66 protein-coding genes and 1 tRNA gene (2 of these 67 cut by a window edge) are annotated in these 53,405 nt (G+C 55.6%); 30 read left to right on the top strand and 37 right to left on the bottom strand.

Annotated features, from left to right (window positions below):
- On the bottom strand, positions 1–402 hold the 5' end (the start) of the coding sequence (locus tag ACR0DJ_RS14975) for a carbon-nitrogen hydrolase family protein (protein ID WP_171330291.1). Its footprint begins 825 nt before the window's first position; the window shows 402 of its 1,227 coding nt (coding positions 1–402); it begins with the start codon at positions 400–402; its stop codon lies beyond the left edge, outside the window.
- Positions 403–431: 29 nt separating this feature from the next.
- Positions 432–1,409, bottom strand: coding sequence for a hypothetical protein (locus ACR0DJ_RS14970; protein ID WP_480686280.1), 978 nt, complete (start codon positions 1,407–1,409; stop codon positions 432–434).
- Between the two features lie 53 nt (positions 1,410–1,462).
- Here ACR0DJ_RS14970 and ACR0DJ_RS14965 point away from each other — a divergent pair, with 53 nt between their 5' ends.
- Positions 1,463–1,645 carry a hypothetical protein gene (locus ACR0DJ_RS14965; protein ID WP_480686284.1) on the top strand — a complete coding sequence of 61 codons (183 nt, stop codon included), beginning with the start codon at positions 1,463–1,465 and terminating at the stop codon, positions 1,643–1,645.
- On the opposite strand, the gene ACR0DJ_RS14960 is transcribed toward ACR0DJ_RS14965, so the two are convergent.
- Entirely contained in the window at positions 1,613–2,008 is a 396-nt protein-coding gene (locus ACR0DJ_RS14960; protein ID WP_480685458.1) for a thermonuclease family protein, read from the bottom strand. The two genes, ACR0DJ_RS14965 and ACR0DJ_RS14960, sit on opposite strands and share 33 nt — an antisense overlap.
- Positions 2,009–2,057: 49 nt before the next feature.
- Positions 2,058–2,996: a RadC family protein gene (radC, locus tag ACR0DJ_RS14955; protein ID WP_171330284.1), complete on the bottom strand. Its 939-nt coding sequence runs from the start codon at positions 2,994–2,996 to the stop codon at positions 2,058–2,060.
- A gap of 180 nt (positions 2,997–3,176) precedes the next feature.
- On the opposite strand from radC, the gene ACR0DJ_RS14950 reads away from it, so the two are divergent.
- The 6 genes from ACR0DJ_RS14950 to ACR0DJ_RS14925 all read left to right on the top strand — a co-directional run bounded on the left by ACR0DJ_RS14950 (position 3,177) and on the right by ACR0DJ_RS14925 (position 9,811).
- A complete protein-coding gene (locus ACR0DJ_RS14950) occupies positions 3,177–3,395 on the top strand; it encodes a hypothetical protein (RefSeq protein ID WP_171172596.1) in 219 nt (72 codons plus the stop codon).
- Positions 3,392–4,792: a hypothetical protein gene (locus ACR0DJ_RS14945; RefSeq protein ID WP_480685457.1), complete on the top strand. Its 1,401-nt coding sequence runs from the start codon at positions 3,392–3,394 to the stop codon at positions 4,790–4,792. Before ACR0DJ_RS14950 ends, ACR0DJ_RS14945 begins: the two co-directional genes overlap by 4 nt.
- Positions 4,789–7,005 (top strand): hypothetical protein, encoded by a 2,217-nt coding sequence (locus ACR0DJ_RS14940; protein ID WP_480685455.1) that lies wholly within the window; start codon positions 4,789–4,791, stop codon positions 7,003–7,005. The genes ACR0DJ_RS14945 and ACR0DJ_RS14940 overlap by 4 nt, the downstream gene beginning before the upstream one ends.
- Positions 7,006–7,188: 183 nt before the next feature.
- Positions 7,189–7,410 carry an HGGxSTG domain-containing protein gene (locus ACR0DJ_RS14935; RefSeq protein WP_480685454.1) on the top strand — a complete coding sequence of 74 codons (222 nt, stop codon included), beginning with the start codon at positions 7,189–7,191 and terminating at the stop codon, positions 7,408–7,410.
- Positions 7,411–7,847: 437 nt separating this feature from the next.
- The gene (locus ACR0DJ_RS14930) at positions 7,848–8,108 is read left to right on the top strand and encodes a hypothetical protein (protein WP_480685452.1); all 261 of its coding nucleotides are present in this window, start codon (positions 7,848–7,850) and stop codon (positions 8,106–8,108) included.
- Positions 8,109–8,881: 773 nt separating this feature from the next.
- Positions 8,882–9,811: an esterase-like activity of phytase family protein gene (locus ACR0DJ_RS14925; RefSeq protein ID WP_480685451.1), complete on the top strand. Its 930-nt coding sequence runs from the start codon at positions 8,882–8,884 to the stop codon at positions 9,809–9,811.
- A 503-nt stretch (positions 9,812–10,314) separates the two neighbouring features.
- Here ACR0DJ_RS14925 and ACR0DJ_RS14920 read toward each other — a convergent pair.
- Positions 10,315–10,554, bottom strand: a complete 240-nt coding sequence (locus ACR0DJ_RS14920; RefSeq protein ID WP_480685450.1) for a helix-turn-helix domain-containing protein — start codon at positions 10,552–10,554, stop codon at positions 10,315–10,317.
- Between the two features lie 147 nt (positions 10,555–10,701).
- On the opposite strand from ACR0DJ_RS14920, the gene ACR0DJ_RS14915 reads away from it, so the two are divergent.
- Together ACR0DJ_RS14915 and ACR0DJ_RS14910 are read left to right on the top strand one after the other, a co-directional pair.
- Positions 10,702–11,064: a hypothetical protein gene (locus ACR0DJ_RS14915; RefSeq protein ID WP_480685449.1), complete on the top strand. Its 363-nt coding sequence runs from the start codon at positions 10,702–10,704 to the stop codon at positions 11,062–11,064.
- A gap of 12 nt (positions 11,065–11,076) precedes the next feature.
- On the top strand, positions 11,077–11,487 hold the full coding sequence (locus ACR0DJ_RS14910) for a hypothetical protein (RefSeq protein ID WP_480685448.1): 411 nt from the start codon (positions 11,077–11,079) through the stop codon (positions 11,485–11,487).
- Positions 11,488–11,647: 160 nt separating this feature from the next.
- Here the strand turns inward: ACR0DJ_RS14910 and ACR0DJ_RS14905 are convergent, their stop codons facing one another.
- Positions 11,648–11,992, bottom strand: coding sequence for a hypothetical protein (locus ACR0DJ_RS14905; protein ID WP_480685446.1), 345 nt, complete (start codon positions 11,990–11,992; stop codon positions 11,648–11,650).
- Positions 11,993–12,177: 185 nt separating this feature from the next.
- Between ACR0DJ_RS14905 and ACR0DJ_RS14900 the strand changes: the two genes are divergently transcribed.
- The gene (locus ACR0DJ_RS14900) at positions 12,178–12,624 is read left to right on the top strand and encodes a hypothetical protein (RefSeq protein ID WP_480685444.1); all 447 of its coding nucleotides are present in this window, start codon (positions 12,178–12,180) and stop codon (positions 12,622–12,624) included.
- A gap of 212 nt (positions 12,625–12,836) precedes the next feature.
- Positions 12,837–13,229: a hypothetical protein gene (locus ACR0DJ_RS14895; RefSeq protein WP_480686279.1), complete on the top strand. Its 393-nt coding sequence runs from the start codon at positions 12,837–12,839 to the stop codon at positions 13,227–13,229.
- Between the two features lie 271 nt (positions 13,230–13,500).
- Here ACR0DJ_RS14895 and ACR0DJ_RS14890 read toward each other — a convergent pair.
- A tRNA-Leu gene (locus tag ACR0DJ_RS14890) sits at positions 13,501–13,586 on the bottom strand.
- Positions 13,587–13,642: 56 nt separating this feature from the next.
- Here ACR0DJ_RS14890 and ACR0DJ_RS14885 point away from each other — a divergent pair.
- The 3 genes from ACR0DJ_RS14885 to ACR0DJ_RS14875 all read left to right on the top strand — a co-directional run bounded on the left by ACR0DJ_RS14885 (position 13,643) and on the right by ACR0DJ_RS14875 (position 15,841).
- Positions 13,643–13,855: a hypothetical protein gene (locus tag ACR0DJ_RS14885; RefSeq protein ID WP_480685442.1), complete on the top strand. Its 213-nt coding sequence runs from the start codon at positions 13,643–13,645 to the stop codon at positions 13,853–13,855.
- A 118-nt stretch (positions 13,856–13,973) separates the two neighbouring features.
- Positions 13,974–14,900 carry an MBL fold metallo-hydrolase gene (locus ACR0DJ_RS14880; protein ID WP_480685441.1) on the top strand — a complete coding sequence of 309 codons (927 nt, stop codon included), beginning with the start codon at positions 13,974–13,976 and terminating at the stop codon, positions 14,898–14,900.
- Complete coding sequence (locus tag ACR0DJ_RS14875; protein WP_480685439.1) at positions 14,897–15,841, top strand: MBL fold metallo-hydrolase; 945 nt, start codon at positions 14,897–14,899, stop codon at positions 15,839–15,841. Before ACR0DJ_RS14880 ends, ACR0DJ_RS14875 begins: the two co-directional genes overlap by 4 nt.
- Before the next feature lies 1 nt (position 15,842).
- On the opposite strand, the gene ACR0DJ_RS14870 is transcribed toward ACR0DJ_RS14875, so the two are convergent.
- The 14 genes from ACR0DJ_RS14870 to ACR0DJ_RS14805 all read right to left on the bottom strand — a co-directional run bounded on the left by ACR0DJ_RS14870 (position 15,843) and on the right by ACR0DJ_RS14805 (position 28,764).
- Positions 15,843–16,901: a YeeE/YedE family protein gene (locus ACR0DJ_RS14870; RefSeq protein WP_480685438.1), complete on the bottom strand. Its 1,059-nt coding sequence runs from the start codon at positions 16,899–16,901 to the stop codon at positions 15,843–15,845.
- A gap of 58 nt (positions 16,902–16,959) precedes the next feature.
- Positions 16,960–18,183, bottom strand: a complete 1,224-nt coding sequence (gene hemA / locus ACR0DJ_RS14865; protein ID WP_425079722.1) for a 5-aminolevulinate synthase — start codon at positions 18,181–18,183, stop codon at positions 16,960–16,962.
- Position 18,184: 1 nt separating this feature from the next.
- Entirely contained in the window at positions 18,185–18,619 is a 435-nt protein-coding gene (locus ACR0DJ_RS14860) for a DUF302 domain-containing protein (RefSeq protein ID WP_480685436.1), read from the bottom strand.
- A gap of 80 nt (positions 18,620–18,699) precedes the next feature.
- Entirely contained in the window at positions 18,700–19,962 is a 1,263-nt protein-coding gene (locus ACR0DJ_RS14855) for an NAD(P)/FAD-dependent oxidoreductase (RefSeq protein ID WP_170345095.1), read from the bottom strand.
- A gap of 24 nt (positions 19,963–19,986) precedes the next feature.
- Entirely contained in the window at positions 19,987–20,694 is a 708-nt protein-coding gene (locus tag ACR0DJ_RS14850; RefSeq protein WP_480685435.1) for a c-type cytochrome, read from the bottom strand.
- Positions 20,695–20,696: 2 nt separating this feature from the next.
- Positions 20,697–22,022 (bottom strand): c-type cytochrome, encoded by a 1,326-nt coding sequence (locus ACR0DJ_RS14845; RefSeq protein WP_480685434.1) that lies wholly within the window; start codon positions 22,020–22,022, stop codon positions 20,697–20,699.
- Positions 22,006–23,268, bottom strand: a complete 1,263-nt coding sequence (gene soxC / locus ACR0DJ_RS14840; protein ID WP_170345092.1) for a sulfite dehydrogenase — start codon at positions 23,266–23,268, stop codon at positions 22,006–22,008. The genes ACR0DJ_RS14845 and soxC overlap by 17 nt, the downstream gene beginning before the upstream one ends.
- 24 nt (positions 23,269–23,292) lie before the next feature.
- A complete protein-coding gene (gene soxB, locus ACR0DJ_RS14835) occupies positions 23,293–24,990 on the bottom strand; it encodes a thiosulfohydrolase SoxB (protein WP_480685432.1) in 1,698 nt (565 codons plus the stop codon).
- Between the two features lie 87 nt (positions 24,991–25,077).
- Entirely contained in the window at positions 25,078–25,923 is an 846-nt protein-coding gene (gene soxA / locus ACR0DJ_RS14830; RefSeq protein ID WP_480685430.1) for a sulfur oxidation c-type cytochrome SoxA, read from the bottom strand.
- A gap of 70 nt (positions 25,924–25,993) precedes the next feature.
- Positions 25,994–26,323, bottom strand: coding sequence for a thiosulfate oxidation carrier complex protein SoxZ (gene soxZ, locus ACR0DJ_RS14825; RefSeq protein WP_170345089.1), 330 nt, complete (start codon positions 26,321–26,323; stop codon positions 25,994–25,996).
- A 36-nt stretch (positions 26,324–26,359) separates the two neighbouring features.
- Entirely contained in the window at positions 26,360–26,776 is a 417-nt protein-coding gene (gene soxY / locus ACR0DJ_RS14820; protein ID WP_170345088.1) for a thiosulfate oxidation carrier protein SoxY, read from the bottom strand.
- A gap of 46 nt (positions 26,777–26,822) precedes the next feature.
- Entirely contained in the window at positions 26,823–27,299 is a 477-nt protein-coding gene (soxX, locus tag ACR0DJ_RS14815) for a sulfur oxidation c-type cytochrome SoxX (RefSeq protein WP_257600278.1), read from the bottom strand.
- Positions 27,300–27,430: 131 nt separating this feature from the next.
- The gene (locus ACR0DJ_RS14810) at positions 27,431–28,009 is read right to left on the bottom strand and encodes a thioredoxin family protein (RefSeq protein ID WP_425079729.1); all 579 of its coding nucleotides are present in this window, start codon (positions 28,007–28,009) and stop codon (positions 27,431–27,433) included.
- A 14-nt stretch (positions 28,010–28,023) separates the two neighbouring features.
- Positions 28,024–28,764, bottom strand: coding sequence for a cytochrome c biogenesis CcdA family protein (locus ACR0DJ_RS14805; protein ID WP_480685427.1), 741 nt, complete (start codon positions 28,762–28,764; stop codon positions 28,024–28,026).
- A gap of 80 nt (positions 28,765–28,844) precedes the next feature.
- Here ACR0DJ_RS14805 and ACR0DJ_RS14800 point away from each other — a divergent pair, with 80 nt between their 5' ends.
- From ACR0DJ_RS14800 to ACR0DJ_RS14790, 3 genes are all read left to right on the top strand, one after another.
- Positions 28,845–29,219 carry a thioredoxin domain-containing protein gene (locus ACR0DJ_RS14800; protein WP_170345084.1) on the top strand — a complete coding sequence of 125 codons (375 nt, stop codon included), beginning with the start codon at positions 28,845–28,847 and terminating at the stop codon, positions 29,217–29,219.
- A 100-nt stretch (positions 29,220–29,319) separates the two neighbouring features.
- Entirely contained in the window at positions 29,320–29,628 is a 309-nt protein-coding gene (locus tag ACR0DJ_RS14795; RefSeq protein WP_170345129.1) for an ArsR/SmtB family transcription factor, read from the top strand.
- Between the two features lie 41 nt (positions 29,629–29,669).
- Positions 29,670–30,731, top strand: coding sequence for a YeeE/YedE family protein (locus ACR0DJ_RS14790; protein ID WP_170345083.1), 1,062 nt, complete (start codon positions 29,670–29,672; stop codon positions 30,729–30,731).
- 571 nt (positions 30,732–31,302) lie between these two features.
- On the opposite strand, the gene ACR0DJ_RS14785 is transcribed toward ACR0DJ_RS14790, so the two are convergent.
- Positions 31,303–31,566, bottom strand: a complete 264-nt coding sequence (locus tag ACR0DJ_RS14785) for a DUF2312 domain-containing protein (RefSeq protein ID WP_152457363.1) — start codon at positions 31,564–31,566, stop codon at positions 31,303–31,305.
- Between the two features lie 433 nt (positions 31,567–31,999).
- Between ACR0DJ_RS14785 and ACR0DJ_RS14780 the strand changes: the two genes are divergently transcribed.
- A complete protein-coding gene (locus tag ACR0DJ_RS14780; RefSeq protein ID WP_170345082.1) occupies positions 32,000–32,218 on the top strand; it encodes a hypothetical protein in 219 nt (72 codons plus the stop codon).
- Between the two features lie 9 nt (positions 32,219–32,227).
- On the opposite strand, the gene ACR0DJ_RS14775 is transcribed toward ACR0DJ_RS14780, so the two are convergent.
- On the bottom strand, positions 32,228–32,443 hold the full coding sequence (locus tag ACR0DJ_RS14775) for a hypothetical protein (RefSeq protein ID WP_425079730.1): 216 nt from the start codon (positions 32,441–32,443) through the stop codon (positions 32,228–32,230).
- Between the two features lie 243 nt (positions 32,444–32,686).
- On the opposite strand from ACR0DJ_RS14775, the gene ACR0DJ_RS14770 reads away from it, so the two are divergent.
- Genes ACR0DJ_RS14770 through ACR0DJ_RS14755 form a run of 4 tightly spaced genes read left to right on the top strand, consistent with a single transcriptional unit; the run spans position 32,687 to position 34,886 of the window.
- Positions 32,687–33,550, top strand: a complete 864-nt coding sequence (locus ACR0DJ_RS14770; RefSeq protein ID WP_170345080.1) for an MBL fold metallo-hydrolase — start codon at positions 32,687–32,689, stop codon at positions 33,548–33,550.
- 35 nt (positions 33,551–33,585) lie between these two features.
- Positions 33,586–34,014, top strand: a complete 429-nt coding sequence (locus ACR0DJ_RS14765; protein WP_170345079.1) for a YeeE/YedE family protein — start codon at positions 33,586–33,588, stop codon at positions 34,012–34,014.
- Positions 34,014–34,445, top strand: a complete 432-nt coding sequence (locus ACR0DJ_RS14760) for a DUF6691 family protein (RefSeq protein ID WP_170345078.1) — start codon at positions 34,014–34,016, stop codon at positions 34,443–34,445. The genes ACR0DJ_RS14765 and ACR0DJ_RS14760 overlap by 1 nt, the downstream gene beginning before the upstream one ends.
- Positions 34,446–34,454: 9 nt before the next feature.
- Positions 34,455–34,886: a protein tyrosine phosphatase family protein gene (locus ACR0DJ_RS14755; protein ID WP_170345077.1), complete on the top strand. Its 432-nt coding sequence runs from the start codon at positions 34,455–34,457 to the stop codon at positions 34,884–34,886.
- A gap of 3 nt (positions 34,887–34,889) precedes the next feature.
- Here ACR0DJ_RS14755 and ACR0DJ_RS14750 read toward each other — a convergent pair whose 3' ends face one another.
- The 5 genes from ACR0DJ_RS14750 to ACR0DJ_RS14730 all read right to left on the bottom strand — a co-directional run bounded on the left by ACR0DJ_RS14750 (position 34,890) and on the right by ACR0DJ_RS14730 (position 40,806).
- Complete coding sequence (locus ACR0DJ_RS14750; protein ID WP_170345076.1) at positions 34,890–35,993, bottom strand: FliM/FliN family flagellar motor C-terminal domain-containing protein; 1,104 nt, start codon at positions 35,991–35,993, stop codon at positions 34,890–34,892.
- 78 nt (positions 35,994–36,071) lie between these two features.
- Positions 36,072–38,750 (bottom strand): sensor histidine kinase, encoded by a 2,679-nt coding sequence (locus ACR0DJ_RS14745; protein WP_170345075.1) that lies wholly within the window; start codon positions 38,748–38,750, stop codon positions 36,072–36,074.
- Complete coding sequence (locus tag ACR0DJ_RS14740) at positions 38,750–39,058, bottom strand: hypothetical protein (protein ID WP_257600273.1); 309 nt, start codon at positions 39,056–39,058, stop codon at positions 38,750–38,752. The genes ACR0DJ_RS14745 and ACR0DJ_RS14740 overlap by 1 nt, the downstream gene beginning before the upstream one ends.
- Positions 39,055–39,435 (bottom strand): response regulator transcription factor, encoded by a 381-nt coding sequence (locus ACR0DJ_RS14735; protein WP_152457354.1) that lies wholly within the window; start codon positions 39,433–39,435, stop codon positions 39,055–39,057. The genes ACR0DJ_RS14740 and ACR0DJ_RS14735 overlap by 4 nt, the downstream gene beginning before the upstream one ends.
- A 78-nt stretch (positions 39,436–39,513) precedes the next feature.
- Entirely contained in the window at positions 39,514–40,806 is a 1,293-nt protein-coding gene (locus ACR0DJ_RS14730) for a helix-turn-helix domain-containing protein (RefSeq protein ID WP_425079737.1), read from the bottom strand.
- Positions 40,807–40,995: 189 nt separating this feature from the next.
- Here ACR0DJ_RS14730 and ACR0DJ_RS14725 point away from each other — a divergent pair, with 189 nt between their 5' ends.
- From ACR0DJ_RS14725 to aat, 4 genes are all read left to right on the top strand, one after another.
- The gene (locus ACR0DJ_RS14725; RefSeq protein ID WP_170345073.1) at positions 40,996–41,532 is read left to right on the top strand and encodes a LuxR C-terminal-related transcriptional regulator; all 537 of its coding nucleotides are present in this window, start codon (positions 40,996–40,998) and stop codon (positions 41,530–41,532) included.
- 151 nt (positions 41,533–41,683) lie between these two features.
- Complete coding sequence (gene accB, locus ACR0DJ_RS14720; RefSeq protein ID WP_170345072.1) at positions 41,684–42,178, top strand: acetyl-CoA carboxylase biotin carboxyl carrier protein; 495 nt, start codon at positions 41,684–41,686, stop codon at positions 42,176–42,178.
- 9 nt (positions 42,179–42,187) lie between these two features.
- Positions 42,188–43,534, top strand: a complete 1,347-nt coding sequence (accC, locus tag ACR0DJ_RS14715; protein WP_480685425.1) for an acetyl-CoA carboxylase biotin carboxylase subunit — start codon at positions 42,188–42,190, stop codon at positions 43,532–43,534.
- A gap of 51 nt (positions 43,535–43,585) precedes the next feature.
- Positions 43,586–44,218: a leucyl/phenylalanyl-tRNA--protein transferase gene (gene aat / locus ACR0DJ_RS14710; protein ID WP_480685475.1), complete on the top strand. Its 633-nt coding sequence runs from the start codon at positions 43,586–43,588 to the stop codon at positions 44,216–44,218.
- Here the strand turns inward: aat and ACR0DJ_RS14705 are convergent.
- The 6 genes from ACR0DJ_RS14705 to ACR0DJ_RS14680 all read right to left on the bottom strand — a co-directional run bounded on the left by ACR0DJ_RS14705 (position 44,173) and on the right by ACR0DJ_RS14680 (position 48,054).
- Entirely contained in the window at positions 44,173–44,541 is a 369-nt protein-coding gene (locus ACR0DJ_RS14705; protein WP_480685423.1) for a DUF2155 domain-containing protein, read from the bottom strand. The two genes, aat and ACR0DJ_RS14705, sit on opposite strands and share 46 nt — an antisense overlap.
- Positions 44,538–44,990, bottom strand: a complete 453-nt coding sequence (mlaD, locus tag ACR0DJ_RS14700; RefSeq protein WP_170345068.1) for an outer membrane lipid asymmetry maintenance protein MlaD — start codon at positions 44,988–44,990, stop codon at positions 44,538–44,540. Before mlaD ends, ACR0DJ_RS14705 begins: the two co-directional genes overlap by 4 nt.
- A gap of 11 nt (positions 44,991–45,001) precedes the next feature.
- Positions 45,002–45,385 (bottom strand): NADH:ubiquinone oxidoreductase subunit NDUFA12, encoded by a 384-nt coding sequence (locus ACR0DJ_RS14695; protein ID WP_170345067.1) that lies wholly within the window; start codon positions 45,383–45,385, stop codon positions 45,002–45,004.
- A gap of 79 nt (positions 45,386–45,464) precedes the next feature.
- Positions 45,465–45,827 (bottom strand): RidA family protein, encoded by a 363-nt coding sequence (locus ACR0DJ_RS14690; protein WP_480685422.1) that lies wholly within the window; start codon positions 45,825–45,827, stop codon positions 45,465–45,467.
- Between the two features lie 194 nt (positions 45,828–46,021).
- Complete coding sequence (gene clpX, locus ACR0DJ_RS14685) at positions 46,022–47,290, bottom strand: ATP-dependent Clp protease ATP-binding subunit ClpX (protein ID WP_257600269.1); 1,269 nt, start codon at positions 47,288–47,290, stop codon at positions 46,022–46,024.
- Between the two features lie 131 nt (positions 47,291–47,421).
- Positions 47,422–48,054, bottom strand: coding sequence for an ATP-dependent Clp protease proteolytic subunit (locus ACR0DJ_RS14680; RefSeq protein WP_117869644.1), 633 nt, complete (start codon positions 48,052–48,054; stop codon positions 47,422–47,424).
- A gap of 367 nt (positions 48,055–48,421) precedes the next feature.
- Here ACR0DJ_RS14680 and ACR0DJ_RS14675 point away from each other — a divergent pair, with 367 nt between their 5' ends.
- From ACR0DJ_RS14675 to ACR0DJ_RS14665, 3 genes are all read left to right on the top strand, one after another.
- Positions 48,422–48,763, top strand: a complete 342-nt coding sequence (locus ACR0DJ_RS14675) for an ArsR/SmtB family transcription factor (RefSeq protein WP_257600268.1) — start codon at positions 48,422–48,424, stop codon at positions 48,761–48,763.
- Between the two features lie 62 nt (positions 48,764–48,825).
- Positions 48,826–48,963: an entericidin A/B family lipoprotein gene (locus ACR0DJ_RS14670; protein ID WP_117869646.1), complete on the top strand. Its 138-nt coding sequence runs from the start codon at positions 48,826–48,828 to the stop codon at positions 48,961–48,963.
- Positions 48,964–49,791: 828 nt separating this feature from the next.
- Entirely contained in the window at positions 49,792–50,208 is a 417-nt protein-coding gene (locus tag ACR0DJ_RS14665; protein WP_480685420.1) for a type II toxin-antitoxin system Phd/YefM family antitoxin, read from the top strand.
- A gap of 100 nt (positions 50,209–50,308) precedes the next feature.
- Here ACR0DJ_RS14665 and ACR0DJ_RS14660 read toward each other — a convergent pair whose 3' ends face one another.
- Complete coding sequence (locus ACR0DJ_RS14660) at positions 50,309–50,758, bottom strand: hypothetical protein (RefSeq protein WP_170345062.1); 450 nt, start codon at positions 50,756–50,758, stop codon at positions 50,309–50,311.
- Between the two features lie 106 nt (positions 50,759–50,864).
- Entirely contained in the window at positions 50,865–51,185 is a 321-nt protein-coding gene (locus ACR0DJ_RS14655; protein WP_480685418.1) for a hypothetical protein, read from the bottom strand.
- 285 nt (positions 51,186–51,470) lie between these two features.
- Between ACR0DJ_RS14655 and ACR0DJ_RS14650 the strand changes: the two genes are divergently transcribed.
- Positions 51,471–52,934 (top strand): P-loop ATPase, Sll1717 family, encoded by a 1,464-nt coding sequence (locus tag ACR0DJ_RS14650; RefSeq protein WP_480685417.1) that lies wholly within the window; start codon positions 51,471–51,473, stop codon positions 52,932–52,934.
- A 79-nt stretch (positions 52,935–53,013) separates the two neighbouring features.
- On the opposite strand, the gene lepA is transcribed toward ACR0DJ_RS14650, so the two are convergent.
- Positions 53,014–53,405, bottom strand: the final stretch of a protein-coding gene (lepA, locus tag ACR0DJ_RS14645; protein WP_425079743.1) for a translation elongation factor 4. The gene runs 1,408 nt beyond the window's last position; 392 of the gene's 1,800 nt are visible here — the last part of the coding sequence; the start codon falls outside the window, past its right edge; it ends in the stop codon at positions 53,014–53,016.

Here is a 53,405-nt window from a genome sequence, read left to right as displayed (position 1 = left end):
CCACTTGTCACGATCAAACAAGACTTCTTCGTCCGCGTCCGGGTTAACTTTTACAAATTGGAAACCATTTTTTTTTGACACTCGAAATCGAAAGCTGTTTCCGTGGCCAGCATCGACGTCTCTCAAGCTTGCAATATCATCTCGCGAAAATCCAACCGCTGATAGAGTAATGCTATCTTGTGAGAGTAGCTCTTTTGCATTTTTCTTGCTTTCTGAGAGCCTCTTTCTATCGGGCCGACTTATGTCTTCCGCTGCTTTGAGTATAACGCCGAGTGAAGCTGCTTCGACTAGCTGCTCTCCGTCAACTAATGCGCTACCTTCACGACTAAACTGCTGAAGTGCCACGTGGGCTCGATGGTACGGTTTTAATGCTTCAAGGAAGCGGTCTTTGAAATCACTCAATCTTGGAACCTAACTTGTTACTAGTACAACTAATATGCTGCGCCTATCTGCATTGCCAACTCAGCGGTAGCCCCAACGCTTTTGGGCGTGTCAGTCTCGTTTTCCTTTTCTTCGGCTGTCGAGTCACTTCCCGCATCGACAAGGCCTGAAATGTACGCGTGACAGTCATCGGCAGTAGCCACGAACACGGATTCGGACCCATTTCTTGCGTGGAACGGAACAAATTCAGAGCTTTCCTTCAACGTAAACTCAGGAGTGGACGTCGCATCCTGCCCATTCTCTGGCATAGAAACTGCAGTAATTCTCCTAAGAGTCTTAGCCAGTTCTGAGTTAGCTATCGATTTTGTCTCAACCGACCATGAGAGTTCAGAATATGAATCCCTAATAGCGGAGGATATCTCTGACCCTGCGCAATCCACAGCAAAGACATCGATCCAGCCTGATTTTTCCAGTGAGACGTCCAACGATTGCGCGCTCGAAAAGTCGCTTTCGTAGAGTTGCACAATCATATCGTTTGCAGTTTCAGCATAGGACTTCGAGATTCTATGCAGTTCGCGCACATCACTCTCCGAAAGCGAGCGGTGGGAAAAATTAGAATTACCGACAACGCGGGTCCAAACCTTGCTTTGAGCTTGTCCAGAACAGACGGTCAGGCAGGACCGCGCTGACAGCGTCCACCCGCCAACCTCGATTGTTGTCAATGGAAAGTCCAGGATCAATCCCGGGTCAAACCTAGCTGTAACATCTTCGTCTTCAGCACAGAAAACACGGGCATCAGATTTTGCTGCAAATGCTGTGGTTATCGCACTTAGATAGGCATCTTTTCGCGGAGCTATTTGAAGGCCAATTTTTCTAGCATCTCGGAAGGTGTTCACTATCTGCGCGCCAGATGTATCCTCGCCGCGCTTCTTGGCATTGATAATCGTTCCACTTCTAAATGACGTCGAAAGGAACGTGCACACGAGATGAATCCTCAATCTAGTCTTGAAAAATATGATTTCGGTCAATTTAGCCAAAAATCAAGGCTGGTAGCAAGCTGGCAATTTCAAGATCAATTTCGATGAAGACTATGTCACCAGTTTGGCGTTTTCAGGATACTATGAAGAGCTATCGCAATCATCTGAACGGCAATATGAAATTCAGCTTCGATGTTTGGGCAGGCAGCAATTTTTCACTGCCTGACGTGCTGCTGAGCAAAACAGCCAAGTTCTCACTCACAATACTTTGCACGCCTGAGCCGTGATTTGGCTGCTGGAGTCTCCAAATGCCTGTATCGGCCCCCTGAGTACCTACGGCAGTCCAAAGCATGCCCAGCGGCAATTACAGCGGCACCTATGTCCTGCCCATCCGCGTAGCAGACACCTACCCAGCGGTCATAAGTGCGCTCACCGTTCAAATCGCAGGATATCGACTTACCGCGCAGATAGTTCACCATCCAGCGCTTTGCGTTCCGACCAGACTGTGTGCCTAGTTCTGGAGCGTCTACACCGTTCAATCGCACAGGCGTTCCATCAACGACGATTGTATCAGCGTCTCGCACATGCAGACTGGCGGCACTTGCGGAAGTTGCGAGGAAAAGTGCTAGAGCGGGCAAAAAGGTCTTCATTCTAATATTGATTCCGTATCAATCGCGTCTCGCAAACTCTATTTACAGACTAATACTTGAGTAGCAAACCACTAGAACCGAACGAAAATTCTTCCTTTTTTCCAATAATAACGTGGTCATGGACGAGAATACCCAAGGTGCTACAGGCGTCTTGGATACGTTCAGTCATAGTGATGTCTGATTTGCTCGGAGTCGGATCGCCGGACGGATGATTGTGAACGAGGATGATCGAACTGGCATTCAATTCCAGAGCACGCTTGACTACCTCGCGCGGATAGACCGGCACGTGGTCAACTGTGCCCCGCGCCTGTTCTTCATCGGCAATCAGAACATTCTTTCGGTCGAGATACAGAACGCGGAACTGCTCGATTTCACGATGCGCCATTGCAGTGCGACAGTAGGTCACCAGATCCTCCCATGATGACATAACGTCCCGCTTCATCACTTGCGCTTGCGCCATTCTGTGCCCAAAGGCTTCAACGACACGAAGATGATAATAGACCCAATCGTTAGCCCCTTCGACCTGTAGGACGCGATGCTTCGAAGCTGCAATCACACTGTTGAGGTCACCGAATTCCGCCAATAGGCGTTTAGCCAGCGGTTTGACGTCGATCCTGGGAATTGCGTTGAACAGCAATAGCTCAAGTAACTCGTACTCGGGCATGGGTTCATGACCACCCTTGAGAAAACGGATTCTTAGGCGTTCTCGGTGACCCCAATAGTGTGGACGTTTTGCACCGTCATCTCCTTTGACTAAGCCGCCCCCTGCTGCGCTCTTGGCCGAGAGTCTTTCACGATAGACATACGACGGTGGCGATGCAGGTTCTACAATTGCGTCAGGTGGTGGAATTCGTGCATCTAGGTCCGCAAGGCCTTGCAGGGCATCCTCAGAGAAGCCGTTCTGCCCGTCGTGTCCGACCAACCTGCCATATCGCTTTTGGTCACCGGCAATGACTCGTCTGAGCTGGTTGATTATTTGGCTTTTCATCAATGCATCCAGTTCGCTCGTCTTTATCAGAACGATGCCCGCCGGTTGGTTAATGTAAGGTAAATACAACCATAGCCTCGGCGTCCGTCGCCTCATCAAGTGTTCACGTATTGTTCTTGCCAAGTTTGGGGTAATATGTTACCCTAAAAGCTAAGAGCTGAGTTAACAACGGTGTGATAAATGAGCGTGGAAATCAGAGAAATGATGGCCGCAGTGCGAAAGTCCGAAGTGGAAACCGAAGCCGTATACAAGTGGCTCAACAGTGACCGCTCTGAACCTCTGACACCTGAATTGAAGGCTCGGTTTGTTGACATCGTTGCATCTCAATTTGGTGAGGAAGCCGCCTGCAAAGCCATGGATCAAATCGCAACAAGCGGCATGCCGGAGACAATGCAATGAGCAGAATGGACCACTCAATTATTCTGGGGGCTCAACAGCCTAACTTTAGCAATGCATTGGCACAGGGTCAGGCGCTGCGGATGCGTGAGGACCAAATGGCGGACCAGAACGCCTTGCGGGGCCTGTTTCAGACACATGGCCCTGGCATCCTTACCGGAAACCAAGCTTCAATGAACGTACTTGCTCAATACGACCCCGTAATGGCGTCGGAAATTCAAGGACAGCATCAAGTCCAAGCTCAGCGCAGACAAGTACAAGCTCACCTGAGCGCAGAAGAGCGCAGAAATGCTGAGGCGCATGTTGCAAAGATGAATGCAGCAGAACGCGCGGCCAAAGCAGAGCGAATTCAAATGGGGTTGAAAGCAGCGTACGGCGCTCAGACCCCCGAAGAGTGGGACGCACTGGTTACACAGTTCGGTTCACCTGACCTAGTGGGTGAGTTTGAGAACAAAGACGCCCATGTTCGGCGTCACATGGAATTTGCGGAGATTTTAAAGGCGGATCAGTCAGACACGCAGGATTTCAGCAACTTCAAGGTCGTTGGCAATCAGCTTTATGACTTGTCCGCTGAGGGGGGACCAGCAGTTGTCGGCAGCAGCCAGCAGACGCCGGGGTTCAGCGTAACCACGCCCGACGGCACGACGGTGACGCACGGCTGGCAGGGCAACACTTCGCCCGGCCAGAACCCGAATGTCACAGGAACACCGCGAGATCCGGGAAAACTAAGCACTGAGTTGTCCAAAAAGGACGCCGCCGCACTTGAGGAAATCAACTCGGCAGCTCGCACAGCAACAGAAATTGAAAGCCTTGCCACGCAGCTTGAGGCCGTCGCGCCTCAGGTGGGCTACACTGGCCCTGGTGGGCAAGTGTATGGGTTCGTTGACGATGTGGTTGGATTTCTTCCTGGTGACAGTGGGGCGCGCGGCGCGTTCAAGTCGCTGGCAATGGAGGCCCAACTGACGTTTACTGAAAAGACCAAAGGCGCAATCACGGATCGGGAAATGGGCATGTTCCGCGCTGCTGTTCCTAACCTTGGCCAGACACCAGAGGGAAATGCAGCAATTGCTCAAATCATGAAAGCCGGGGCTGCTCGGGCGCAATCCCGCGCAGCGTTCTTTGAGAATTGGGCGCGCAAACATGGCAGCCTCGAAGGCGCGCAAGAAGTGTGGTCGGAATATATGCGGGATAACCCCCTTATCGCGGAAGATGGGGGCAGCATCAAAGCCAACCCGGAGGGAGATTGGCAAAGCTATCTGAACCGTCAACCTGCCATGAGTTACACGCCTGAGAATATCATGAAGATGGACGCCGCCGCACTAGCGCAGGTGCCGATTGAGAAACTGACCGGGCCACAGCTCGACGCCATGGAGCAGCGCTTTCAGGAGTTGGGCCAATGAATGGGGATGCTCAACAACGGATCGCCAACCGGCGCGCAGAACTAGCCCAGCAGGGCAAGATGACAGGAATGCAAGAGCGCATCGCGAAGCGCAGGCAGCAGCTTTCTGGTGAAGTCGTGGCCACGACTGACGATGGCGGGCAGGTGTTCAGGCTTGAAGATGGTTCGCTGTCTTTCAAGTCGCCGGGATATGCCACCAACGACCAGGACCGTATTGCTGAAATCATGCAAGGCGCGAAGCCCGTGAATCTGGTGCAGCGCGATGTTGACCAACAGCGTATCTCTGAGAACCCTATCGCCGCTCGTGCGCAGGAATTTGTTCAAGGCACTCCGCTTGTTGGGGAATGGGCAGACGAGGCCGTTGGTATGGTAAGCCCACAGGCGGCAGAAAACATGCGCCTGACCTCCGATGCAATGGAGCGACAATACCCCGGCCAGTCCGCAGCCCTGAACGTCACCGGCGGAATTGCCACCGGCTTGCCCCTTCTGGCGGGGGCTGGCGCAACAAAAACCGCTGACTTCGTTGCCAAAGGCGCGAACATGCTGACGCGTGGTGCCCGTGCTGGAGCGATTGCCGCTCCTGCCGGTGCCGTGGAGGGAGCTATAAGCTTTGCGGGGCGCGCGCATGACGGTGAGAGGTTTCAGGAAGGTGCTAAGGGCGCGGGGATTGGAGGGACGCTGGCGGCGTTTCTCGGGCCGGTGGCCTCTGCCACAGGTGAGCAGGTTGTGAAAATCGCAAAGCGGGTGAAGAAACTGGATATCCGCACCATCGCAGACGAACTAGGCATTTCCCCAGCAGCGGCACGTATCGTTAAGCAGGGCATTGTCAGCGATAATCTGGACGAAGCACAGGCCCGACTTGCCCAATTGGGTGAGGATGCACTGTTAGCCGATGCAGGACCGTCTACGGGTGCTCTACTGGATGCAGCGGCCACCACAGGTGGAAAGGCCCTCAACGCTGCCAGAAACGCCGCAGACGGGCGCGCGGCGCGTGTTGGAAAGCGCCTGCCTCAAGTCCTTGACAGTGTGCTTGGCAAATCCAAGGGCATCAAGACCGCTGCCAGGGAAATCTCACAGGGCACTTCCTCCGCCAGACAGAGGGCCTATAACGCGGCCTATGCCCAACCGATTGACTATTCAGGCACCCACGGGCGACAGATTGAATCCGTTCTTTCACGCGTTCCACCCCGCACGCTCAGATCCGCGATTTCCGAAGCAAACGAGGCCATGACGGCCAACGGCCAACGCAATATGCAAATCATGGCTGAGATTGCCGATGATGGCAGCGTGACCTTCCGGGAGATGCCCAACGTTCAACAACTGGATGAAATCAAGAAGGCCCTGGATGGCATTGCGCGGGAGGCCGTTGACCGGTTCGGCAGGCTCACCTCAGCAGGCTTGAGAGCGCGCAAGCTGGCTGGAGAGCTACGGGAGGCCACAAAGCAGGCAGTTCCCCTATATGGGCGCGCTCTGCGCCTCGGTGGCGACAAGGTTCAGCAGGACGAAGGCTTGGCGCTTGGCAAAAACCTCCTGTTCAAGGGCACCACGGTCGACGATGTTAAGGCCTTCCTGAACCAAGGTGTATCCAATGAAGCCCGCCAGGCCGTCCGGCAAGGTGTGCGGGAAAGCATCGAGCACAATCTTTCCAACGTGCGCCGGACCATCACTGACCCCAACACGGACGCCCGTGAGGCGATGCAACTGGTCAAGGAAATGTCGAGCCGCGCAAATGTCGAGAAGCTGCGGCTTGTTCTCGGTGGACCCCGTGCGGATCGGCTGTTGAACGAACTGGACCGCTCAGCGACGGCACTGGAACTCAGGGCGGCAGTCGCTCAGAACTCCAAGACGGCAATTCGCCAGTCCATTCAGGAACAGGTGTCAGACGAAACCGCACCCGGCCTTACGCGGCGTACCGCTGGCAATATGGGTAATCCCTTGGATGCGGCCCGAGAAGTGACGCAATCCATCGCCGCTATCGACCCGCGCAGCCTGTCAGCCCGCGAGAGAGGCATGTTTGCTGAAATCGCCAAGGCGCTGACGGGGATCAAGGGAAAGGATGCACAGGACGCGCTAAAGGCCGTCAGGGGAGCGTTGAAGGGTCAGCCCCTCAAAGACGCTCAGGCCCAGCTTATTGGGCGTGTGGTGGCTGGTGCTGGTGCTATTGGGCTGTATCAGAGCGCCAAGCGGCCCCTAGCACGCACACCGTACCGCTGAGGCAGGCGATAACAAAGGGGACTATGCCGAACTGATGATAAATCTGCATGTACCCCCAGCCAACGGCGAGGACGGTAACCGGGCTGCAAAGCAGAATGAGGATAATGGCAATATTAACAAACAATCTACGCATAGCAATTACGTAAGTGTCCTGGCGCACCACGTCCAGACAGGAGGTACAACATGACGAGTAAAACCGGGATTTGCGGTGCAAACACTAAGGACGGTATTTGCATGAACGCCCCTGTTGATGGCAAGGCCCGTTGCCGCCTGCATGGCGGGCTATCGACAGGCGCGAAGACAGCCGAAGGCCGAAAGCGTCAATCAGAGTGCGCAAGGGCTCTTTGGGCCGAACGCAAACGCCTGCTGGCTATCGCGCGGGAAGTCGAGTGCTCGACCGCCTGAGTAGTGATGGAGCAGAGTTTCGCGACCATTACGCGCGCGCGTGTAGGTCAAACCAGAAAGCCCAATGATTTCAATGCTTGTTCCCAGAAAAGGTACACAGGAAAATGACGGATCGGGAATACTCAACAATTTGGATAGAGCAACTCGACCCGCCCTTTGTGCGCATGGCATCCACCTCTTACCCTTGGCAGAACACGCACCGGATCGCGCAGCGAGCAAAGGCACTGGCGCGAAATTACTCCCGAGGTTGGCATTGCGCCTATTGCGGCGAGCTCATGCCGGAATGGAAACGGATCGACGCCAAGTATTGCAAGGAAGGCTGTCGCAAGATGGCTGCGCGGAAACGGCGTGAGCGTAAAATAGGTTAATTCAGGCTACGTCTAAAGTAGAACGAAATAGATAATTCCTTTCTGCAGCGCTGGAAAAAGGTAACTCAAATGACCGAAATCAATACGCTTGCCGCTCCTACAAACCCCGCCGCTGCTACTGAGCTGGCAAGCAGTATGCAAAAGATTTCCAATCCGCTGAGTTTCATTTTGTTTGCAGCTCCCAGTTTGGCTCGACATAGAGCAATTTTGGTCGCTCGCAAATCGGATGCAGATTTGGGCGCAGAAACCCGCTGTGTCGGGAGCGCAAACCCGCTCAAGTTAAGCACCAAACATCTTACCCTGTGTATGCCGATAACACTTGGAACTTGACCTGTAGCCAAGCTGCATCACCAGAGAGGGCTTTTGCTATTGACGAATTACAAAGGAGGCTTGGGCAGGTCTCTGTCCATCTCTACAAACTCCTTGTGAAACAGATTCCGTATTGTTTCTTTCCTCAGTCTGGAGCCGCCCATTTCTTCGTCCGTGCACAGCTCACAATCACCATCGTTGAGATGAGCACTACGGTTTTCTTTGGCTTGAATCTTCCGAAAGGCAGTTAAGACATTCAGCACCAAGTTCTTCCCCTCCCAGTGTGACACTCAAATCATGTCGCTGCGGGCCCGATCCGAGCCAAAGTGGTGTCCAGGCTCAAGGATCTCCTTCCGTGAGTGCCAACCCGCAGCGACACGGCGGATGTAAGAGTTTCGCTTTGAGACGTAAGGGGGAAGAAAGAGGGGCTTTGCGTCATTATTTGACTGCATGGTCAAAAAGCCTTTACGTAACTGACGTTTGCGTCAACTTCTTAACAGATGCGATTTCCAAAGTGACGCTACGTTCCAATAAGTGCACCAATGCAGCGAAGCGAATAAACCGCCCGTTTACCGGGCCCGGCCCACCGATTGCACTCGGCGTGAGGCCTTCCATTGGGGAAACTCAAATTTGAGCGCATCCTCTAGTATCGTGATGGTAGGTCCAGACTTAAACTGAGTATGCTCAGTCGGTGGTTATCACTACTGGCGCGAACGATTGCAGGAATCTATTGCGACGGTATTGTTCGTTTCGTCATTGTCATGCGAGAAATGTGATTTGTTCGGAAAACTCCTTTGAAACGTACTTCGCTTCTTATTCTGGTGTGCTCTGCTTTGGTCAGCCTAGCTTCCTTGAGAGCATATATTGCTCATTTAAATGACGGTGCTGTTTCACAATTGGAATTGTTGAGTGAGCTGAGTTGGAGATGGCCAGGAGAAGAAAGATTTGGCGGCCTATCTGGTTTGGAAATAAGTGAAGACGGAACAAAGTTGATTGCCGTGTCAGACAGGCCGGTTCTGGTTTTCGCTAAGGTACAAAGACAAGGTGACTCAATCGTCGGCATTCGAAACATAGAGATTGTTCGCCCCAGAACTCCGGGATCAATGAATTACCATGATGAAGTAAACAGTGACCTGGAGGCGCTCGCGTTGGAAAAGAATGGTAGGCTTTGGGTCAGCACTGAAAACTACCACGACGTTGAGTACTTCAACCCCGGAGAATACACGGCAAACCATATCGACTACGAGACCGAAACCCAAGCGTTCAGGTCGTTGCCCTACAATCAGGGCCTAGAAGCGCTCTCACTTGACCCACGGGGCCGGGTCATTGCGATACCAGAGACATGGCCGGGAAATTCCTTTCCTGTATTTCGCCTAGAGAACGGCGAATGGTCTGTATCAGGCGAGATTCGGAAAAGTGGTTCCTACGTGCCGGTGGGAGCTGACACTGGACCTGATGGTCATTTGTATTTGCTGGAACGACGATTTGCTTGGGGGATTGGTTTTTCAAATAAGGTGAGGCGCTTCGCATTCGTGGAAGACAAAATTGTCGAAACCGATACTCTGCTGCAGACCAAAATACGAACCCACGGCAACTTAGAGGGCATTGCAGTTTGGTCCGACACTTCAAATGCAATCAGATTGACAATGGTATCCGATGATAATTTCCGCATGTTCTTAGATACCGAAATCGTCGAATACCGCTGGAATGAGCAGCGTCGCTAATTCCCGTTTGAAGTTGAGGCTTCAATGGAAGCAAACCCTCAACTAGAAACAGTATTGAGCTTCCGAAATCGAAGAGGCGGATTCAACACACGACACGATATCGTCTCTCTCTGAAACAGCTTTTTCGTAGTCGGAAAACACACTTTCGTACTCGTACAGTAGGCTTTGGTAGTTTTCACTTAGTTCTTCAGCGTCATCGCGAAGCGCGTTATGCGAGCTTACCAGGTTATTATAGTCGTAGACCAAGTCATCGTACTCAGTAGCTAGGTCAGTCAAATTGGATTTGCACGTGAAGCCCTCGTAGTCGCAAGTGTATTGGTCGAAGCAAATAGCATACTCATTGACGCATTTACCTTGTGAACTGCAAATCTTGTCCCCGTAATCCAAACAAGCAGGCTGCCCGAAGCTACAAGAAAAGTTCTGTGCAATAGCGGTGTCGGGAAACACCAACCCAACCTTTAGTGATAGAAAAAAAACCGCGAAAAATGCGGGCCGCATCATCATTAGTCACCTTTTCTGACCAGAACCACACCTGGGCCTTTGGCAGTGTCGCCATTATCCAAGAACTGGATGCCTTCAGCCTCTAAAGCCTTTCGCACTGCCTCTGCGTTACTGTGTTGCATTCCGCCTTTTTCAGTCTCAAAGCGGTTGATGGTGGTGAATGAAACCCCAGCAATATCCGCTAGCTCTCTGGTCCCAATTCTAAGGGCATTTCTGGCCATTCTAAGCTGCTCAGGTGTCATTGTGAAAACCTCGTATGTAAAAGTGCTAACAAGGTATTGACTTTATACATACCCTGTACATATAATTAATACACCGTATGCAAAACAGCAAGTAAGGGTTTCCGCCATATATGGCCAACAGCTCGAATCGCTTTGAAAGGATCTGACATGATTGACCGCCGCACGCTTATTCAATCCGCTCCGTTTGCTGCCTTGGCCGCTGGTACCGTAGCATGGGCCGACACGACTGACCCTCACAGACGATGGATTGCCGAACACAAGTCGCTACTGCAGCGCATGTTTGCATCGGACACCCCTGATGTTGAAATGACCAACCCGGACTGGATCCGCAGACAGGAGCTGGAAGAACTGATTAGCGTTACACCAGCTCAGACGGTCGAAGGCGCAGCCGCGCAGTTGGAATTTGCTCTAAGCGATGAAGCTAACTTCGACCTCATCGGCGGTGTTGCCGGGGACTTCGATGCTAAAGCCCTGAGCAACGTTCTAACCACACTCCAATCTTTTTCGTGAAAGGCAAAGAACATGACTATTCACCGCCGCACGCTGCTAAAGTCGAGCATTCCGGCCCTTGTCGGGTCAATCACGCTGGGCGCTGTTGCCGACCCCGGAACACCCATGCAGCGGCTTTATAGCCGCTGGAGGGAAGCCAAGGCCACGTACGAACGGCTCGCAAGTGAGAGCGAAGCACAGATAGAACGGAACACAGTCGCAGGTAATTCCAACGCTCGCCAGATTGACCGCGACCACGAAGCGAACTTTTTGGACCCCACCTATATCGCAATGGTCGAACTGGAAGACAAGATTATGGCGCTTGAGATTGACGACCCGCGTGACTTGGCAATCAAGGTTGTCATTGCCCTGCAGTTTGAGGGCGCGCACGACACGGATCAGTACCGTAGGTTGCAGGCTGATGCCTTAAGCCTGTTGGCTTAGAAGAACGCCATGCTGATGGAGTCAAGACACTGGCAGACGTGAGTGATTGATATCGTGAACCAAGCTGAACGCCGCAGCTTGCAGCCGGTCCAAAATTGGGCCGGTTGTTTCACTGAAAGCAGTGTACCCTTGCCGTATTTTAACGGGGATTAACGGTTGCTCATTCAATATTCTCTGGCTGTGTGGCCAGATGTTCCCAGCCAATCCAGTTTTGCTTGTCTTCACTCCAAAATGGGTCCAGCTTTCGCCATAACTCGTCACCTTCCGCTATCATGAATTCAATGTTGTCCAGGATATCCGCAGAGAACGTGATGTGCTCGAAGTCCTCAGTGACAATCTCAACTGCGCCTTCGTCGGCAAAGCGAAGCATAACCACATCCAATTCCAAATCTGAAATAAAAGCGACTACAGACGGGATGCCGCTGCCGTCATCAATTATTATTGGTTGGTTTAGCGGGAAGCCCCCAGCAACCATTCCAAGCATCTTCTTTACAGTCTCGTGCACTTGCGACTCCTTAGAGCACTAGCAATCGGAAAGCTATTGAATCTAGAGTAACAGAAATTGGCTCGGGCTTATTCATCGCCCGCCATCATTAGGCCAAGTCATTCAGATTCCATCAAGGGGCTATCGTGAATTTTCAGGGACAAGAACTCATTTCGAGAGCGACGTACGTTTCTAACAGAAGCCTTATGGCACTGGCACTTGCCAAGATTCTGACTGTTTATTCTGGGGTGTCTCTGGAAGGATTCACCTTCTTAGGTGTGTCACCAAATCCTACGCAATTGACGACAGTCACGAATTTCATGTTGGTTTTCTTGGCCATCAATCACCTGTTGTCTTGGCTTGGTGACTACAGAAGTTTCAGAGCATGGAACCGTCCGTCCAAGGTCGTTCCAAAAGGCGCAATCCAAACCCAAATGACCAAACCTGTCTCAAACTTGGAATACTTGGCAGAGCATCTGGCTATACAGGTGGAGCACGTTGAAGAGTGGACTAACGATGAAACAAAGAAGCCTGCGGCATCACTGTTGCTTGCATACGAAAGTCTCACTGATGAAGCTGTAAATCTGGTTCGCGAATCCAATCGTCTTGCACTTCACGCTGGGTTCTACTTGTGGGGTTGGTTCCTGTCGTAACCTACCGCAGCAACAATCTATGCGCTTTGGATTTGAGGTAAGAGCAAATGAACTTAAGGAGCCGTGTGGAAAAACTACGAGATGATGTACGGTCACTCGTATCTGAGGCTGACACAACGATTGACCCACTAAAGCTGTCCGCAGAACTTGATAGAATATTAGAGCAGTCGAATAGCTCAAATGAACACCTTTGGCGGAAGTACAATCGCCGAATGGAGCTATGGAAAGAGACACGGCTAGAGATGACAAAAGCGGCGATTGGGTTCGGTCAAGGTGCGATCCGAGCGCTGATACTAATCAACGGCGGTGCCGCAATCGCTGTAATGACATTTATTGGTAATTTTGGCACTGTGCAGGCCGGTTTGATATCGTCTTTCTCTTTAGCGCTTCTGTTGTTTTCGATGGGTGTCGCTGCCGCAGCGCTGGTAGCTGGCTGTTCATATGTTACTCAATTCTTCTACGAAAGCTCATCTGGAAGATTGCTTAAGGCAGGTATCGCGTTTCATTGGCTCGCTGTACTCTCGGCCATTGTGTCACTGGTTTTTTTTGTTTGGGCCCTTTTGACCGCCTATCATGGCTTTGAGCAGATGCAGGTACTACGCTAGCACCCGATGTCGCGTTCAGATTTGTGAAGGCGCTGGCGCATATCCATACTATGGAGCCCCCTTCCCACAGATTGAGGAAACTTCGCCACCTTACCTTTCACAGTGGTGAAAAAATGGGGGCGAACTAATAACGCCGAATCGAGGTGGCCACAGCCTACATATTCCTACTCCATCACGCGGCTACCAAGGCCCTTGAGTGGGCCTCAAAGTGGGACTGCGGCACAAAGTAAAAATCTAAATACTTGTTATTATTATATTATTTTAATAATAGTGGTGCGGGCGGTGGGACTCGAACCCACACGGGCATACGCCCTTCAGATTTTAAGTCTGATATGTCTACCATTCCATCACGCCCGCACGGCGCAGCCCTTGGGGCCGTGCAATTTCCTTACAAGCACAGCGGGATGAGAACAATGCGCTTTGACGCAGATGGGCCGGGATTTTTCGGTGCAAAGCTGCGTCTGCCGTCGCCGTCGTTCAGCGGCTGGGCCTCTCCCCTGTTTCGAGGTCACGTAACAATCGCCTTTCCGACATCATCTCTTCCTCGGCAAACCATCATGGCGCGGATTGCGCTGCTCGTTCACTTTGCGCATGACCTTGGTGTCGCCTCTATTTACCACCACTGAAAACCGTTCTTCGCCCCAATCGCAAAGAAGACCCGACCGGTTTTTCAGCGTCTTGGAATGATCCTTTGTTGGTACTTCCATCGTTTACAAATAATAATATTCAATTTATTGATTTCGTATGAATGGAATTTCTTTGTCCCGACGCAGTTTCCTGTTCAATGCCACGTGCCTCGCGGTACTTGGAGCTCAAACCAGGATCGTGCAGGCAGAGCTGCGGCTCGGCCCATCAGCCCGAATTACAACCGTGTCAGACGGATACCTGTCATTGCCACCTGATGTTGTTTTCGGAGCCATGCCCAAAGAGGAGATCGAGCAAATCCTGATCCGCAATCAAGCGGACGCGACCAAGTACGAGCCAGAGTGCAACGTCACGCTCTATCGAGATGATGAGAACACCGTACTGTTCGATGTTGGCGCGGGGCCGGACTTCATGCCTACATCTGGCAAGCTTTTGGAGACTCTTGAAACAATCGACCTGTCGCCCGAGGATGTTACGCATGTGGTCTTCACCCATGCACACCCCGATCACATCTGGGGTGTTCTGGATGACTTCGACGACCTGCTTTTCCCAAATGCGACGCACCTCATTGGACGCAAAGAATGGGATTATTGGTGGAACCCCTCAACGGTGGACACGATTGGCGAAGATCGCACCGCGTTCGCGGCCGGTGCCAAACGGCGATTGGAAGCAATCGAGGATCAGGTCGCGTTCTTTGAGGATGGGCACGAGATCCTTCCCGGTATTGCCGCACGGGCAAGCTTTGGGCACACGCCCGGTCACATGGCCTTTGAGCTTCGAAATGGGGATGAGTCGGTGATGGTCGTAGGCGACGCGCTCGGAAATCCGCACGTTGCGTTTGAACACCCCGATTGGCACAGTGGAACGGATCAGGACCCCCAGGTCGCCGCAGCTGCGCGTTACTCACTTCTGGATCAGATTTCCGAAGAGAAAATGAGAATGATTGGCTTCCACCTGCCGAACGGTGGAATTGGCCGCGTCGAAAAGACCGGTTCGGCCTACAGGTTCATTGGAGAGGCGTCATGATACGATCACTCATGATTGCGGTTGCTTTCGCCACGCCAACTTGGGCAAGCGAGGATATTGCTGACCAGTATCCGCAAAGCGTTCTGTATTCCAAGCCGGTCGAGTTCATTCCTGGCGTCTATTCCGCCATTGGCGCAACCGCTCCACCGACCTACGAAAACTCTGGTCACAACAACAACCTGAGCTTCATCGTGACCGGTGAAGGCGTGGTCGTTGTCAACGGCGGTGCGGCCTATGTCCTTGCCGAGGCGCTGCACAAGGAAATTCAGGCGATTACGGATCAGCCGGTCACGCTTGTCTTCAACGAAAACGGTCAGGGGCACGCGATGCTTGGCAATGCCTACTGGTCAGAAATCGGAGTTCCAATCGTCGCCCATTCGGATGCAGCAGCTGAGTTCGAGGAATATGGCCCTCAGATTCTGGAAGGAATGAAACGATACAATCAGGACAAGGCAGAGGGTACGTTTCTGGCAGGCCCAACCGAGACATTCGATGATGAATACGTGGTTGAGATGGGCGACTTCCGGATCGAAGCAAAATACCTCGGACCGGCCCACAGCCCCGGCGATATCTCGATCTGGCTGCCGAACCAAAGCCTTGTCATCGCGGGTGACATGGCGTTCCACGAGCGCATGCTGCCGATCTTTCAGGATACCTATACCGCGGATTGGCTGGAAACCTGGGACAACGAGTTCGAGGCTTTGAATGCCACGTATGTCATTCCCGGGCACGGTCATCCCACAAATATGGATCAGGTGCGCCGCTATACACGCGATTACCTGGTGTACCTGCGAACCAGGATTCAAGAACATATGGATGCAGGCGGCGATCTGACCGAAGCCTACTATGTCGATCAGTCCCCCTATGCCCATCTGGACACGTTCGAAGAGCTGGCAACCAAGAATGCCGGGCGCGTTTTCGAACAGATGGAGTTCGAGTAAGTCAGGAATGCTGCAATACCGGCAGCCGCATCAAAAACCTGTGCGTGCCTATCGCCCCAACCCACATGAAGAAAACGGCAAGCCAGGCTGTCAATGACAGGGCGGACCCGCCTGAAAGCCCGGCGCCCACGGCGCAACCTCCGGCAAGCATCGCTCCGAACCCCATGAGGACAGCTCCGACCAGGTAACGTTCCATCGGTGTATCCGAGCCAAAACGTTCGATCTTCCACTCGCCGGAAATGATGGCAGATCCTGCTGCGCCAATGGCCACGCCGGGAACAAGGCCGATGCCGAAAGACAGCGCCACATTTCGCTCTGCAACCAACGCCATCAGCGTGTCTGTGGCCGGGCCGGTAAACGTCACTGAAGACACAGGTACGACTTCGAAAGAAGCTTGCGCGATGGAATATGTCATGAACCACCCAAGCGCCACTGCCCCGCCCACGCCTGCGGCTGTCACGATCTTTGCAGGTGCGACATTTCTATGAAACGCGAACACAATTGCCAGAACAAATCCAATTACGGCAACGGCTGTATAGGCCGGTGGCGAAAGCCCGATTATTGCTGAAAGATCGCGCTGTGCGCCTCCTGAGATGGTCCACAGACCGGAAATCGCTTCACGGGCTGGGCTGAGTACTCCTGTGTAGGCTGCCTGGGCCACCAAGGTCAAAAACAATCCTGTCACAAGTGCACGCAGGTTGCCGCACGAGGCCAAGACCAACAGGCGAGATGCACATCCGCGCGCAAGAACCATGCCTATGCCAAACATCGCTCCGCCGATAACCGCACCGCTAAGGCTGCCGGTTGACGCGATGGCGCGTGCTTCTGAAAGGTCCAGCAATTCAAGCGAGACAAGCGCCTGAACCAGCGTCAGTGCCGCGGTAAAGGCAATCAGCCAAACCGCCAAACGGGGGCCAAGCTTACCTTCGGCAACTTCGACAGTCGACGCGCGCAAACAAAAATGGGACTTCTGAGCCGTCACGCCGAACAAGATACCGACGAGCACTCCGGCAAATGCCAATGCGCCCGGGTCTCCCAGCAGATCGATGAGCCTCTCCATGGGCAGAAACTCTCACTTCCTTGCGTATGTGTCCTTGCCTTTGGTCAATTCGTCATCGTCATTGCGCGGCCATCGGCCGGCGCGCCAATTGGCATTGCGTCCATAACTCTCCCAATGCGGATACCAGCCGGTCGACATCTTCACAGGTGTGCACCGGCGACGGCGTAATCCGCAGGCGTTCCGTTCCTTTGGGGACAGTTGGATAGTTGATGGGCTGAATGTAGATCCCATAGTCACGCATCAGCACATCCGAAATGAAGCGACACTTGACCGGATCGCCGACCATGACCGGAATGATATGGCTTGGGTTCGGTGTATGGGGAATACCCAGATCGTCCAGCCTGTCCCGGACTTCGCGCACGCGCTTCTTGTGCTGTTGCCGCTCTGCATTGCTTTGCTTCAGGTGCTTCACCGAAGCCGCAGCACCTGCGGCCACGGCTGGAGGTAACGCGGTGGTAAAGATAAACCCGCTGGCAAAGGATCGGACAAAGTCGACAAGCTCCTTTGACGCCGCGATGTATCCTCCGACCACGCCGAACGCCTTGCCCAAAGTCCCTTCAATCACGGTCAGGCGGTCCATCAGGCCCTCGCGCTCGGCAATGCCTCCGCCGCGCGGACCGTACAACCCGACCGCGTGAACCTCATCCAGATAGGTCATCGCACCGTAACGATCCGCCAGATCACAGATCCCGGCAATCGGTGCAATGTCGCCATCCATGGAATAGACGCTTTCAAACGCAATCAGCTTTGGCGCATTTGCAGGCAGGTCCGCAAGGTGTCTTTCAAGATCCGCAAGATCGTTGTGCTTCCAGATCCGCTTTTGGCAACGACTGTGACGAATCCCCTCGATCATCGAGGCATGATTCAATTCGTCGGACAAAACTGTGATGCCAGGAATGCGGGACGCCAAGGTTCCCAAGGCGGCCCAATTGGATACGTAGCCGGACGTGAACAGCAATGCCGCGTCCTTGCCGTGAAGGTCCGCAAGCTCCTGCTCCAACAGCACATGTTCGTGCGTGGTTCCCGAGATATTCCGCGTTCCCCCTGCCCCGGCACCACTTTTGTCAATCGCCCCATGCATGGCTGCGAGGACTTTTGGGTGCTGGCCCATTCCAAGATAGTCGTTCGAGCACCAGACAGTGACTTTTTCGGGACCATTCCCCGTGTAACTGCGCGCCTTTGGAAACGCGCCGCACTGACGTTCGAGGTCCGCGAAAACCCTGTAGTTTCCTTCGTCTTTCAGTTGACCAAGTTGATCACGAAAATACTGCTGGTAGTTCATTTCAATCCCCAACAGCCTCTTCAACGATTCCGGACAACAGGGTCTGGACCTTTTGCATTGGGCCGTCCGGATAGCTTCGGTATCCTACCTTCACCCCGTCATCGTCCTCGGTCACGAATATCCCGTATGGGCAATAGCCGATATTCATCGGATCAGCTTCCATCACCTCACGCGAAATCTTTGCCGAGCAAAAAATAAAGATGTCCGCCGCCGCGAATATCTGTTTGTCGCTGCCGACATCAGCGCCCGTTCGGTTCAACATTTCCCCAACGTGGCTCACATAGTCGATGACCAGCCCCTGCCCGACAATAGCGGATTCGACGGCAAAGGTGGCATCATCAAAACTTCCGTCAAAGGGAGTGGTGATGATATCCTCGGTGAGTCCCTGACCGGCGGAGACTGCAAAAAATGCGGCCGTAACGATAAAGTGTTTCATGGTTCTGATCCTCCTCCTGAGCCGCATTTTCTCGGATTGAACTTCCGGGGGCTTTGACCCGTGTCAAAACCCCCGAACTTCTATCCGAACATGTCCGAGGTGATCCCGGCATACCAACCCAGCGACTCTTCGTAGGTTGCTTTTCTCAGATCGGCATCTTCGCCGGTCTGGCTGATGAAGCCGTCCACCTTGGCGATTTTTTCCGGCGTCGCCTCGTAGGTTGCGCCAACCTTCACGCCATCATCCGTGTCGATCAGTGACCAGCAGGTGTTGGAGAACTTGGCCGGGAACACCTTGGATCCGGTCAACGCGCCCCGCACGGCATTCGCACAGACTTTCGCCTGACTGTTGGCCGAGAAACCCGATTTCGGCATGTCGCCCTGCTGGCTGGCGTCGCCAAGGACATAGATGTCCGGATCAGCCTTGGAGGACATGTCCGCGGCGTTCACCGGCGCCCAATTGCCGTCGGTCACTCCGGCCATTTCCGCAATATGTCCGGCTTTCATCGCCGGGATCACGTTGCAGACGTCGACTTTGGTCTCTTCTCCGTCGATGGTCAGCGTCATCGCGTCCGGGTTTACCGAGACATTGCCGCCACCGAAGTCTTCGCCGATCCAGTCGACCATGCCTTCATAGTGGTTCGCCCAGCCTTCCTGGAACAATGCCATCTTCGAAAACTTCGGCTTTGGATCTGCCACGATGATTTTCGCAGTTGGGTTGTTTGCTTTCAGAACATGCGCAACCATCGAGACCCGCTCATAGGGCCCGGGCGGGCACCGGTACGGGTTTGGTGGTGCAACCATCGCAAAGGTACCGCCTTCTGGCATCGCCATGATCTGCGCCTTCAGAAGTTCCGTCTGAGAGCCCGCCTTGTACGCATGCGGCATCTTGTTCTGCGCCGAGACGTCCCAGCCTTCAACTGCCCCGTCGACAAAGTCGATACCAGGGCTCAGGATCAGCTTGTCGTACGGGACCGAGCCACCACCCGCCAGCGAAACAGTCTTGGCATCGCGATCCACGCCGACGGCCCAATCGTGGACCACGTTGATCCCGTATTCAGCTGCAAGCGTGCCATAGCTGTGGGCGATATCCGAAAGTTCCTGAAACCCTCCCAGATACAGGTTCGAGAAGAAGCAGGTGTAGTAGGTCCGTGACGGCTCGATCAGCGTCACGTCGATCTCACCTTTGCTGTCCTTGGCGATGTAGCGGGCGGCCGTAGCGCCGCCTGCGCCGCCGCCGACAACAACGACCCGGGGTCTGCCCTGAGCCAGAACCATCGGCGCAGATAGTCCGGCTGCCACCACCCCGGCGGCTCCTAGAAATGTTCGTCTATTGAGTGTCATCGCGTTTCCTCCCCTTAGGCACAATTACTCTGGGTTATTGAAATATGCGGCCAACGCCGCAATCTCGTCGTTGCTCAGCCTTCCGGCGATCATTTGCATAACCGGGTGTGGCCGCTTTTTGTCCTTGTATGCGTGCATGGCGACGACAAAATCCTCGTCGGGCCAATACACGATCGACGGGATACCTTCGTCACTTCCTTCGATCTGATGGCATGTCGTGCATTCGCTGCTGAGATACGCGCCGTATTCGGGGTCTCCCTGAATCGCCAAGATCGCTGGATCGACGGAGTGGTCCGTGCCTTTCGCGGTTGGGTCCGCTTCGGGAATATCCCGAGGGTTGTCTGAAAATCCCCGCAAATAGGCAATCACATTGGCCCGGTCTTCCGGGTCTTTCAGACCGCGAAAGCTCATCCTTGTGCCCGAGGCGAATGCACGGGGATTTTCGATATAGGCTGACAGAGTGTCAGCGTGCCATTCCAAACCCGAATTTCCCGCGCGCATAAGACTCTTGGAATAATTGAAATCATCGAGACCTGCGGCCTTGCGCCCAAAAACACCATTCAGATGCGGACCGATTTTGTTTTCAGCGCCTTCGCCAACCTGATGGCAGCCTTTGCATTTGGCGAACACGGTTTTCCCGGCCTCGGCATCACCAAGGTCTTCGGTTGCGTAGGTCGATGTGGCGAAAGCCGCCAAGACCGCCGTGCACGCCAGTATGTCCGGCCACCGCATGATCAGCTTCCGAACGTTTTGAGGTAGACAATCACGGCCTCAACATCGTCTGGCTTTCTGAGCCCCGCAAAAGACATTCGCGTGCCCTTCATGTAATCCTTGGGTTTCGTCAGGAAGGCCGCCATTTCCTCATCCGTCCAAACAAGGCCGACCTCGGCTGCGGCTTTCATTGCATTAGAGTAATTGAAGCCCTCGACCGATCCTGCATTAGCCCCGACAATCCCGTTCAACGCCGGCCCGGTGCCGTGCTTTGCACCTTCACCCACCTGATGGCAGGCTTTGCACTTCTTGAAGACTTTCGCTCCGGCGGCAACCAGTTCCGTTGCTTCGTCGGTCTCTTCGGCCGCTTGAACGGCTGGCTCCGCAGCGGCTTCTTCCTCGGGCTTGGGTGCCGCTGCCGGAATGAACGACGGGCCGTCCGCAGTGAATGTCGGCAACCCCTCAACGGTTGCATCATTCATCACCGAGTTCGACCCACCTTCGGGCGGCGTTTCGACCAGAAAAACAGAGCGCATCGTGACAGCGGCCTCTGCCTTGCAGTTTTCCATGCAAGGCTCTTTGCGCCATTCAGTGTACTCGGTCTCGGGTCGTGTATCGACGACAAAACCGTCTTTGTTGTACATCTCGAATTCGGCGAAGTTTTCGTTGCTCAATTCGAAATCGTCATCCACCAAATCATTTGAATACAGGATGTAGGCAACAATCGCATAGGTCTCATCCGCGGTCAAAGTGCCCGCCTCGCCAAATGGCATTGATCGGGAGATGTAATCCCAGGCGGTAGACAAATGCGGCCAGTAGGACCCGACGGTCTTCACGGGATCTTCGTTTGCAAGCGTATCGAACCCACCGGCAAGAACAGGCCAGTTGTCCACACCTTCCGCGAATTCTCCGTGACAGGACGCGCAGCGGTCGGCAAAAACCTCTTCCCCGGTCCAAACGTCGCCCGATCCGACAGGCAAGCCCCGCCCGTCCGGCAGAACATCAACGTCCCAGGCCGCGATCTCTTCCTCCAGCGCAGGCCGTCCAAGCCCATAGGTACCCTCGCGGCTGGGCGCGGGTGCGGTCAGGTTCGCGCCATTCGCAACCCGTTCCGCGGCAGCAGCCTGAATTTCCTGAACTTTGAGCTCAAGCTGGGCTGCTCGTTCGGCTTCTGACTTCGCTTTTTCCTGTGCGGCTGCTGCGTGGGCCTCAACCTGGCCAATCCGGGTTTCCAAAGTTTCGATCTTCGATTGGCCGAAGTTTCGGTTGGCGGAAACCAACGCCCCCGCAAGCACCAACGCTGTGCCGCCGAATACCGGCAGGAAAACATGACTAAGAGACTTCGACATTCTCGGCGATCCCTTCTGCGCTTACGTACCACGTCTGGATACAGTTGTTGTGATAGACCGAGTTTTCGCCGCGCTTTTCGCGCAGCTGGTCTTTGGTCGGCTGTACATAGCCGGTCTCATCCATTGCTCGGGCCTGTAGGAGCATGGGTGCCCCGTCCCAATTCGTGTCGAGATAGAAACGTGTCAAAGCCTTGGTGTCGCCCTGCTTGCCAAGGCGTGCCGTTTCCCACGTTATGCCGCCGTCCTTGGATACATCAACACGGGTAATCTGTCCGTGGCCTGACCATGCAAGCCCTGAAATCACCAGCGGCCCGGGCCCATGTTTGATCGGCATTTGCGGACTGGGCGAGGTTATGACGGATTTCGCATCCATCACCCAGGTCCATTTCTGGGCCGTGCCATCGGCATAGACATCGGTGTATTTCGAAGTTTCTTCGCGGCTTTCCACCGCCCTGTCGACGACCTCGATCCGGCGCAGCCATTTGACCCACATGTTGCCTTCCCAGCCCGGCACGACCAGGCGCACAGGATAGCCATGCTCCATCCGCAGGGCTTCGCCATTTGCCTTGAAGGCCACCAGAACGTCATCCAGCGCTTTTTCCATCGGAATGGAGCGGCCATTGGACGACGCGTCCGCGCCCTCGACATAGACCCATTTGTCGGGCGAGATATCGGCACCGGCCTCCTGCAACAGCGTGCGCAGCGGGACACCGGTATATTCCATGTTGTGGATCATACCATGGGTGAATTGCACGCCGTTGAGTTGCGCGCCTGCCCACTCCATCCCGGTATTCGCCGCGCATTCGCAGAAATACACGTGGTTTTCGCGCGGGAACCGCTCGATGTCGTCATACGTAAAGACCAGCGGGCGATCGACCAGCCCGTTGATCATCAGCCGATAGTCTTCCTTGCGCAGTTCAATCGCGCCAGAGTGATGACGTTCAAAGGCGCAGCCCTGCGGCGTTATCGTCCCTTCGAGCGCATGGATCGGCGTGAAGTTGATCGACGAAATCGGAGAGGCGGTCAGCCATTCCACATTGCGGCGCACGACATGGGATTCATAGCTGATCGGCATGCCATAAGGTGTCTCGTCAACGCCTGCACCCGTGTACGATGCCCAATCCTGAAGCTCTGTTATCAGGGGGTCGGGCGTTTCTGCCACTGCCGCACCTGCAACTGACCCCGCGGCGACCGCGGCACTGCCTTTCAGGAAGGCCCGGCGCGACGGTTTGAACGCGTCATCCATATCTCTTAGGTCTCCATCTGTTTCTTAAGCGCCGACGACATCGACACTGGTGTTTTCTTGCACCGTTACGGTGCCTAGATTGCGAATGTGGTTTTCGACGACATCCCAGATCGGCGGACCCTCGGTGCCTTCGTTGACGCTGGCCCAGCCGGCCACGACATAGGTTTTCGACGGATCAATCGCTTCACCTGTCTTCAGCAAAGTCATTTCGCTGATCCGCTGCCCTTGTGGCTTGGTCACGTCGATGCGGTAGCCCAGCCCACCGACACGGACCATGTCGCCGCCCTGCTGGTAGTAAGGATCAGGGTTGAACAGGTTGTCGCCAACATCCTCGAGGATCACATGGATGAATTCACCCGTCATTTCCGTGCGATAGGCATTCGGGTAAGACATCGAGGTGACGTTCCAGATGTCCTCGCGCGTGATCTCCTGCCCCGGCAGGATCGACGGGCCCCATCGAACGCCAGGCGACATGGCAATGTCTGCCTCACGTTCTTTGAGCAGGGCGTCGCAGATCAGATCATCCCAAGTGCCGTTGAAATTGCCGCGACGATAGAGCAACGAGTCCGTTTTACCGATCACTTCGCTGAGCGTGGCCTCATACGGCGCGCGCTGCTCATCTATCAGAGCGGTAATCGCAGGATCCGGAGCGATAACATCAGAGAAAACCGGGATCAGCTTGTGCTTCAAGCCCATCAACTGCCCATCCCGTACATCCAGGTCCACGCGGCTGACGAATTTGCCGTTCGAGCCTGACGCGATGATGTGTGTTTTGCCCACCAGAACCGGCTCTGGCAGCGCGTCATGAGTGTGGCCGCTGAGGATCACGTCGATCCCCTGCACCCGGCCTGCCATTTTTTTATCTACGTCAAAGCCGTTATGGCTGAGGACGACGACGACATCGGCTCCGGCACCGCGAACCTCGTCAACCATTGCCTGCATGTTCTCATCCCGGATACCGAAAGAGTATTCAGGGAACATCCAACCCGGGTTCGCGATTGGCATGTATGGGAATGCCTGCCCGATCACGGCAACTTTTGCACCGCCCCGGTCAAAGAACTTGTAGGGCTTGAACAATTCCGCGGGTTCATCCCATTCGGCATCAAAAATGTTCTGACCCAAGGCGGCAAAGGGCAGCCCTTCGACGATTTCGTTCACTCTGTCGCTGCCCAGCGTGAACTCCCAATGGAAGGTCATTGCATCGGGTTTCAGCGCGTTCATGACATTGACCATGTCCTGACCGGCTGTCTGGTAACAGGTGTAAGATCCGTGCCAGGTATCGCCGCCGTCCAAAAGCAGGGCATCGGGTCGGTCCGCACGGATGGCGTTGATGACTGTAGAAACCCGGTCCAAACCACCGACCCGACCGTAGGTTTTTGCCAGGGCTGCAAAGTCGTCATAGGTCAATGCATAGGCCGAGGGGCTGCCATCTTCGATCCCATAGGCCTTGCGGAACGCGGCCCCCGTAACGTGCGGCATCTGCCCTTTCGCTTCGCCGATACCCAGGTTTACCTCGGGTTCACGGAAGTAAATCGGTTTGAGTTGCGCGTGGATGTCGGTGACATGGATCAGGCTGATATTGCCAAAGGTTTCAAACTCCAGCAGCTGATCCTGCGTCAGACTTTGCTGCGCTGCAAGTCTGGCCCAATTGCCAAACCCGGACGCCCCGTACAGAGCCGATGCCGCCATTGAAACCTGCAAGAAGTCACGTCGAGAAATCATCTTTCAGCTTTCCTGTTACACATATAAATGTGTGAATGTTGCGTTCCTGAAAAACCCGCGCGGGACATCGCCCACGCGGGTCGTTCGTTATTGGCGCACAGCCGGGGTTTCGACTGAAAGCCCGTTGCCACGCGAGGCAACATAAAGCTCCAGCGCACGGAACTCGTCCGACCCTTCGGCAAAGGTTTCCGCCCGCGTATCACGAATACAACCGCGGAAACGATTGTGTCGCGAGATCAGCTTGGCCTGTTTCAAGCGGTAAGTCGGGAACCCGTTGATCATTCCCTGGCTCAGGTGATCTGCCCGGATCATGTTGCCCCAATTGTCTTCATGACAGTTGGCACAGCTCAGCTCCAGCTGACCATAGCGTGTGTAGTACATTTCCTTGCCCTGTTCCCAATACGGGGCTGCATCACCGTCAATGGCAACGTTCATGGGCATTCCGCGTGACTGAAGGCCGATCAAAGCGACCATGCCCTGCATATCGCCACCGGACCATTTCCAGGCATCGGCCTCCATACGCTCGGTTCGGCACTCGTTGATCAGATCTTCCATGACCACCAGCTTGCCGGTTTCGGCATCAACCTTCGGCATGGAAGCCTGCAATCCCTTGAAGCTTTCCACCCCGTCGTGGCACGAGGCACAGCTTTTGCCGGCAGCCCCTTCAACCGTCTCATAAAGGTCGGCGGCCTGATCGACGAAGATCATCGCCGGATTGTCGAAATCATCGATCTGAAGGGCCTGGGTTTCATCCGTACGGAAATGCCAACCGGAATAGATCGTGTCCAGGTTTTCCAGATGCGCCGGCGCTTCGGTGACCGAGGTCATGTCCAGCTCGCCATTGATCACGAGATTGTCTTCGTCCGGTCCGGCCATTGCTGCCGCTGGGAAAACCAGAACTGCCGCGATCGCCGTTAATGCCTTTGTATTCATTACGTTCCTCCCTTGGTGGACCAGCGCCAAACGTCATGTCCGGCGCTGATCTGCCTTAGTGGTCGAGCCGTCAGGCGATCTCGATCGATTTCTTCTCGTCGTAGACAGAGCCGTCGTCATCGTACCAGGTGAACACGAACTCACCTGCCTCGGGCACGGTTGCCTCAAACTGAAAGTACGGATTGGTAGAAATTGCCGGCTCCATCGTCACATCAATCACCATTTCGCCGTTAAACTCGCAGGTGAAACGGTTGATGATCGACCGAGGTATGACGTTGCCTTCTTTGTCCTTGCGCTGTCCGCTTTCCATCTTGTGGCTGATCAGTGTCTTGATCGTGACGGCTTCGCCAGCAGCGGCTTTCTTCGGAACCTTGACGCGGGGTTTCACACCGGATGCCATTGGTTAGTCTCCTGTTCTTCGAGGCATGCGTGGCTATCAGCCGCCGCAGCCGCCGATTGTCACTTTTACGGTCGCGGATGCCTTGGCAAAGCTGCCATCTGCCATCTTCGCCACGGCAATCACGTCTTGCGTTCCCGCAAGACGGATACGGGTCGAAGCGGCTTGTTCAGCAGCCAGCGGTCCGAAATTGAACGTTGCGACGCCCGGTTCGGGGTTGCCTGCTGCAACGATCAGAATCGACGCCGCACCCGGGGCGCTTACTTCGATCGGAACCGTGTTTCCGTTTTCGGCGATTTCAGGTGCCGTCAGTGTAACACCGCCGTCAGCCACATCCGCCCCACCTGTAAACGCGGCAATCGCATCCTCAGCGGCCGCATTTGCACGAAGCGGCATCATTGTCAGGAACGCGGCACCCAGCCCAAGGGCCAGAGTTTCGCGGCGAGAGAGTTCCATTTTCAATCTCCTTTGAATCTTCGACAATCACACTTTGGAAGCGCGACTATTGCTCTTTCAGGGTCGCAAGAAACGCGACCACGTCTTCGATTTCCTGCGCTGTCAGGATCGACGTCAGAGGCTCGGTCGGGGCTTTGCCGGTATAGGCGTCGCCCGGGCGGATATAGCCGTCATCCTTGTAGAATGCCGGCATCACCGTGCCTTCGAACGTCATTTTCGCGTTTGCAACCAGTCCGCGAAGCTCGGCCTCGGACCAACGATCACCGGCACCATCCAGCGCCGGGCCAACCTCGCCCTGGAATGGAATGTCGGCCAAAGCCGATACCGCGTGGCACGCCACGCAATTGCCTTTTGACTTGTCGCCAACGATCAGCGCGCCATTTGCCGCATCACCGGCGGTGCCGGTCAAAGACGCCTCTACCTCACCATATTCACCATAGGTTACGCTTTCCGGGTCTGTCTCCGCAGCAAAAGCGGCAGCCCCCGTCATTGCGCAGACCAATGTTAAGAGTCTCAGCTTCATGATCCCTCCCATTTGCTAATACGCCGACGGCGCCTTGCGACCCAAAGCATTTGTGTACCGTAGTCGACGAGTGCGGTCTGTCGCAACATTAAATTCATTACAATGAATTTTTTTATTTATAACTCCGACCCTCAGTCTTGCGAAACATTGTTTCGCTCCTGAATGCGTCGCGCGTGATATCGCTGAAAATCTTCACCATTATCAAGTTCGTACCGCTTCTCGTAGACCCAGGTGAAAAGGTCCAAAGTTGTTCCTTTGGCGAACGCTCCCGGCATTACTGCAACCGCAGCTTCAATGGCGGTGGCGTCCTCGGGAACTTCTTCCGGCAGAAATACAAGGGTCGGGGTAAACAGAATCCCCCATTTGCGCATCAGCGCTCTTTGCTCGCTCTCTTCCCCATCAAAGTCGGTGGCCGTGGTACTTCCGTGCAAATCCAGTTGGACGACAAAAAAGTTCTCTTCGATGAACGCCGCCAGGTCAGGCTGGGGGAAAACCTCTTCGTGCATTTTCTTGCAATAGATGCAGCCCTGTTGCTCGATAAACAAAACCAACCGCTTGCCTTCACCTGACGCCTCTTCAAGATCCTCGCGAAGGTCTTTGAACGTGTCGCGCATCCACGGTGTTTTATGCAACCCGTCGTCGCCAAGCTCGGCGGCGGAAACCGCCATGCCCAACAAGCATGCCATCAATACTGACAATGTTCGCTTCATATTTTCCTCCCGTATTATCCGATGGCCGCAAGCCAGGGCATATGGTCCAGCATCCATTGGGCGACTTGATTGATCGAGTTGGTTGCGATCAGGACGCCGAACAGAATCAACAACGCGCCCATCCCCTTCTCGATCAGAGGCAAATGCTTTCTGAACCGCGCCATCCACTGCATGAAGGGGCGAACCAAGAAAGCCGCCAGAACAAACGGTGCGGTCATTCCTACCCCGTAGACGAACAAAAGAACCGCTCCACGCCAAGCCGTCTCGGTTCCGGCCGCTGTAAACAGGATTGCAGCAAGCACCGGCCCGACACAGGGCGTCCAGCCGAAAGCAAATGCCAGTCCAAGAACATATGCCCCGATCAGGCTCAGGTTTGATGTCTCGCCGACGTCTGCCCGAAACTGGCGATACAGAAACCCGATGCGAATCAGCCCAAGGAAATGCAAACCCATCGTCACGATGATGGCTGCCGCCATCCAACGAAGGATATCGAAGTATTCGCGAACAAGTTGTCCGAATATCGAAGCCGTGGCTCCGAGAGCCATAAAAATCGTTATGATCCCCGCTGAAAATGCGATTGCAGCAAGCGTTGCCCTGCGGCGAACGTTGCCGGAAATGGCGGAATTCGCGGAAATCTGCTCCATCCCGACACCCGCCAGATAGCTGAGGTAGAACGGCACAATCGGAAGGATGCAGGGGGACAGAAAGGACAACAGCCCAGCGACCAGAGCTCCTGCAAATGTAATGTCGAGCATGGTCAAACCTGTCCTGGCGCGCTATCATTCATACATTCAAAGTAATAAAGATATGTCGCCGCGGTCAATCGGAGCTTGAGATGCGCCACCTTTTCCTGCTTGTGCTTGCGGTCACGTTGCTTGTTTCGCCCCGGGTTTTACGGGCGGAAATGACACTTCTGATGGCCGAAGAAGATGGGTGCATGTGGTGTGCCCGATGGGATTCCGAAATCTCGGGGATCTACCCGAAAACACCGGAAGGAAATGCCGCCCCGCTTCAGCGCATAGACATCCATGCATCCATGCCGGATGGAATCGAACTGGGAAGACCTCTGTACTACACTCCAACCTTTGTTTTGCTGAACAACGGCCGCGAAGTCGGCCGGATCGAAGGGTACCCCGGCGAAGACTTTTTTTGGGGCATGTTGGGCGTGCTGCTACGTGACGCAGGGGTACAGATTGAGACTTCTGGATAAACGACGGTATATTACATAAACTGTTTTGAATGCGTGAAGCTGAGAAAGCGAGGCGATCTTGTTGGATAAACCATCGAAACTGCCAGTGTTCACAAAAGACATGTGCGCAGAAGATCTGGACCGAATGATGGAGAACGCGCAAACGGCATCAAACTTCCTTAAGGCCATCAGCCACGAGGGGCGCCTGATGATCTTGTGCTATCTGTCATCGGGTGAAAAGTCCGTCACCCAGATGGAAGAGATGCTGTCGGCGAGACAGGCCGCCGTATCCCAACAGTTGTCCCGACTGCGCTTTGAAGGCTTGGTCAAAACACGGCGCGAGGGTAAGACTATCTATTACAGACTGGCTGATGATCGTTCGACGCAAATACTGGAAGTCGTCTACGATCTTTTCTGCCGGGACACGTAGAAGCCGGTCAAGACGCCGCCAGCTTTGGGAGGAGACTGGCAATGCTCGAAGCATTGGGAGACGCAAATGCCGTTGCTCTGATCGGTTTGATTGGAGGCATCGCATTGGGGCTGGCCGCACGCATCGGGCGCTTTTGCACGTTGGGTGCCATCGAAGATTACCTTTACGCGGATGATGATCGGCGTCTTCGCATGTGGGCGGTTGCGATTGGCGTTGCGATTGTTGGAAGCCATACCGCCATGGCGTTCGGGTGGCTTGACCCTGTCGGGACACGCTACCTTGCCCAGACCTGGAACCCGATCGGTTCGATCGTGGGCGGCCTCATGTTCGGTTATGGAATGGCCATCAGCGGGAACTGCGGCTATGGCGCGTTGGCAAGACTGGGCGGTGGCGACCTTCGATCCTTCGTCATCGTTCTGATCATGGGTCTTTCGGCGTATGTCGTAATGTCGGGCCCCCTGGCATATCTTCGGGTTTGGCTGTTTCCAGTCGAAATGGATCTCAGCGCCCCCCAAAGCGTCAGCTTTCTTGCTGAACGGATGACTTCTGTTCCGGCGTGGCTCTTCGGTTCTGCCGTCGGTATTGTTTTGGTGGTCTTTGCTTTGGCGAACCAGCAGTTCCGCCGCACGCCAGCGCAAGTGTTCTGGGGATCTGTGGTTGGACTGGCGATCGTTTCGGGCTGGCTTGGCACGAACTGGGTAGCGACCCACGGTTTTGACGGTGAGCCGGTGCAAACCCACACCTTCGCTGCACCCTTGGGTGACACGATATTCTACTTGATGACAGCGTCCGGAAACACGTTGTCTTTTGCCGTCGGATCCGTCTCGGGCGTTCTGATCGGCGCGTTTTTGGGATCCTGGTCAAAGGGCCATTTTCGCTGGGAAGCCTGCGAAGATCCACGTGAACTGAAACGGCAAATGCTGGGCGCGGCGATCATGGGCCCCGGAGCGATCATCGCAGTCGGTTGCAGCGTCGGACAAGGCATATCTGCCTTTTCACTTCTGGCCTACAGCGCGCCCGTGACATTCGCCGCGATCTTTGCGGGCGCGGCGCTTGGACTGAAACAGCTCGTGTCCGGACTGTCCTTCATTACCGAGCGCTGAGTTCAAAACACTACCAAGCCCTATACCGAAAAGGTGTCGGTCGCGCCGATCAGCCCCTCTTGAGTGGTCTGGCTTTGTTGGTTGGTGCATGACCGGCCTTTGGTTGACCGACAGGATGCTTTGCGGCGCTCGCGCCCTCAGTGGCGATCGAGGATTCTGCACAGCTCCGTCGCATGTGCCACACGGCTAAAATACGGATTAGGAATCTTCAACGATTTTCAATACCAAAAAAACCCAGCCCTTGAGCCGCACGCCTTCGGGCAATCACGAGGCAGGACTTGCCTCGGATAAACTATCAAAAAAGGCAACAAGGTCTTCAGCAACCGCAGCTTCGGCTTTCTGACACATTGAAGATCTGCCTGTGAAAAACAGATTTGGTCGTCCGCAAGGACCCTGCAAACCCACAAGGCCACTGAGGCAATAAGCAATCACCGGACAGCCAGCCAGGTCTTCGATTTTGAAATCTCCGCCCGGTCTGGCTGTACATGTTGCAGGCTTGGCCAGTGACGCGCTTTTCTTCGCAAAGCTTTCGTCAGCCTGACTGAAATAGCACTTTTGCCAAGAACCGGTCTTAGTTCATGCCCAAGGCTTCTTTGTACATCTCGATGACAGCCTCTTGCTCGGCAATATCATCCTTATCTCTTTTTCTGAGAGAAATGATGCTGCGAAGAGCCTTCACATCGTAGCCGCGTGATTTACTCTCTGCGTACACTTCCTTTATTTGATCCGCGATGTCTTTCTTTTCCAACTCCAGGCGCTCGATACGCTCAACAAATTGGCGCAGCTCCCCAGAGGTGACCTTGTAACTTGCTTCTGCTTCTTCCGACATGCTCATCCAATTCTTCCCAATTCTGGATCATCACCGCTAAGAGAATACAGTTCATACCCCGTGTATTCGTCTCAAACTCTGGTTGCTACACACAAAACAGTTTTCTAGAGGCAGAAGCAACGACGTGCCCGGGCCTCGGCCATGGCTTCTTTCCGTTGTTCCACCAGGTTGTTTTCACCGCATCCAGACCCTCAAACCGTTCGATGAACTGGCACGTTTCATCAGCAGTCACGCGACAGTTGGGGTCAGCCTGATTGTTGATGATGCCTTCCATACGCGTCCGTCCCACGGGCTGAAATCTGATGCAGGAAGCCGGATACAATGCCGCCGCCCTGGTCGCAAGCACCCAATCCCACCCAAACCCCAAGTGTGCTTGTACGGCGCGATCCGATCCGGTAAGCGCGGGGGGGGGGAAGTTCAAGAAGAGATGTAGGGCACCATGTTCGAATTCATCACCTGGGGCGGCGCAGCCCTTTCTCTGGCCGGACTCGCCGGCCTGATCTGGTGCATTCTTCGCGTGATGAAAGCGCGCAAAGCGGGTCTGTCAGACGACGAATTGCGCGCGACCGTTCAGGGCGTTTTGCCTTGGAACTTGGCGTCTTTGTTCCTGTCCGTTCTTGGATTGATGCTGGTCATCCTCGGGATATCCTTTGGATGACTTCTTGTATCAAACCGGCAGGTTATCGAACTGCGCTTCCATAGCGTCTTCGCACAGGGCTGCATCCAGACGCCGCAGGCGGGACGGCACCTGCATCCCCTGCTGTCGCATACGGTCGACAACCTTGCTCACACTCGGCTGAAGCGCCAAACGCGTATCAAGGCTCGCATTTCTGAGCTCTTGCTCAAGCCGTTCTGCTTCGGAAAAAAGACTTGTCGATGTCATAATACCCTCCCAAGTGTCGCCAGTATCCCAGATATAGGTAACGGGAATAAGACCCGCTGATGTTAACCTGAAATTGTGCGGGATATTGCCCAACACGTTCGCGTTTTCGGCAATCCGGCGCGGATGACCCAAATTTTAGGCTGTTTCAATTGCGAATGCCTTGACCCGCATCAAACACAGGTTCGATGTTGCATCACATTCCATTTTACATATATGATTGTGACAACCGATACGGAGGAAATCATGACACCCACAGTGAAAGCGTTTTTTGACGATCAAACCTTCACGGTGTCCTACGTTGTTCATGAACCGCAAGGGCGTGCCTGCGCCATCATCGACAGTGTCCTGGATTTCGATCACGCGTCGGGGCGCACAGAGACAAAATCGGCTGACGCAATCATCGACTTTGTGCGCGCGCACGATCTAAAGGTCGAATGGATTCTGGAAAGCCACGTTCACGCCGATCACCTGTCCGCGGCCCCCTACCTGCAACAGGAACTGGGTGGCAAAATCGGAATAGGCGCTCAGATCGTCACCGTGCAGGACACGTTCGGCAAAGTCTTCAATGAAGGAACCGAGTTCCAGCGCGATGGCAGCCAGTTCGACGCCTTGTTCTCGGAGGGGGACAGTTTCCACATTGGGCAGATGCGGGGCGATGTTCTCCATACCCCGGGGCATACCCCGGCCTGCCTGACCTATGTGATAGGCGACGCCGCCTTTGTGGGCGACACGCTGTTCATGCCGGATTTCGGAACGGCGCGCTGCGATTTTCCCGGTGGCTCCTCAGCCACATTGTTTGAATCGATCCAGAAAATCCTGTCGCTGCCAGACGAAACGCGCATCTTCGTCGGACATGACTACAAAGCGCCGGGCCGCGATGAATATGCCTGGGAAACGACGGTAGGCGAACAGAAAGCGCTGAACGTCCATATCGGAAAAGGGCGGAGCATCGAAGAATTCGTGGAAATGCGCGACGCAAGGGACGCCACCCTTGCCATGCCGCGCCTGATCCTGCCCTCTTTGCAGGTCAACATGCGGGCCGGGCAAATGCCGCCTGCTGATGAGCAAGGCGATGTATTCCTGAAGCTGCCGGTGAACAAAATCTGACGCAAGTCAAATCAATCAAAAAAGGATAAACCCACATGAACATCGAGTGGATCTGGGGGCTGTGCGGTGGCCTGCTGATTGGCCTGGGCGGAGCCGTGTACCTGCTTGGAAATGGCAGGATCATGGGTGCAAGCGGCATTTTGGGTGGCCTTGTCGATGGTGAGGCCGGCGACACCAAAGCTGAACGTCTGGCCTTCATCGCCGGGTTGATCGGAATGCCGCTTCTGCTGCGGCCACTGATCGCCCCCGAGGCCCAAACGCATCTTACCAACAATCTGGGCCTTGTTGTTGTGGCCGGGCTTCTGGTCGGTGTGGGAACGCGTATCGCCAATGGCTGCACGTCGGGTCACGGGGTCTGTGGCATCTCGCGGTTTTCTCTGCGCGGCATCGTGGCCACCGTATTCTATATCCTTGCCGGCGGAATGACCCTCGTCCTGCTGCGCCATGTTTGGGGGTTGATCTGATGCGCCTTTTGATTGCTTTGCTTGCAGGATCGCTTTTCGGTGCCGGATTGTTGATTTCGGGCATGACGGACACGACCAAAGTTCAGGGTTGGCTGGATGTTTTCGGAAACTGGGACCCGACCCTGGCCTTTGTGATGGGTGGCGCCATCCTGCCGATGCTTCTGGCCTGGAGGCTGACCACCGGGCGCAAGGCCTTGACCGGAGGCGATTTTCCACCCCCTGCGAGGTCCGAGGTTGATCGCAGGCTCATCATTGGTTCCGTCCTGTTCGGAATGGGCTGGGGCTTGGCCGGGCTTTGCCCGGGACCGGCGATGGCCTCGCTGACATATGGTGGTTTGGGTGGGCTGGTCTTTCTGATCGCGATGATTGCAGGCATGTTCATCGCACCAACGCTAGGGGCTCAACTGGACAGAGCCGCAAACGCGGCCTAAGGATTTCGCATGGAGATTCGACCGATCACGCCCCGCTATGCTGTCTCGCCGCAGATCACGGTTGAAGACGTCCCGGCAATTGCCGAGGCAGGCTTCGTCAAGGTGATCTGCAACCGGCCCGATGTTGAGGTTCCCGCGATCATGCAATCCGACGCGATCGGTGAAGCCGTCCGTGCCGCGGGCATGGAATACGAGGTGTTGGAGCTGACCCACCAGACCATGACGCCCGAGATCGCAAAGCGGCAGCGTGACCTGGCAGAAAACTGCGATGGTCCGGTTCTGGCTTATTGCGCCTCGGGCACTCGATGTTCGGTGGTCTGGGCCCTTGGTCAATGCGACCGCATGAGCACGGACGACATTCTAGCCGCCACGACAAATGCCGGGTATCAACTGGAAAACCTGCGCCCTGCCCTGGAACAACTCCGCAGCAAGGCAGATTAGGCCCTATTCTGCGTCGGGATTCGTGTCGGCGGCGTCAAGGCCAGCCAGTTGCGAAATCTCTGCGACCATCCGCTCGGAATCGTTCAATGACAGATCGGTGTCCGTCAGGTCCAAACCCTCGTCCCCTATTGCCGGCGGCATGACATCCACCGCGCTGGAATCCGGTTCGACCAGGTGGTCGTGCGGCTGCATTCTCCCTCGGCTCTCGATGAACTCCTGCGCGTCGTCCCCCGACAAGGCGGGTAAGGCTGCATGTTCGTTCAATCGAACGGCGCGCAACCCACCACATTGACCAAGGCGGCCAATACCCGTTGGCTTTCGGTCGATGGTCAATATCTCAGTTCTGTCCAGACGCGCCCCGCGCAATGGCAAAACACATCCAGGTTGAATTTCTGACAGATCGGACAATGGCAGCGACATCCGGCACAAGACGGCGTTCAGTTCCGCCCGCACAACACCTGATGCCTGCTCGAGTCGGGGACCGGCCGGGTCCGAGACCTCCTCTGCCTTTTCCGGGGTGGCAGGATGCTCTGGAAGAAAGATCGAGATCTGTCCCTGCTGCGCCCCGCCGGCCAAATCAACCGTCAGATCGAAGACGCGGTATTCATCTTCAGTCATGGCCAACGACAAGCCGCGCGAATCTTTCGCACGTGCCGCGAACTCATATCCCGTCAGGCAGACCTCCTCGGCCGCAGCGTCTATGGAGCCGGCGGACAAGGTCAGAGCGGTTTCGATAAATGGCACCACCATGGCGGCATCCGTATCCGTGAAGGCCCTTGGGTCGGGATCACCGGGCAGTACGTGACCGATGGTCTGGGTTTGCACAACGGCGGACACCACGTGCGGGCTCAGGCAAATCCCAGCGCGCGCCTCCGGCCCGTCAAACACCAGCATCAGCCAATCCTGAGCGACTGATTCCACCATGTCATCCTGCGTGCGGTTGGCCTGTTTTGCCCCGATGACGGCCAAGGGAAGGTTCAATCGCTCACTTGCTGCCCGCGCAAACCCCAAGCGCAGCGCCCGCAGAACCGAACGCGGGCGATCGCCCAGATCTTTTCGTCCAACAGACAGTTTGCGCGCCAAAGCAGCGCTGACAGTTTGTGACATGGCGCCCGATCACCAGTTGCTTCAATAACTGGCTATTGGTTTACCCTGCCGAGCGTTACGAAGTTCTTTATGGCTGTGTCATTGCGCGGCCTGCTGGAATGCCAAAGGCAGGCTGACCCGGAATGCCGCGCCGCCCTGCCCGGGCAAATATGTGATCTCACCGCCCAACCGTTGCATGATCTCGCGGCAAATGGCCAAGCCCAGACCTGCGCCCCCTGCCTTGTCGACCCCGACTCGGGCAAATTTCTCGAACACCATCGAACGCGCGCCGGGGGGAATGCCGCTGCCGTTGTCGATGAAATCGATGATGACCCTGCCGCCGACGTCGTGGGCTGAAATGACCAATACCGGATCTTCCGCGTCACAGTATTTCTGCGCGTTCGAGATCAGATTGATGAACACCTGCCCCAACCGGTCCAGATCCGTATGCAGGCGCATTCGCTCTGCCGTAAAAGTCCGCCGGACCATGATTTTCCGCTCTGCTCCGGCCAGTGCGCTGGACACCGCCCGGTCCAGAACCGAACGCAAACTGTCATCGCTGAGGTTCAGATTGACCTGCCCGTTTTCCAGCACGCTCAAGTCCAGCAGATCGTCGAGAAGCCGGGTCAGGCGCAAGGCCTCATCGTGAATGATTGCAGCATAGCGGGTCTGCTCCTCTCGGCTTAGGCCCTCTGTATCCCGCATGATCTCGGAAAACGCCCGGATCGAGGTCATCGGCGTGCGCAACTCGTGACTGACCTGGCTGAGGAAGCTGTCTTTTTGCTCGGAAATCTGCGTCAGTTTGGTGTTTGCTTCACGCAGTTGGCGCGCCGTACGGGACAATTCGGACGACTTCTCTTCCAACCTCCCCGAATACTCCAGAAGCTGCGCCGATTCATCCGCCACCGCCAGCAGATCTTCTACGGAAACTGAAGACCCACCGACGATCTGAGCGATCATCGCATGCGCCGTGGCGGTGCCAACCGACCCGCTCAACTCTCTCTCCAGACGGTTGAGGAAACCCGGGGTCGGTTCCGGCATATGCGACCGGCCACCCTGTTTTTCAGCCTCAGCCTGAAAGAACTCCTGCGCCGGGGCGGTGCCCAGAATACGCTGTGTCATGATCATCAGGTCTTCGCTTTGCGCCACCGAACCGGACCAGCCACCCGGTGAAACCGAGTGATCGAAAACGTTGACGAACTGCGCGCCCTGCAAACGCTCCAGAGGGCTGGGAAAGCTCAGCAGGGACGCCACGCAAAAGGCAATGGTATTGAGGGACAGAGACCACATCACGGTATGGACCATCGGGTCGATCCCTTCGATCCCGAACAGGGCATGAGGACGCAACCAGGCAAGGCCGAACAGCCCATTCTGCATGACGGCCTCCGGCATCCACGGCGCGCCCATACCCGGCAACAACAGCGTATAAATCCACAATGAGAAACCGACGCTCAACCCGACAAGTGCCCCTGTGCGGGTTGCTCCGCGCCAGAACAATCCCCCGACCAAAGCAGGCAGGATCTGCGAGATGCCCGCAAAGGCGATCAATCCGATCGAGGCCAGTGCCGCACCCCCGCCGGACAACCGATAATAGAAGAAACCCAACGCCATGATCACGGCGATGGAAACACGGCGCGCTATCAAAACAATGCTGCGCACATCGCCCGAGACTGACCCTGTTCCTTCATGCGTGCTCAGCCAAATCGGCATGACCACATGGTTCGACACCATCGTCGACAAGGCCATTGCGCTGACGATGACCATCGACGTTGCGGACGAAAACCCGCCGATAAAGGACAGCATGGCCAACCAGTCATTGCCCTGCGACAGCGGTACCGTCAGCACGAACAGGTCGGGATTGGCCCCCTCTGGCAACAGGTCCAGACCAACGACGGCAATTGGCACGACAAAAAGGCTCATCAAAAGCAGATAAAGCGGAAACGCCCAAGCGGCGGTTCGCAGATGGCTTTCGTCATCGTTTTCGACCACCATCACCTGAAACATGCGCGGCAGGCAGATAAAGGCCGCGGCGGACAGGAATATGAAAGTTGTCCAGCGCCCGGCATCGACGTTCCACTGTCCGATTTCCGAGGCATCTATCCGCTCCATCATCGGGCCAACGCCACCGGCAATGCCCCACACCACGAAAACGCCCACGGCGATAAGAGCAAACAGCTTGACAACGGCTTCCACGGCAATGGCGGTGACCACACCGTGGTGACGCTCGTTTACGTCCAAATTGCGCGTACCGAAGAGAATTGCGAACACGGCCAGCCCCGCGGCGACCCAGAAAACGCTGGCCCCTTCGCGATACAGACCTGATGGATCGGCTTCGGCGAATATCGAAAATGAAAGGGTAATCGATTGCAACTGGAGCGCGATGTAGGGTGTCCCGCCAAGCACGGCCAGAACGGTCACACACACGGCAAGCGTGTTCGACTTGCCATAGCGCGATGACAACAGGTCCGCGATCGAGGTCACCCGCTGACTGCGCCCGACCCTCACCAGTTTGCGCAGTCCCCACCACCAACTGACCATCACCAGGGTTGGGCCAAGGTAAATCGTTACAAACTCCAACCCGGACCGCGCGGCATTGCCCACCGCACCATAGAATGTCCATGCCGTGCAATAGATCGACAGCGACAACGTATAGATCAGGGGCGACCGCAGCCACTTGCCCCGCCCTGCCGCAGCCATCCGGTCAGCGGCGAAAGCCACGGCGAACAAGAAAACGACATAGCCAAGGCAGACCAGGATCAGCGTGTTAATGGTTGCCATCACTCAGCGTCCGCGTCCTGATCCTCGCGCACGCCCAAACGGCGGGCGGCAATTCCAAAAAACAACCCAACCACGATCAGCGCGCCCCAGCAGACAAAGATGTAGTACATTGCTGAAGACAGGGGGACAGCCTCGCCCTTGCCGGGCTGATCGGGCCACAGCAACGGAAGCGCCAGCAGAGCCCCCCCCATGAACGGCAGCAGCCGCGCCGCATCCGCCAGCCTACGTCGGCGATAGCTTTGACGTTCGAGAAAAAGCGAGGGGCGTGCGCCCTGTGGTGCGTCCTTTTTGCCCTCGCCAGACATCATATCCGTGTCGCCTGCGCGTGAAGATCGCGCACGGCCGTCAGTACTTCGGCATTGGAAAACGGTTTGGTCATGAAACGGCTGACGCCTGCGTTTTCCGCCATTTCCCTGTCGCGCGATTGACCGCGCGCCGTCAGCATCAAAACCGGCAAACCTGCCAGTTCTTCCATCTCTCGGATGTCCCGCAGGATATCCATGCCGCTCTTGCCCGGCAGCATGACGTCCAGAATGACCAGATCGGGCTGTGCCCTCTGAATCACCTGAACCGCATCCGTTCCATCGCCATGCGTGTCCACCTGCCATCCCTCGCGGGTCAGCAGAAACCGGATTGCTTCGGCAATGTTCGGCTCGTCCTCGATCAACAGAACCTTACGGCTCATATTTTCAGTTCCTCCCCAAGACCGTTCCTCCATCCTCAGATCGGTCCCGTCCAGATTAAGCCTTCTGTCGGGAAAGTGTCAAAAGCCTTCGCTCAAAATCGACGGTTCGCGGCGGGCCTTGCAGGCATTGCTGGGACAGACACGGCAGTTTGGCCCGACTTGCGTGACCGGAGCGCCGCCTGCCGCCTCGTTGCCCGAACGGACCAGCATAACCGAACGATAAACGGGATCCTGATCATACCCCAATACCGCATAAGGCCAAGCATAGGCGAAGCATTCGAATTCAGCCGGGGTCCGCCCCATCTGGACAACCTGCTTGCGCACCGGAACAAGTGGGCGGCTCAAAGCCGTGAACAACGGCCACAGCGGGCAAACCTCACCATGCCGCGCCAAAGCAAAGCCCGGAATCGGCTTGATGAACAATATGCTGCCGGATGCATCGCAAAGCACCATGCCAACCGGCTGCGGCAACACGTCATCGGGTATGAACGCCAGTCGTCGCAGAACGGTGGCGACGTCTACGGAAAAGCGATAAGCCAACGCGATGGGATCCGTGTCGCCTTTTTGCAGACGTGATCGAAGCGCATCCAGCGGCAAAGCGATCGCATCATCGCGATACATCTTCAGAACTTCACGCGCCACAGTTCGCGCAGCCGACGTGTTGAGACTGCTCAGATCAACGGCATCCACATCCTCGCCCTGTTCCAATTCCGAAAAACTGTACCTGCGGGATTCGAAGAACGCTTCGACCTCTTCAAGCGGAACACCGCGCGGATCAATTGACGAGTCGCTTTCGTCCAGAAAGGTTACAAGTGCCTTTGAACTGCCGGCCAGCCGCTCTGCATCCTGGTGCAGGTTTTTGTGAAACCGCTCTCGCCACTCTGCTTCGATGTCCTCTGTGTCTGCAAGAATTGCCGCCGTTGAACGAATCGCCGCCGCCGTTGACAGCACTTCGTGCATTGATGCCGCAAGATGCGGGTCATGAGTCAGCCGGTCTGACAGGATCTCGACATTCCGTTCAAGCGAAACAACACGGCGGTGCATCTGCGCAAGCACCCCGGCCCATCCGGGAAAGCGCCCGGCAAATTCCTCCAGCCCGTCCACTTCGGCCTGCTGCCCGACGGCGTCATCCGCCGCCTCCCGCAGGGCCGACACAAGGGTCGCCTCGATCCCCTGTGTCAGGACTGAGGGTTCGACGGAAAGCGCAGACGCTATGTCCACCAGCAATTTGCCACCGATCCGGCGGCGGTTATGTTCGATCAGGTTCAGATAGGACGCGGATATCCCGGCAAGGCGGGCAAGTTCCGCCTGCCGAAGCCCGGCAATCTGCCGTCTTTCCCGAATGCGGCTTCCCGTCAACATATCACGCATGATCGTATTCTCCTGACCAGGCTTCAGCCTCTTTTTTCAGAACATATCATGTGTTTCACCGGTTTACCCAGGGATTTTCAAACCGTATTTACAACCTTGACAAAAGCGGCAGCCGCCAATGCGCATCAATGGCCACAAGAAACCGCATCTCCCCTTCAATTCCGCGTGGTTTCCCGGCACGATAAGCGGATGAGTGACCCCGCCTTTGAATATGCACCGATCGGGCTTGTTGAGCTGGAAAACCGGATCATCAGACGCTGCAATCTGCAATTCGCCCGCACTTTCGGCGGGGAAGAGGCCGATTACCGCAACATGCCGCTGTTGCATCTCTATCCCTCGGTCGCGGATTGGGAGAGGATCGGGGAACGCAGCCTGCAAGTGATGCGAGACACCGGGTACTACACGGATGAACGCGTCATGCGGCGTCGCAATGGCGATCTGTTCTGGTGCCGCGCCCGTGGCCGTTCTTTGACGCCCGATGACCCCTTCCGCCATGGAATCTGGAGCTTTTCCGACATCTCGGAAGAACGTCCCCTTGTCGAATTGACCGTTCGAGAACGCGAAGTGGCGATCCTGTCCTGCCGCGGCCTGTCCGCCAAGGAAATCGGCGTCGAACTGGGCCTGAGTTACCGCACAATCGAAGCCTATCGCGCCCGCCTGCTTGAGAAATTCGGCGCCCGCAAACTGCCGGAGCTTGTCGCCAAATTGTCAGGGATGCCTCTGTAACCTGTCCGCCCCTTTAAATTATACGGGATTCCCGCCTGTGATGGTGCGAGTCGGCGCTTTTCATGCACCGCCGCTTAGCCTATAACCCTGCGTAATTTGATCAGAGCCCGCAAGAAACAGACGGGCCAAAGGGGAACCGTCGAGGACACTCATGACAGACACCAAACACGAAGCGGATGTGGCATTCATCAAGGCTCTGGCCGAGTTGCTGCGTGACAACGACCTGACCGAATTGCAGGTCAAGCGCGAATATGGCGAGGAAGACAGCCTGAACGTGCGCGTAAGCCGCATGACACAGGCCGCAGCCGCACCAGTTCAGGTTGCCGTCCCTGCGGCGGCACCAGCTCCTGCTGCTGCGGCTGCGCCTGCCGTGGCCGAAGCCCCTGCTGCCCAGGAAGACCCAGCCAGCCACCCCGGCGCTGTAACGTCGCCCATGGTTGGCACCGTCTACATGCAGCCCGAGCCCGGCGCCCCCGCATTTATCTCGGTCGGCGCCTCCGTGTCCGAAGGCGACACGCTGCTGATTGTCGAAGCGATGAAGACCATGAACCACATCCACGCGCCCAAGTCGGGTACCGTCAAGCGTGTTCTGGTCGGCGATGGCGACGCTGTGGAATTCGGCACTCCTCTGGTCATCATCGAGTAAGGCGGGCCCATGTTCGACAAGATCCTGATTGCCAACCGAGGCGAGATCGCCCTGCGCGTCATCCGCGCCGCCCGCGAGATGGGGATTAAGACGGTAGCCGTCCACTCCACCGCGGATAGCGACGCGATGCATGTGCGCATGGCGGACGAATCGGTCTGCATCGGCCCCCCGCCCAGCCCCCAGAGTTACCTGTCCGTGCCCGCGATCATTTCGGCCTGTGAAATCACCGGAGCGCAGGCGATCCACCCCGGCTATGGCTTCCTGTCCGAGAATGCCGAGTTCGTGCAGATCGTCGAAGATCACGGAATCACGTTCATCGGCCCCACTGCGGAACACATCCGCGTCATGGGCGACAAGATTACGGCCAAGGACACGATGAAGGCTCTGGGCGTACCTTGTGTGCCGGGATCAGACGGCGGCGTGCCTGATCTTGCGACGGCCAAGAAGATCGGTGAGGAATTCGGCTATCCGGTCATCATCAAGGCTACCGCAGGCGGCGGCGGTCGCGGCATGAAAGTTGCGATGAACGCTGACGAAATGGAAAGCGCCTTCATGACTGCACGGGCCGAAGGCAAGGCCGCCTTTGGCAATGACGAAGTCTATATCGAGAAATACCTGACCACGCCGCGCCACATCGAAATTCAGGTGTTTGGCGACGGGAAAGGCAAGGCTGTTCATCTGGGCGAACGGGATTGTTCGCTTCAGCGGCGCCACCAGAAGGTGTTCGAAGAGGCCCCCGGCCCCTGCATCACCCCCGAAGAACGCGCCAAGATCGGCAAGGTCTGCGCCGACGCGGTCGCCAAGATCAACTATATCGGCGCCGGCACCATCGAGTTCCTCTACGAAAATGGCGAGTTCTATTTCATCGAAATGAACACCCGCCTTCAGGTGGAACACCCGGTCACCGAAGGTATCTTTGGCGTCGACCTGGTGCGCGAGCAAATCCTTGTCGCCGCGGGTGAACCGATGTCGTTCGGTCAGGACGATCTGGAAATCAACGGCCACGCCATCGAGGTTCGGATCAACGCCGAAAAGCTGCCGAATTTCTCGCCCTGTCCCGGCAAGATCACCGCGTACCACGCACCGGGTGGCCTTGGCGTTCGGATGGACTCTGCTCTTTATGACGGGTATTCGATTCCACCCTATTATGACTCGCTGATCGCCAAGCTGATCGTGCAGGGCCGTGACCGGGCCGAAGCGCTGGCCCGACTGGAACGCGCATTGGGGGAGTTGATTGTCGACGGCATCGATACCACGGTCCCTCTGTTCCACGCACTGTTGCAGGAACCCGATCTGCGCAGCGGCGACTACAACATCCACTGGCTGGAGCGCTGGCTTGCGGAGAACATGGAATAATAGTCACCAAGGACCGGAGGGCCCATGCCCTCCGGTTGCCTCATACCTGACATGAGCCTGTCCCCCGAACTTTTGTTGCATGGCTATTCCATCGGTATCTTTCCGATGGCCGAGCATCGCGATGACCCCGAGCTGTTTTGGGTCGATCCCAAGTTCCGCGGCGTCTTTCCACTGGACGGATTCCACATTTCTCGAAGCCTGGCGCGCCGTATCCGAAACTGCGGGTTCGATATTTCGATCGACAAGGATTTTTCAGGCGTCGTCGACGGGTGTGCCGACAGGGCCGATACCTGGATCAACGCCCAGCTTCATGACCTGTACCGTCAGTTGCACCAAACCGGGCATGCGCATTCATTGGAAATCTGGGAAGACGATGCGCTGGTGGGGGGCGTCTATGGCGTGACCCTGGGCGCGGCATTCTTTGGCGAAAGCATGTTTTCAAGGCGCAAGGACGCTTCGAAAATCGCCCTCGCCTATCTTGTGGACCGCCTGCGGCAAACCGGCTTCCGCCTGTTTGACACGCAGTTTCTGACCGCGCACCTGGCCTCTTTGGGCGCAATCGAAATTCCGCGCGGTGCCTACAAGAAAGAACTGGAAGAGGCCTTGAACCACAGCGCCGATTTCTCGGCACCGCTGAATCATTCGGCGGCGGGTGTGATACACCGTATGACCCAAACGTCATAACGCGCGTGATCCAGCGCATTCAACGCGGGGGAGGTTGCGATCATCCAACCGTCAAACAGCTGATCGGCCTTTCCGCTCTCCCAGATGGTCAGATAGGCGAATGCGTCACCGGTTGGATTGTCAACAGGATAACGGCAATCCCCCAGGGCAACATCCAGCCCAAAAACCGCTGCCGTCTCGCCGGTCTGCAATTCAACATCGACAGTCTGGCCGTTCACCTTGTCGAGGCCCCGCAACATTGCCCCGGGTCCAGATTGAACTTTCTGCTGCGCAGCCGCACCAGTGCCGGCCAGCAACAAGGCAAGAAACGCGGCGCGTATCATTCGCTGCCGTCTCCGGCTACGAACTTGACCAGGAGCGAAATCAGGCTGACCGCGCCCTGCGTATCCTCGATCTCATCGCCGGGATCAAAGTAGAATGGCGAGCCGCCGGGCATTACCTCGACGAAATTGCCCCCCAGCAGACCTTCTGACGAAATGACTATGGCACTGTCGTCCGGCACCAGAATCCCGTCCGCAATCGTGAAAGTCGTGTCAGCTCGATAGGTTTCAGGGTTCAGGGTGACGCCTGTCACGGTTCCGATCTTGACGCCGGCAAGGCGCACATCCGTGCCGACACCCACGCCCTCCAGTGATCTGAAAGACGCGCCCAGCTCATATCCAGCGGCCCCTTGCGACAAGCCCGTCGATTGGCTGGCATAGACACCAAACGCCACGGCACCGGCCAATACGACACCGCCGACAAGAACTTCGGTCCAGTTATGGGTCGACATTATCGCCTCGTCTATTCCGGGCTCCAGGCCTCATAGTCCTTACGTTCAACCGGTTCCGCGCGACGCAGAGATCCGGCCGGAGCATAGGCCAGCGCGGTGCCGGTCAGGTTTTCCTGATGTGGTTTTTCCCAGGATTTATGCGGCAGCGGTTTATCCGTCGGAGGCTCGTCCCAAGTGCGATGCAACCAACCATGCCATTCAGGATCAACCCGGCTGGCTTCGGCCTCGCCATTGAAGATAACCCAACGCCTGCTGTCATCGGCATTGCGGTAAAACACGTTGCCTTCATTGTCTTCGCCCACTTTCACGCCCTTGCGTGCAGTGTAGATCTGAGTGTTCAAAGTCGACCCATTCCACCAGGTCACGGCTCGCAAAAGACTGTTCAGGATTCCCATCGGGTGCCTCCGGCATTTCGTCGAGGAAAGGTATGGACCAAAGGCCCGCCAAGGTCCAGTGCCCCTGATACCACCTGCGTCACTCCGGCAGAAAGGCGGTCACTTCGATCTCGATCCTGTATTTCGGATCGATCAAACCGCATTCGATCATTGTCGCTGCCGGAGGGTTGGCTCTGAAAGTTTCGGCCAGGATCGGCCAGCACGGCTCGAACTCACTGCGATCGGGCAGCATGTATGTGACCCGAACCACATCGTGAAAGCCTGCGCCAGCCTCTGCCAAAGCCTTCTCGATCGTCGCCAGGGCTGATCGGCACTGTTCAACCGCGTCTTCACCCTGCCCGACAGTACCGGCGACGTGAACCCATCCGCCCGCGACCACCGCACGGCAGTACCCGACCTTGGCTTCGAACTCACCGCCCGAAGAAATGCGCTTCACTGCCATAATTCGTCACCTTTGTTGTTCGAAAACTTGCTTAAGCTTCCGCCGCCTAACTGCACCGACACTCATGTGCGAGCGACGGATCCACAGCTTCATCTGGCTAAAAATATCCCGGGGGGATGCCCGAAGGGCAGCGGGGGCAGAGCCCCCTGAACCGGTTCAAGTGAAGTCCCACCGTCGCGGCAAATAGCCCGATCTCAACCGGCCGATGCCGACTCCGGTGCAGCGTCGGTATAGATGAACAGAGGCTGCGAGTCAGACATGACCGCCTCTTCGTTCACCACAACTTCGCTGACATTCTTCATTCCAGGCAATTCGAACATCGTATCCAGCAGAATATCTTCCAGGATCGACCGCAGACCCCGCGCGCCGGTTTTGCGCTCGATGGCCTTTTTGGCGATTGCCTTCAAGGCATCATCCGTAAAGGCCAGCTCAACATCTTCCAGTTCGAACAGACGCTGGTATTGCTTGACCAATGCGTTCTTGGGCTTGGTCAGGATAGTCACCAGCGCGTCTTCATCCAGGTCCTCAAGCGTCGCCAGAACCGGCAGACGACCGACGAATTCCGGGATCAGGCCAAATTTCAGAAGATCCTCGGGTTCCAGTTCCTTGAATATCTCGCCGACACCGCGGTCATCATTGTCGCGTACATCGGCGCCAAAGCCCATGGCCGAACCTTTGCCGCGTTGCGCGATGATCTTGTCCAGACCCGCGAATGCACCGCCACAGATGAACAGAATGTTCGTCGTGTCCACTTGCAGGAATTCCTGCTGGGGATGCTTGCGGCCACCCTGTGGGGGGACGCTGGCCACTGTCCCCTCCATCAGTTTCAGCAATGCCTGCTGCACGCCCTCACCGGATACGTCACGCGTGATCGAGGGGTTTTCGGATTTGCGGGTAATCTTGTCGACCTCATCGATATAGACGATGCCGCGCTGCGCACGTTCGACGTTGTACTCACTCGCCTGCAACAGCTTGAGAATGATGTTTTCGACATCCTCACCCACATAGCCGGCTTCGGTCAGCGTGGTCGCGTCAGCCATGGTAAACGGCACGTCCAGAATGCGCGCCAGCGTTTGCGCCAGAAGCGTTTTACCGCAACCGGTCGGGCCGATCAGCAGGATATTCGACTTTGCCAGTTCGATATCGCTGCCCGCTTTCTGAGCGTGGTTCAAACGCTTGTAATGGTTGTGAACGGCAACCGACAGAACCCGCTTTGCGGTGGCCTGACCGATTACATAATCGTCCAGCACTTCGCAGATATCCTTGGGCGTCGGAACACCGTCAGAAGACTTCAGCCCGCTGGCCTTGGTCTCTTCGCGGATGATGTCCATGCACAGCTCAACACATTCATCACAGATGAAAACCGTGGGGCCTGCGATCAGCTTCCGGACTTCATGCTGGCTTTTGCCACAGAAGCTGCAATAGAGCGTGTTTTTCCCATCGCCGCCTGAATTCGTCGCCATGATCTACCTTTCGGGCTTCGTCCCTGCACCCCTTTTCGGGGGCGCTTACACCTGTGTGTGCAGCTTAGGCCAGCACTCTGGCGGCTACAATCTCAAAATGACCCCCGCGCCGGTGACGCGGGGTATTGGCCTCAGGCCTCTTCCGTGTCCATTTTCGCTCGGTTTTCGACGATTTCGTCGATGTGACCCCATTCCTTGGCCTCTTCCGGGCTCATGAAATTGTCACGATCCAGCGCTTTTTCGACCGCCTTTTTCGTCTGTCCGGTATGACGCACGTAGATGTCATACAGGCGATCCTTCAGCTTTTGCGTCTCGGCCGCGTGAATCATGATGTCACTGGCCTGGCCCTGGTACCCGCCGCTGGGCTGGTGAACCATGATGCGGCTGTTGGGCAGCGAAAAGCGCATTCCCTTCTCGCCCCCGGCCAGCAGAACCGAGCCCATCGAGGCCGCCTGACCGATAACCAATGTGGAACATTTCGGCTTGATGTATTGCATTGTGTCGTAAATCGACAAACCGCTGGTCACCACACCACCGGGCGAGTTGATGTAGATCGAGATTTCCTTGTTCGGGTTTTCCGCCTCGAGGTGCAGCAATTGCGCCACAACAAGATGGCTCATCCCATCATGGATCGGTCCGTTGATGAAAATGATCCGCTCTTTCAGCAGGCGGGAGAAAATATCATAGGCGCGCTCGCCCCGGCTGGTCTGCTCAACGACCATGGGGACAAGTGTATTCATGTAGGTTTCTACGGGATCGAACATTCGTAACCTGCCTGTTTAGCTATGGATCGGGACAATATCCCAACAAGTGTTACCTGAGTCTTAGTGTCGGCTAAGGGGGGCTGCAAGGGGGGCAAGTGAGAACGCTGACCGAATGTCGATCATCATCAATCGTCAAAGCGAACCATCTGTTGTTTCCAGGGCCGATCCGCCAATCGCCATCATTTGAATTACACGCCCCTTGCGTTTCGGGAACATTCAATCCGAACTCGCCTTTCACACATCACGCTATTTTGATTCATACATATAGAAATGAATGTACGAAACATGTACTGAAGGGGCTCACACTCACGTCTCTTTACGTAACGGAAACAACGCCCGGCCAACGGGTTTGCAAGGAACTCAATCGATGGCACTTCCTCAGCTGTCCAATGACATGTCACAAGAAGATTTTGACCGCATGGTCACCAACGCGACACGCGCGTCCAATTTCCTCAAGGCTATAAGCCACGAAGGCAGATTGATGATCCTGTGTCACCTTGTGTCAGGTGAAAAATCAGTCACCGAACTGGAAGAGTTGCTGTCCGCCAGGCAAGCCGCTGTTTCACAGCAGCTTTCCCGTCTGCGACTTGAAGGGCTGGTGATACCTCGCAGGGAAGGCAAAGCCATCTATTATCGTCTGGCGGATGAACGTCCGCGCCGCATGCTCGAAGTCGTTTACGAGCTCTTCTGCGGCGAGGCCTCGGCCTAAGAACTGGCTCCGCCTGAAAAAAGGTGCTACCGAAAAAAAGATCGAGCACCAAGGAGACGAATATGATCCGCGTAATTCTGATTGGCCTGAGTCTGTTTGCACTGACCGCCTGCGAAACCGCAAAAGGCGCCGGCAAGGACATCGAAAAAGCCGGAGATGCCATCCAGGGCGCAGCAACCGACGTGCAGGAAAGCCTGTAAGACACTTTATTTTGCGGCGGGCGTAGAACAATCATCAATATATGGTTGAAAGATCTCGCATGCCGCGGTAGCTTGCCCTTACAGGTGCATAGACGCGGCATTGCATCATCTGACGCTAAATCGGGGCTCTTTTGCACACGCAGAAGAGCCCCGGTCCCTTTCGGCAGGGGTGAGTGGTAGCCTGTATGAAACCGAAATCGGCAAAGGAAAAGGCGTCAGGTGCGCAGACGCGGTCTTTGCATGCATCCTTTCGGACACTCCTGACGCCTTACCGGTTCGATGCGCCCCGAAGGGCACCCCGATCCAGTTGCCCCAGCCTCCTGAGAGGCTGCGGCTGCCGCTTTGCCCCCGAAGGAACATCACAGCGTGCATCGGCCTTCTGAGAAGGTGGCCATCCGACTTGGGCACGAAACCCGCACTCGGCCGATCACCCACCGGTAAGCCATTGCAGTTAAACGCAAATCCTAAGATCCGGTCTCTCTGCCAAGACCCCCGGGCCTTTGCGTCCCACCTTCGGTTCCGAAGAACCTGTGTGGTGTTCAGACTGTTGCAGCACGCCTTGTATCTGACAAGAAAATAGCACCGCAGCATGAAAATTAAACGGGGATAAACTGTTGGTATCTGCCGGGAAATCTTTGTGGATAATCCGAGAAGTTTTGACTCCACGCATGTTTGCCCCGGGAAATTTTCAGGCCTGAACCTGACCCCGGTTTTTTGCCCAATGCTGCGGGCGCGAAGGTCACCGCACGCGCCGTTAGTTGAGAATTGCAGGATTTGTACAACCTTCGGACCACCAATCTTTCGAATCGTACATACGGAGATTCGCCGATGCGTTGCACCATTTCCCATGCGCGCGCCAATTTGGGCGCTCTGGTCACCCGTGCACAGGACCCGCGCGAAGTGATCATTCTGACCCGGCACGGCAAACCGCTGGCCGCTCTGGTCTCGGTCGCCGAGGCGAAGCGGATCTGGCATTTGCAGGATGATGACGAGATCGGGTGGAAACACCCGCTGTCGGGCATTCGCGGGATGTGGTCGCGGGGACGCAACATCCCCGAAATGGAACCGGGACCGGACGGCAGCTATGTCACCGCGCGCGAGGCCGCGCTGAAGGTTCGCGAAATCCAGATGGCCCGCGCCGAGGAACGCCGCATTCTTGCGCGGGGCGGTCTGGATCCTGTCGCAGGCGGTGAACTGGCCGCCCGGCCCGTCTCCTCGCTGTGGAGACGATTGTTCCGTTTTTGAGAAGCGGTCCGACCCGCGCGTGGCAACCTACTAACCTCCGCCGCAGTCATAATCGCAGCAGCGGTACTTACCCCCTACAATCGCCCGGGCCGGACACGCTTCAGTTCACCTGACGTTCCAAAACGGTGCTGTAGGTCGTTCCGGTCCGCAGGCTACGGAAATCGGCAAAAATCCTGCCATCTTCGTACCGCGCATCGATCAACGCATTCGCGCCGATCAGCAGAGGTGAGGTTTCGACGATGCCGATACTGCCCGTCCCATCGAGGCTGATGGTGCCGGTGGCCTCGTATTCATTCCAGTCGGTATCGCCATCGCGACGCCATTTGCTGTGCCCCCAGAAAACGTTGCCGTCCTGAAGCTGCACATCCAGCATCCATTCGGCCTGATTGAACCGGGGCTGATCGCCTTTGTAGTAATGGCTGGGCTGGACGGTCGTGTAGGACCCCAGCCATGTGCCGCGCAGGTCGGGCGTGGTATCGGCCAGCGCGGCCGTTCCAAGGGCGAGGGTCGTGGCCAAAGCGGCTGCTCCGGCAGTCATGTATCTGGTCATGGCTCTCTCCTGTTCGTCTGGTCAACAGATTGGGAGGGCACGTGGCGGTTGCAACTTACCTGAGGGAAACTTCATGATTGGTTCACCGGGGGCTTAGAATGGGGCTTCAGGCCCAGTCCAGAGCCGTCCCAACAATGACCAGCGCGATGCCGATCCCCTCGCGATAGGAAAAGTTCTCGCCTAACAGGAAATACGAGGCGATAGCGATCAGCACGACCTCGGCCCCCAGAATGCCGGTATAGATGATGCCCAATCGTTCGTTGCGCAGCGCGGCAAGTTCCAGCGTCGCGGCGGCCAGCAACGTGGCAACAATCAAAAGGGTCAGGCCAACACCGGGAATCTTCCACCAGAACTTCATCGAGATCATGGCAACGGAATATAGACCCGCCGACCCGAGGGCGATGATGGGGATCATGGATGTGGACATTTGGGCCTCCTGCAGAGGGTTCCGTAGGGTCAAGTGTAGCAGGAGGGTGTGGTTGGGGCTGTGAGGTGGGTCACAGTGGTTGGGGGAATAGTGGTGAGGAGTTGTCCGGCCATTGGCGAGGTAAGTGATTGGTTGGGACCCTTGCGACACAAATCTTGCCTTTCAAAGCAACCAGACAAGACCACCGACAATCAATGGCTTCTATGTCGTTGTTTTTTCACACGCATTACTTGAACATTGTTCTTCGCAAAACTATCCTAGAGGTACAAAATCTTGGAGGTAATCGTGCTTGAACAAGTCAAACAATTTGATGATGAAACTATTCAAAAACTATTTGGAACAGATACAGCGGAAGACGAAGACCCAGTCAGGTTAAAAGAGTATTTCTTCAAAAACAAAAGTTACCAAAACATTCGCTCAAGTTTGCCGCTCAGAATTCTAGTCGGACACAAGGGTATCGGTAAGAGCGCTCTCTTAAGAATGTCACACTTAGAGGATATAGATGACGGAACGCTCTCATTATGGATTCAACCAAACGATTTGATCTTGGAAAACTCCAAAGACAAAACCTTTTTAGAAAAAATTTCCGGGTACAAAAAATTAATTAGCCGCGCCATCTACCACAAAGCATTGGAAAGCTTAGGCATTCAAGACGCCAGCACACCAACGATTACTCTCCAAAACGCTGGAAAACAGATTATTTCAGCTTTAGTTGAAAAAGTCTTAAGCCATACAGGCGCGGATACTGATCTGGAAATTCAGAAGATGCGCGACCTCTTTGCTTCGGATCGCGAGATACGAATTTACATTGATGACATCGATCGCGGCTGGAAAGCGACGCAGGATGACATCAACAATATTTCCGCCCTTGTAAATGCTTCTAGGGATTTAACAAACGAGGATCAACGTATCAAGATACGCATTGGTCTGCGAAGCGACGCGTACTATCTGTTCAGAACATCAGATGAGAGCACTGACAAAGTTGAAGGCAACGTAGTTAGACTTTCATGGACGCGGCACGATGTAATCAGCGTCATGGCTCTCCGTGTCGCAAGTTACTTCGGGAAGATTATAGACCCTACGATACTGGAAGAATTGGGGCAGAAGGACATTGCCAAAGAGATTCACCCGGTAATTGAGGATCGGTTTACTGTAGGGAAAGGACATTGGTCCGGTGCACCAATCCACATCGTTCTTTTATCTTTAAACCGCAATAGACCTCGTGATCTGATTAAATTGCTAACCGCAGCGGCTCGCGAAGCCTACAAGAATGGAAACGATAAAATCAAATCGAGTGATTTGGAGAAGACATTCTCTGATTACTCACACGGGCGCATCACGGACCTTACCCTCGAATTTAAATCTGAAATGCCGGAGATTGAAAAACTCCTGTATAATATGAAGCCGAGCGGAAAAAGGCAGCAAGATAAAGACAAAAGATGGTTGTACACAAATGACGAGCTGATCAAAAAAATTAAAGACATCGGCCAGAGTCAATCTCTTTCGTTTAGGAATGGAAAAGCCGCCACACCCAAAGCAATCGCTGAATTTCTCTATAAAATCGACTTCATTATAGCCCGCGACGATGACGAGCGAGGTGACGCTCGGTGGACGCACTTTGATCAAAACCGAATGCTACAAAGCCAATTTGTGGATTTCGGGTATAAATGGGAGGTTCACCCCGCATATCGTTGGGCACTACAGCCTAAGAGCGTCCACGAGATCATGGATGAAATAAGTTTCAACTAATACACATTTTGCTACCGCGTGGGCACGCAGTTGGCTATGCCAACCGCTTTCGCCCACCCGCCGTAAAAATGGCCAGCCTTTAGCTGTCCATTTTTAAGGCGCTAATAAACGCCTCCTGCGGGATATCGACCTTCCCGAACTGGCGCATTTTCTTCTTACCCGCCTTCTGCTTGTCCAGCAGCTTGCGTTTCCGCGTGGCGTCGCCGCCGTAGCATTTCGCGGTCACGTCCTTGCGTAAGGCAGACAGGGTCTCGCGCGCGATGACCTTGCCTCCGATGGCGGCCTGGATCGGGATTTTGAACATGTGGCGCGGGATCAGGTCCTTGAGCTTTTCGCACATCGCCCGGCCCCGCATCTCGGCCCGGTCACGGTGAACCATGGTCGACAGTGCGTCAACGGGTTCATCATTCACCAGTACCGACATCTTGACCAGGTTGTCCTCGGTATAGCCTGTCATCTGATAGTCAAACG

This window comes from Ruegeria sp. BF10, from assembly GCF_056538725.1.
This window is presented reverse-complemented; position numbering and strand designations above follow the sequence as displayed.

Coding starts and splice junctions, on each gene's coding strand:
- ACR0DJ_RS14965 (WP_480686284.1), top strand. CDS start 1,463: ATGAAGACTATGTCACCAGTTTGGCGTTTTCAGGATACTATGAAGAGC.
- ACR0DJ_RS14960 (WP_480685458.1), bottom strand. CDS start 2,008: ATGAAGACCTTTTTGCCCGCTCTAGCACTTTTCCTCGCAACTTCCGCA.
- radC (WP_171330284.1), bottom strand. CDS start 2,996: ATGAAAAGCCAAATAATCAACCAGCTCAGACGAGTCATTGCCGGTGAC.
- ACR0DJ_RS14950 (WP_171172596.1), top strand. CDS start 3,177: ATGAGCGTGGAAATCAGAGAAATGATGGCCGCAGTGCGAAAGTCCGAA.
- ACR0DJ_RS14945 (WP_480685457.1), top strand. CDS start 3,392: ATGAGCAGAATGGACCACTCAATTATTCTGGGGGCTCAACAGCCTAAC.
- ACR0DJ_RS14940 (WP_480685455.1), top strand. CDS start 4,789: ATGAATGGGGATGCTCAACAACGGATCGCCAACCGGCGCGCAGAACTA.
- ACR0DJ_RS14935 (WP_480685454.1), top strand. CDS start 7,189: ATGACGAGTAAAACCGGGATTTGCGGTGCAAACACTAAGGACGGTATT.
- ACR0DJ_RS14930 (WP_480685452.1), top strand. CDS start 7,848: ATGACCGAAATCAATACGCTTGCCGCTCCTACAAACCCCGCCGCTGCT.
- ACR0DJ_RS14920 (WP_480685450.1), bottom strand. CDS start 10,554: ATGACACCTGAGCAGCTTAGAATGGCCAGAAATGCCCTTAGAATTGGG.
- ACR0DJ_RS14915 (WP_480685449.1), top strand. CDS start 10,702: ATGATTGACCGCCGCACGCTTATTCAATCCGCTCCGTTTGCTGCCTTG.
- ACR0DJ_RS14910 (WP_480685448.1), top strand. CDS start 11,077: ATGACTATTCACCGCCGCACGCTGCTAAAGTCGAGCATTCCGGCCCTT.
- ACR0DJ_RS14900 (WP_480685444.1), top strand. CDS start 12,178: ATGGCACTGGCACTTGCCAAGATTCTGACTGTTTATTCTGGGGTGTCT.
- ACR0DJ_RS14895 (WP_480686279.1), top strand. CDS start 12,837: ATGGAGCTATGGAAAGAGACACGGCTAGAGATGACAAAAGCGGCGATT.
- ACR0DJ_RS14885 (WP_480685442.1), top strand. CDS start 13,643: ATGCGCTTTGACGCAGATGGGCCGGGATTTTTCGGTGCAAAGCTGCGT.
- ACR0DJ_RS14880 (WP_480685441.1), top strand. CDS start 13,974: ATGAATGGAATTTCTTTGTCCCGACGCAGTTTCCTGTTCAATGCCACG.
- ACR0DJ_RS14875 (WP_480685439.1), top strand. CDS start 14,897: ATGATACGATCACTCATGATTGCGGTTGCTTTCGCCACGCCAACTTGG.
- ACR0DJ_RS14870 (WP_480685438.1), bottom strand. CDS start 16,901: ATGGAGAGGCTCATCGATCTGCTGGGAGACCCGGGCGCATTGGCATTT.
- hemA (WP_425079722.1), bottom strand. CDS start 18,183: ATGAACTACCAGCAGTATTTTCGTGATCAACTTGGTCAACTGAAAGAC.
- ACR0DJ_RS14860 (WP_480685436.1), bottom strand. CDS start 18,619: ATGAAACACTTTATCGTTACGGCCGCATTTTTTGCAGTCTCCGCCGGT.
- ACR0DJ_RS14855 (WP_170345095.1), bottom strand. CDS start 19,962: ATGACACTCAATAGACGAACATTTCTAGGAGCCGCCGGGGTGGTGGCA.
- ACR0DJ_RS14850 (WP_480685435.1), bottom strand. CDS start 20,694: ATGCGGTGGCCGGACATACTGGCGTGCACGGCGGTCTTGGCGGCTTTC.
- ACR0DJ_RS14845 (WP_480685434.1), bottom strand. CDS start 22,022: ATGTCGAAGTCTCTTAGTCATGTTTTCCTGCCGGTATTCGGCGGCACA.
- soxC (WP_170345092.1), bottom strand. CDS start 23,268: ATGGATGACGCGTTCAAACCGTCGCGCCGGGCCTTCCTGAAAGGCAGT.
- soxB (WP_480685432.1), bottom strand. CDS start 24,990: ATGATTTCTCGACGTGACTTCTTGCAGGTTTCAATGGCGGCATCGGCT.
- soxA (WP_480685430.1), bottom strand. CDS start 25,923: ATGAATACAAAGGCATTAACGGCGATCGCGGCAGTTCTGGTTTTCCCA.
- soxZ (WP_170345089.1), bottom strand. CDS start 26,323: ATGGCATCCGGTGTGAAACCCCGCGTCAAGGTTCCGAAGAAAGCCGCT.
- soxY (WP_170345088.1), bottom strand. CDS start 26,776: ATGGAACTCTCTCGCCGCGAAACTCTGGCCCTTGGGCTGGGTGCCGCG.
- soxX (WP_257600278.1), bottom strand. CDS start 27,299: ATGAAGCTGAGACTCTTAACATTGGTCTGCGCAATGACGGGGGCTGCC.
- ACR0DJ_RS14810 (WP_425079729.1), bottom strand. CDS start 28,009: ATGAAGCGAACATTGTCAGTATTGATGGCATGCTTGTTGGGCATGGCG.
- ACR0DJ_RS14805 (WP_480685427.1), bottom strand. CDS start 28,764: ATGCTCGACATTACATTTGCAGGAGCTCTGGTCGCTGGGCTGTTGTCC.
- ACR0DJ_RS14800 (WP_170345084.1), top strand. CDS start 28,845: ATGCGCCACCTTTTCCTGCTTGTGCTTGCGGTCACGTTGCTTGTTTCG.
- ACR0DJ_RS14795 (WP_170345129.1), top strand. CDS start 29,320: ATGTGCGCAGAAGATCTGGACCGAATGATGGAGAACGCGCAAACGGCA.
- ACR0DJ_RS14790 (WP_170345083.1), top strand. CDS start 29,670: ATGCTCGAAGCATTGGGAGACGCAAATGCCGTTGCTCTGATCGGTTTG.
- ACR0DJ_RS14785 (WP_152457363.1), bottom strand. CDS start 31,566: ATGAGCATGTCGGAAGAAGCAGAAGCAAGTTACAAGGTCACCTCTGGG.
- ACR0DJ_RS14780 (WP_170345082.1), top strand. CDS start 32,000: ATGTTCGAATTCATCACCTGGGGCGGCGCAGCCCTTTCTCTGGCCGGA.
- ACR0DJ_RS14775 (WP_425079730.1), bottom strand. CDS start 32,443: ATGACATCGACAAGTCTTTTTTCCGAAGCAGAACGGCTTGAGCAAGAG.
- ACR0DJ_RS14770 (WP_170345080.1), top strand. CDS start 32,687: ATGACACCCACAGTGAAAGCGTTTTTTGACGATCAAACCTTCACGGTG.
- ACR0DJ_RS14765 (WP_170345079.1), top strand. CDS start 33,586: ATGAACATCGAGTGGATCTGGGGGCTGTGCGGTGGCCTGCTGATTGGC.
- ACR0DJ_RS14760 (WP_170345078.1), top strand. CDS start 34,014: ATGCGCCTTTTGATTGCTTTGCTTGCAGGATCGCTTTTCGGTGCCGGA.
- ACR0DJ_RS14755 (WP_170345077.1), top strand. CDS start 34,455: ATGGAGATTCGACCGATCACGCCCCGCTATGCTGTCTCGCCGCAGATC.
- ACR0DJ_RS14750 (WP_170345076.1), bottom strand. CDS start 35,993: ATGTCACAAACTGTCAGCGCTGCTTTGGCGCGCAAACTGTCTGTTGGA.
- ACR0DJ_RS14745 (WP_170345075.1), bottom strand. CDS start 38,750: ATGGCAACCATTAACACGCTGATCCTGGTCTGCCTTGGCTATGTCGTT.
- ACR0DJ_RS14740 (WP_257600273.1), bottom strand. CDS start 39,058: ATGATGTCTGGCGAGGGCAAAAAGGACGCACCACAGGGCGCACGCCCC.
- ACR0DJ_RS14735 (WP_152457354.1), bottom strand. CDS start 39,435: ATGAGCCGTAAGGTTCTGTTGATCGAGGACGAGCCGAACATTGCCGAA.
- ACR0DJ_RS14730 (WP_425079737.1), bottom strand. CDS start 40,806: ATGCGTGATATGTTGACGGGAAGCCGCATTCGGGAAAGACGGCAGATT.
- ACR0DJ_RS14725 (WP_170345073.1), top strand. CDS start 40,996: ATGAGTGACCCCGCCTTTGAATATGCACCGATCGGGCTTGTTGAGCTG.
- accB (WP_170345072.1), top strand. CDS start 41,684: ATGACAGACACCAAACACGAAGCGGATGTGGCATTCATCAAGGCTCTG.
- accC (WP_480685425.1), top strand. CDS start 42,188: ATGTTCGACAAGATCCTGATTGCCAACCGAGGCGAGATCGCCCTGCGC.
- aat (WP_480685475.1), top strand. CDS start 43,586: ATGAGCCTGTCCCCCGAACTTTTGTTGCATGGCTATTCCATCGGTATC.
- ACR0DJ_RS14705 (WP_480685423.1), bottom strand. CDS start 44,541: ATGATACGCGCCGCGTTTCTTGCCTTGTTGCTGGCCGGCACTGGTGCG.
- mlaD (WP_170345068.1), bottom strand. CDS start 44,990: ATGTCGACCCATAACTGGACCGAAGTTCTTGTCGGCGGTGTCGTATTG.
- ACR0DJ_RS14695 (WP_170345067.1), bottom strand. CDS start 45,385: ATGGGAATCCTGAACAGTCTTTTGCGAGCCGTGACCTGGTGGAATGGG.
- ACR0DJ_RS14690 (WP_480685422.1), bottom strand. CDS start 45,827: ATGGCAGTGAAGCGCATTTCTTCGGGCGGTGAGTTCGAAGCCAAGGTC.
- clpX (WP_257600269.1), bottom strand. CDS start 47,290: ATGGCGACGAATTCAGGCGGCGATGGGAAAAACACGCTCTATTGCAGC.
- ACR0DJ_RS14680 (WP_117869644.1), bottom strand. CDS start 48,054: ATGTTCGATCCCGTAGAAACCTACATGAATACACTTGTCCCCATGGTC.
- ACR0DJ_RS14675 (WP_257600268.1), top strand. CDS start 48,422: ATGGCACTTCCTCAGCTGTCCAATGACATGTCACAAGAAGATTTTGAC.
- ACR0DJ_RS14670 (WP_117869646.1), top strand. CDS start 48,826: ATGATCCGCGTAATTCTGATTGGCCTGAGTCTGTTTGCACTGACCGCC.
- ACR0DJ_RS14665 (WP_480685420.1), top strand. CDS start 49,792: ATGCGTTGCACCATTTCCCATGCGCGCGCCAATTTGGGCGCTCTGGTC.
- ACR0DJ_RS14660 (WP_170345062.1), bottom strand. CDS start 50,758: ATGACCAGATACATGACTGCCGGAGCAGCCGCTTTGGCCACGACCCTC.
- ACR0DJ_RS14655 (WP_480685418.1), bottom strand. CDS start 51,185: ATGTCCACATCCATGATCCCCATCATCGCCCTCGGGTCGGCGGGTCTA.